The following is a 49,887-nucleotide window of genomic DNA, read 5'->3' as shown; positions in this document are numbered from 1 at the left end:
ACTCCCACCGCAGGAAGGGCATTGCTGGGGACTAAGTATAACGAGCGCGGTCTACTCGTCCAAACCCAAAGCGGGTCTTTCCTTTGTGTCCAGGCTGCCCTCCGGGTTTCTTTTTGCCTGGACTCTCGGATTAATCCTGCAAGTCCTGCTTCTTTTCGGACTTTTTGAGCAAGTCCGTTGATGGTGGATTAGATGAGTTTTTCGAGTCATTGTCTCGGCTGAGTTTGAGTCTTTCTATTTCTTCAACCAGACTTTCGATCAGTGAGTGCTGTTGCTAATCGCAGTTTTTTTTGCTCCACTACCAGCTGCACCAGTTCTTCCGTAGGACTTCTGGTTATACAGCAGCTGTGTCTGGGGTTAGTGAGAAGCTACACATTCTTCTGATGATTCTCCAGCTCCATCCCGGACTTTGTCAAGCCCCTACCTGAATCCTTACGGTATGATAAACGCTATATCTCTGATTGTGATCAGAAGATACAACAACCTTAGTATAACCAAAAAATTTTGTCTTATTGACATCCTCCCACCGCTAAATCTTTGATTATAGCGGGGGATTCCTAAGACTCACGACTTAGGTTTCTGCTTCCTTCTCCCTTTTTTTGGAGTTTTTCGCACCAGCCCTCCGAGACTTACTCTCTTGAGGTCTTACGGTCGCTCCACAGACTGACACGGCAAGCCCTGCCGCCAAGATATTAATTGATGCATTAATATCGCGATCGTGGTGAGTATTACAAGATGGGCAATCCCACTCCCGAATACTCAGGGGTAAAGATTCGACGCGATTGAGGCATACAGAACACAACTTGCTACTGGGAAACCATCTGTCAATAGAAATAGCTTTACGGCTGTACCACTCTGATTTATATTTGACCTGACGGATTATTTCCCCCCAGTTAGCATCACTGATCACCTGAGCTAGTTTTTGATTTTTGACCATGTTTTTCACCGCTAAGTCTTCAAACGCAATCAATTGGTTTTCTTTGACCAGTTTAGTGGTTAGCTTGTGAGTAAAATCTTTTCTAGCGTCCTTGATTTTTGCGTGTATTTTAGCTACCTTTAATCTGGCTTTGTAACGATTATTGGAACCTTTTTGTTTTCGTGACAAAGCCTTTTGATATTTGGCCAGTTTTTTCTTGAGTTTTTTGAAATGTTTGGGATTAGTGATTTTATCCCCGTCACTGGTCGTGATTAAACTAGTAATTCCTAAATCAAAACCAACTTGTTTATCCGTCACAGGCAAACTCAAGTCTCTATGATCATTAAACCTGATTGAGATATGCCATCGATTAGATGGATCTAAGTTAACTATAACGGTAGTTGGTTCGCAGTTTATAGGTAATTGACGACTCCAACGAATAGGCAAAGGTTCTTGGCATTTAGCAAGATAGATCTGACCATCTTTCCATTTAAATGCCGATTTGGTAAATTCTGCACTACCACCGTTGCGTTTTTTCTTGAAGTTGGGATATTTGGCACGACCTGCAAAAAAATTAGTAAAAGCAGTTTGAAGATGTCTTAACCCCTGTTGAAGTGGAACACAACTGACTTCATTTAGAAAAAACAAGTCATCCTGTTTTTTCCATCCTGTCAACATTGAGGAAGTTTCTTTATAACTGATTCGTTTTTGGTGTTCATACCATCCTTTTGTTCTAGCGCATAAGGCTTTGTTGTAAACAAGTCTTACACAGCCTAGAGTTCTCCTCAACAGATTGTCTTGTTCAGGATTTGGGTAAAAACGGTAACGGTAAGCTTTTTCAACCATGCTTACATTTTAAAACATTCCATGTGAATTGTCAACTGAACACAACTGCTCGTCCTCCCTTTCCTCTCACCGTTAAGCCTTCGGCTATAACGGGAGTCTCCAGGGAGGCAGAAAGATAACAAAGTGTAAAAGTAGTTTACCCGATCAACCATCAAGTATCAACCATCAAGCTTCCAACCTTTTAATCTGTCCTGCTTGCACTGAAAGAATCTGAGACGAATTCAGCCATTGGGAATCAAAGGCTCCCAAGTGAGTAGTAGTAATCAAAGTCTGAAACCGATCCTGAATAGCATCCAACAGTAAATTTTGCCGATTCAGGTCTAGTTCAGCTAATACATCATCTAGTAACAACAGAGGTGGCTCTCCCACCACCTCTTCAATGAGCTTCAATTCAGCTAACTTAAGCGCTAAGACCAACGTTCGTTGTTGACCTTGAGAACCATAGGACTTGGCTGGGGTCTGATTAATGGTAAACTGTACTTCATCCCGGTGAGGACCGACTAGGGTTCTCCCTTGATGAAATTCAGGAAGGGAGTACTGTTGGATTTTCTCTAAAAAAGCCTGCTTGACTAGATCAGGGTCATCTTTGGAAAGACTGACATTGGGGGCATAGGTAATATCCAATACCTCTGTCTTGCCACTAATACTAGCGTGCCATGCTTGGGCTATAGGAGCTAACCGTTTTAGCATTCTCTCTCGACGGCGGGTGACTCGTGAGCCAGCAGTAGCCAGTTGGGCATCCCACAACCCTAGCTCCGCATTGTACTGCTTGGATACCGATGCATCAACTTCCCCTTCTTGTTGAAGTTTACGGATTTTTTTCAGCAAAGCATTGCGCTGTCGCAATACCTGGTTATATTGCTGCAAAATGTAAGCATAAATTGGTTCGAGCTGAGTCAGAATTGAATCGAGCCAGGCGCGACGCCGTTCTGGTGCTCCTCGCACCAGTTCCAAATCCAGGCTAGAAAACTGTACCGCATTGAGAATACCTAAAAAGTCCAACTGCCGACGCAAGGATTCTTGATTGAGAGCAACAGTACGTCGTCCTTGAGTGCGCAAGGTTAATCCTAGTTCTACTGAACCATAGGTTCGTTCTAGAGTAGCCCGAATCTCCGCAATGGGAGTAGTTTCTAAGACCAATTCGCGATCGCGTGCTGACCGATGACTCTTTAGGGTAGAGAGCAACTCTACTGCCTCTAGTAGATTCGATTTCCCCTGAGCATTATTACCCAGTAAAATTGTCTTGGGAGCATCGAAGTTAACCAGGCAATCCCTGTAGTTACGAAACTGTCGCAGGTGTAGGCTCTTAAGGTACATCCAATGAAGGTTACAGGTTGGGGGTTAGCAGGTGGAAGGTTGTTCGCGTAGCGTGGCCAAAGGCCAAGGTTAGTAGGTTGAAGGTTAAGAGGTTGAAGGTTAAGAGGTTGAAGGTTAAGAGGTTGAAGGTTAAGAGGTTGAAGGTTAAGAGGTTAAAGGTTAAGAGGTTAAAGGTTAAGAGGTTAAAGGTTAAGAGGTTGTTTGCCCAAGGCATCTCTTGTAGGGTTGGTTAGCTGGTTGAAAGTGAGCAGGTTCTAGGTTAGCAGGTTCTAGGTGAATAGGTTAACAGCCTTAAGATGAGAAGTCTGATATCAACTAAAAAAATCTCTAACCGTTTAATATTTCACTTTCAACCTCCCAACCTTCAACCTTCAACCTCCCAACCTTCAACCTTCAACCTTCAACCTTCAACCTCCCAACCTTCAACCTTCAACCTTCAACCTCCCAACCTTCAACCTTCAACCTTCAACCTTCAACCTCCCAACCTCCCAACCGACTAACCTTGAACTTTTCCCTTGCCATACCAACGAATAAATAATTTCTCCAGCTCAACCCAAACAAATAGTGACGTACTAAAGCCAAGACAGACAGCGAATTCCATGATAGTCAGAGGTTCAGTGCCAAAGAAGTCTTGCAAAAAGGGTACATAAACCAGTAGCAGCTGTAAGAGAGTAGTCACAGTAACTGCCAACAGCAAATAAGGGTTAGAAAATGGGTTTAATTCCAGAGTAATGCGTTTGTTGGAGCGGACTGCGAGGGCGTGGCCCATTTGAGCAATACATAGGGTAGTAAATACCATTGTCTTCCAGTGAGGGAAGTATCCATAGGCAATTGCCATTAAGGTAATGTTGAAAATGGCAAAGACAATACCAATGCGCACCATATAAGACCCCAACCCTCTGGCAAAAATACTTTCCCTAGGACTAAAAGGCGATCGCTTCATCACATCGGGTTCTGCTGGTTCCACAGCTAGGGCAAGAGCGGGTAAACCATCAGTGACTAGGTTCATCCAGAGAATTTGTAAGGGAGTGAGGGGAACATCTGGTAGTCCCATGATCGGGGCTGCGGCAATAGTTAATACCTCACCGATGTTACTGCCCAGGATGTATCTAATAAAGCGACGAATATTGTCATATACTGTCCGACCTTCTTCTGTGGCAGCAACAATGGTGGCAAAGTTGTCATCTAACAGCACCATATCGCTGGCTTCTTTACTGACATCGGTTCCGGTAATTCCCATAGCAATACCAATGTCAGCTTGCTTGAGAGCGGGTGCATCATTCACCCCATCTCCGGTCATGGCAACAAATTTACCCCTACCCTGGAGTGCCTGAACAATTCTGAGTTTGTGTTCCGGAGCAACACGAGCATAAATGCTGACTTGGTCTACCTGTTCCTCTAGATCGAGTTGGGAGAGCTTTTGTAACTGCTGACCAGTCAGTACCTGATCAGTGTGATTGGCAATTCCCAAATCCTGGGCAATCGCTCTAGCGGTAAGTTTGTGGTCTCCGGTAATCATAATCGGACGAATTCCAGCATTCCGGCACCGCTGAACTGCTTCTCGTACCTCTGGCCGTGGAGCATCCAACATTCCCACTAACCCCAACCACACCAACCCTTGCTCTAAGGTTTCATGGTCTGCTTCTGGAGCTGATAAGCTATCTAGGGATTTATAGGCAAAACCTAGGACTCGCAAACCAGCCCCTGCCATTTGGTTATTCTGTTCCAAAATCTGTTGCCGCTGCTCTTCTGTCAAGGGTTGACACCCTAGAGTTCCTGCTGCTCTGTCATCATTATGTACTGATGAAGTACAATGCTCTAACACCAATTCTGGAGACCCTTTGGTCAACATCATGTAACCGGTCAGTTGTGGGTTCTCGGTTGTTCGCGTAGCGTGGCCGAAAGGCCAAGGTTGTTCGCCTTTGGTGTTCGAGTAGCCAAGGTTAGCAGGTAGGTTAGCAGGTTGAAAGTTATCTGGAGAACTATCCCACTGACAAATCACGCTCATACGCTTACGCTCAGAGGAGAAGGGAATTTCATCCACACGGGAATACTGTTGACTCAGAGGTTCCTTATCCACACCCCCTTTACCAGCCAGAGCAATTAATGCTCCTTCTGTGGGGTCTCCTAAAATCTTCCACTCCCCCTGTTCATACTGCAAGATGGCATCATTACACAGAGCACAAGCTAGAAGTAGGGGTTCGAGTTCGGGATACTGTTCTGTAGTAATGGGCTGATTGTCTAGGAGAAATTCCCCTACAGGTTCATAACCATTCCCAGTCACCTGAATACTAGTGTTGAGGGTATCCACCCGTTGCACAACCATTTTGTTTTGGGTCAGGGTACCAGTTTTATCAGAACAAATGGTAGTCACACTTCCTAAGGTTTCCACTGCTGGTAGTTTGCGAATTAGAGCATGACGGCGTACCATTCTCTGGGTTCCTAGGGCTAAGGTAACAGTCACCACCGCTGGCAAGCCTTCTGGAACTACAGCAACTGCCATACTTAAAGAAACTTCTACCAGTTGTTGGAACACACTCAAGTCCCAACCGCTTACGCCCAAGCCAATGATAATTACTAGTGCTACTAGCAACAGCGAACCGGTTACCAAGACTTGTCCCAGCTGAGACATGCGCTGTTGCAGAGGTGTCGGTTCACTTTCCACCCCTTGTAGCATCTGGGCAATTTTACCCAGTTCCGTATTCATCCCAGTACCAGTAACTAGGACTTTACCTCTGCCTTGGACAACTTCAGTTCCCTGAAAAACTAAATTAATGCGATCGCCTATGGGAGTATCTTCCGATAGCTCCACCTCTACGGTTTTATTGACAGCATTAGCTTCCCCAGTCAGTGCAGATTCTCTGACCTGCAAATTCGATGCCTCGATCAGCCTACCATCTGCTCCAACTTGTACCCCAGCTTCCAGCAACATGATGTCCCCTGGCACAAGCTGTTGACTATCTATCTCTAAGGTACGACCATCCCGCAGCACTCGTACCTTAGGGGATGCCATACTTTTCAGGGCTGCTAGGGCTTTTTCAGCACGGCTTTCCTGGAGATACCCGAGGATGCCATTAAGAATCACGATTGAGAGGATAGCAATCGTATCTTTGAAGGGGAATTCACTGGCCTTTTCTGAGGCTTGTTGCAGATTGATCAGATCTAAAATCCCGGAAACTATCGCTACTGCAATCAGCATCAGCAGCATGATGTCCTTGAATTGATCAAGGAACATTGCCCAGGAACTGCGCTTTGCTTTTTCCTCTAGCTCATTTAAGCCATAGTATTCCAACCGCTGTGATACCTGTTGAGAGGTCAAACCGGCTTGAGGGTCACAGCCGGATTCTGCTAAAGAATTTTCGACAGATTGGGTGTACCACGCTTTTAACGGGTCAGGCAATAAATTAGAATGGGTCAATGGATTCACCGGGAATGTTTGCTTTTAGATGATATTCATTCGATCATAAAAATTTCCTAGGGAGTTTGGAAACCAAGACTATAATCGAATCTAGCGCAGCAACATAGCACCCGATGTAGGAAGTGAACATCTGTTCTTCTATTCAAAGTCTGTATTCTAAAGATAGGCAGTTGGCGCTAATCCTAGTAATTTAGTCAGTATTTGATCAAGTTTTATTGACTGTTGACGCTCACGGTTGCCCATTCACCGTAATCGTCAGAGTTGAAATAGTTTAGTATTGATAGCGAACATTAAAGTAGAAGCCCTCATCCTGGGCATTGTTACTGCGATCATCCAAATCAACCAGAGGAATGCCATAGTCAAGTCGCAGATTAAGCCCTGTCACTGGCTGCACAATTAGCCCTAAGCCAATACCCGCTAAAAACCGTTGTGACGGTAACGTATTAGGATTGTCAGGGTTATTCCAGACATAACCCATGTCGAAAAACGGAATTAGTTGTAATGCGGGGTGATCGTCTACATCTCGATGTAAAGTGATACGGTCTTCAATAGAGAATCGTAATCCATTGTCCCCTGCTCTAATATTTTGACGGTAGCCCCTCAGGGATTGACCACCGCCAAGCAAAAATTGTTGGGGAGGCAATAGGCTATTGGGGGTAAGCTGAACCTCGGTTCCCATAATTAAGAAATTATCCTCTGAGAGAATCTGCAACCGCTGTACTTGGCCTAGCCAGCGAAAAAAGCGTCCATCAGGTATAGGATCGGGGTTGATAGTGGCATCAAACCAGCCAGTTCCCAGACTCAAAAGCGATCGCAAAAACCAAGTTCCCTCCAAATCCCGACGTAGATACTCTTGTTCAAACTTAATCACGCTCAGGGTAGTCGAGCCATCTTGATCTGGACCAAAGCCAAACCCAAGAGGCTCATCACCCAAAAAAGTCTGACCATCTCTATAACTGAACCCTAGAGACAGAGCAAATTCTTCCCGAGGTGTACGGTACAACGGCTGACGAAATCGAATTTCATACAGCTCAGATTCTCCCTCAATATCAAAAACATTGAATGGTGCTTGAGTCACCCGATTACGGTCGATCACTGTTCGCAGTTCTAAGGTACCATTTCGGGGATTGAGGGGAAAGCGATAGCCAAAATCAAAAATATTAGACCCGCCAGTGGTCGAACGACGATAAGTGAAGGAAATTTCATCCCCATTGCCAGTTAGGTTGAGATGGCGAACATTAAAGCTCATTCGTTCAGAACCAATACTAGGAGGTGAGTAGTTATCAACCCCTACACTTCCTTCAAACGGATTAGCTTCCACAACACGAACAATCAGAATGCTTTGTCCCACTTTTGTTCCTTTGCGCAGGCTGGCTTCTATGCTGTCCAACTTTGGGTCAAGCCGTAACAATCGTAATTGGTTTTCCAAATCAGTAGTATTGAATGGTGTTCCAGTCCCCAACTGGACACGGCTGCGGATATAGTTGGGATTGAGGCGGCGTGTTCCTTCAACTTCGATCTTTTCTATACCCCCTTCTATGACACGAATTGTAACAATGCCCTTGGTAATGTCAATTGTTTGATCGGCAAGAAGAATTGCTCTAGTGTTAATATAGCCCTGCTTGAGGTAAAAGGTGGTAATATCATCCGCGACTTCTCTTAGTTGTTCAATAGTCAGGGAGCGTCCTAGATAGGGTTGTATGATCTGCTGAAACTGCTCTGGTGAAAAGATGGTGCTGCCAATGACTTCGATTTTATCAACTTGAATGGTTTTAGAGTCAAAAGCAGTTAGTCTAGCAGGTGTATTGGGTTTAGTCTCTAGTAGAACTGCTCCTTCTGAATCTGATAGTATGGGCGCTAATAGTTCACCTATCTGATTTTGATAATTTCCATCAACCAATTTTACTGACTCCTGAGCAGTTTTATTCTCCTGCTGCTTAAGCAGAAGGTTACTTGCTCTTAGAGATCTATGATTGCTTGGCAAAGAAGTTAGGGTTACTGCTAGGGCATCATTACAACTGGTCCAGGCAATTATTAAATACAACGGTGTAAATTTATTTGATATTAATTTCTTTAATAAATACTTTATAAGCACAATTTTAATTAACATCTGATGCCAAAGCAATCCGATCTTCGAGCGCATCGGGTTTTTTATTCTCCTTGGGTGGGGATATCTGGCTCTTCCGTACCTGTTATGCTAAACTGTTAGCTTTGATGAACTCAAATTACTATCATGTATAGCTTTAAGGTTTTGATAATTATTTTTTACTATAAAATTTTAGCTAAACCCACAACCTCCTTATTGTATCAACAGTTTAGATTGGGTTTGTGATAATTTAGCATACTCAAAACGGAAGAGCCGGATATCTAGGGATTTTGGGTGACAACGAATGGTCCAAACGTAAACGCCACTAAAAAGCCTAACCCTGATTAGTTCAAAAATTACAAAAAACTATCACCATCGTCTCTCGCAGTTATAGCTTATATCAAATTCGTTTAATTACCCATAATCAAAATCTCTACCCTGTCTGACCGTGTGGTGGGTTTTCCGGTGTCAGTCTAGCCCGTGGGTATTCATACCGAGTTGCATTCAAAGATAGTAGATTGGTTGGATAGGGAGATAGGGAGATAGGGAGATAGGGAGATAGGGAGATAGGGAGATGGGGAGATAGGGAGATAGGGAGATAGGGAGATGGGGAGATGGGGAAATTGGCGGAAGAGAAAGTTGTACGTTTGACCGCAACTTGGTATCAAGCAGACTTGAGATGAGTTGTTATTCTCTTCAAACCACTTGCGATCATAACCAATTAATCACACTTGAGGTGCGACCCGTGGCGAATTTAATAATTAGATGCGGAAAGCACACCTAACTAGTTTGAGCTTCGCGGCTTAAGAGGGATGGGTAAAGGCAAGTTTTGTCAAATTCTTGGCGTGACTAGAACCAGGGAACTGACTCCTATTTTCCCCAAATCCTTTCAGTCCACAACCCACACCCGGTCTAGTTTTTATCCTGCTTGTCACTCCCTCAGGTGCGACCCGTGGCGAATTTAATTCTTAATGGGTCAAGCGCACCTATTGACTCTTGGCAAAAAAATCCCCCGGCTAGTGTCGGGGGAACTCCTTAGAAGTATGAAGTGTGAATTCTCAGGTTATTATAGGTCAATGCTGCTTCTTGAACTATATACAAATAGTTAGTATCTAGCTATACTAACTATTAGATTATTGGTATCAAAAGCTACAACTGATCCTGGTAACTATAAAACTTTGAGATTATAGCATATTTATGTTTGACTTTATCGAACCCATAAATACAAGGAGATTCAGAACCGATACTTTTTAGCTACCAAAGTCTACCAAGAGAAACTTTAGCCCGCCAATGCAAGCTGATTGCTCAGCCAGGGGGTATCTCCCAAAGCACGAAGAAATATTCCTCGTGCGCCATCATAAAAGTGCGTCAACCAGATCCAATGTCACTACAAAACCCTTGGTTTTCGGGAAATTTATTTAATTGTGAGACAAGGTCATGGCACTAATTTCATAGTTAAAGTATAGCAAATTACTTGAGGTTTTGGCAAGCTTTGTGATACTTTTGCCTACTGTCTACTAACCTCATCAACCCTGAGTCGTTGAACTGCTAATGGTATCGTACCATAGAAGCTGACGCTTCGCTTCGGTAAAAGCTGGTTTGGCTGACCCCACCCAACTTATAAAGTATAGGTGTAAATTATGGGTGGGGACTGCACTCACAAATTTTATTCAACTGAACACGATATCAGTATGGCATGATGGCTTCTCGCGGATTAACTTCATATGGATTGAGCGAGTTTCCTTGCCATCCACTGACACTGCCATGATTGGGTAGTCAATCACACCATCCTGGAAAGACATCTGGAAGCTGAAGGTACCGTCTGGGTTAATCTTAATCGGACGTCCATCAATAGTAAGGGAAGCACGAGGATCAGTGGTACCATGGATAATTAGCTCAGCATCTACGACTAAGGACAATTCCGGAGAACGAGCGGGGGGAGCAGAAGCATTGAAACCAGCTCCCGACATGTTTGGAGAAACCCACTTACCAATACCCGAAGGGAAAGCATTGGAACTTATTACTGACCTTGGTAGTTGCTGCATAGAACTATAAAGAGAACCAGCTACTCCCTCAGCTTCCACAGATTGAGTCATGCCAAAGATTTCCCCATAGATAGGTCGATCAGGAATTTCTGAGCTACTCCCATTAGCTGTCTGGCTAGGCGGCACAAGTTTTAGGACAGTCTTACCCTGTAGATTATCATCCCAGTTGACCGTGACGAATTGGTCTTCCATCCATTTAGAGGGATAGGCTGGGGGGGCATGGATAGGTGCTGAACGAGCCAGAACTAGCCATTGACCATCTTCACAGCGATAACCAATCTCAACTAAATAATCGCGATCGCTAACTGGCATGGGTAGATACCATTCTCGCGCTAGCTCATCACAGGGATATTCTTGGATACTATGGGGACTTTGATAATCCAGTTTGATTGCGGTAACATCATAGAGCCTTAGAGCGAGTTGTTGACCTCCATGAGAGCGCAGTTCTTGTTTATGTTCATAGGGAATATCCCAATAGGCATAAGACCAATGTGGATCACGAGGCATTAGGACAATCCGGCTTTCACCATAACCTTCTGGTAGCTCTGCTAATCCCTCATCAACAGAAACTAGAGTATCACTAGTCGGCTCTTCTTGAGCTAATTCAAACTTGGTTGATTCCACATTCGGTTGTGCCTCAATTATCGGCGATGGAGTGGTAGACCTTTTGTGACGTTCTATTGCTTGAATTTCCGCCAATAAGCGTGCTTTCCGCATTCTACTGTATCGAGATATACCATATTCACTCGCGACTCTACGTAATTGCCGTAGAGTCATTTCTTCTAGGGGAGTTCCTTCTTTTGCCATGATTTATGTTCTATACGTTGTTAGGTTGCCTGATAGATTACTGATGTCAATCTTGAGGTGCGACCCGTGATGGCGAGCAATCCCTTGACCGTAGGTCACTCTACGCGAACGCCATTACGGAAAGCGCACCTAATTAAAAAAAGTTTTGGTTGCTATGAAACTTACCATTAGGTCAGACCTGACTAAAGTTTTTATCCTTCTTGATTCCCAGATTTTAAAGGCGCGACCCGTGGCCGCGAGGGATTGCTCGCGGCCTAGGAGGCGCGCGCCTTGAGGGAAATTACCCGTCTACTGCTTATTCGAAACTTCAGTTATTTTTTATACCTAAAATCTGGTAAAGTCAGCCATCGATAATTTGGTTAAATACTAACAAACCAACATTTTTATGGGATCCTCTGATCAACTATATATAACAAGGAATTTTTTGGTCAGGTCAAGGGGTAAATCAGGCGATTTTCGGTAAATTCACGCATTTACCAGAAAATATGGACTCAAAATGTCATGAAATTATCACATCACTCCTCAGGTGCGACCCGAACGCGCCCCGCGTCGGCTTTGCCGAAAGGCGCGACCCTAGGCCGGGGAACCCGGCCTAGGAGGCGCGCACCAAAGCGCGAATTTAATTCTTAATAGGTCAAGCGCACCTAAGGACTCAGTCATCAATATTATCAACTTAGCTACCATAAATGATCTGTAGCCAAGAAGGATAAAACTCTGATCTACTTATCATTGAAATTCCTTATTAATCATTTATCTCTCAGGATTGATGATAAGCAACACTATATGACTACTTTCCTCAGCGGTGAGCGAAAAGTGGCAAGCCAAAGCTAATCGCATCATCAATCATCGACAGGAATAATCATTAGTTTTCCCTTTTCTTTTCGACAGGAATTAACTGGTCAGATATGTTTTTAGTTATCTTACCATCCAACCTTTAATTAACCACTGACCCCCTTGGCGTACTAACTCATACTTGACTCTTAAGTTGTCATTACTCGAAGCTGCCGGACTCAGAATACCATCTTGATATACCTTTGCTTCCTCCTTGACCGCAGCATCTATCACAGCTTGATTAGGATTCGATGTGTTAGTCTCAACTGAGTTAATTTTGACGCTGTGCTTGTAGAACCGGTAAGAGTTATTGTTTTTAGCCGCTTTAGCACTTTTGAGCCAGACAGACAGAGCTGGCTCAGCTAATATTTTATTAAGTTGCCCTACGTCATGTTTTTCTCCAAAGGCAAGTTTCTTAGTGTTTAGCCAGGTTTCGATGACTTGCTGAGCCGTTTCTTGATTTAGAGGACCACTTGGAGCGATCAGCTCACTGCCGCTCGGAGGAATCGGGACTGGAGGTTGGTCAAGCTGCACAAAAGCTTGTTCTCCCTCTAAGGGTGGTGTTGACAAACTTTTAAGAGCTTTATTGAGCAAAATCAGCAGGATGCCCAGTCCTAGCAAACCTAAAAGACTCAGGAAAATCAGACGTCTTAGTTTAGTCCCTGGTTTGAATCGCTCTGGTGAAGGTTCCATAGGATCAGGGGATGAATGATTCAGACTGCTCCGCTGACTTGAGGAGTCTTTGACCAAAGAACCGCCTCTAGACCAACCACCTGAGGCAGTTGAATTTTGACTATCGAGGGTTTTGCCTGACTTGCCCCCACCCATAAAACTACCTAAGGATTGACGCCTACGACGCCGCCCATGACTCCGCAAGCCTGTGGTTTTTGACTCTAAGTCCTGATGAGTTTGTGCTTCTGAGCCATTTGATGAGTGGGACATCCCTTGAGCTGTAGGCAAAGTTGATACCCCATTAGTGGTGAAGCGATCGCTATTGACCCTGCTTTGACTAACACCGTTTGCCAACGCCCCACTTGGCCACCTTGACCCCACCGTTACTGGTTCTGCCGTTGTCTGTGAGCCTTGGCCATTGCTGAATCTCTCTTGCCCCAGGATGCTTTTAGAAGAGCCTACCGTTGCATAGCTGGTTGTTTGGGAAGGTACAACCGTCCACTGATTGCTAGTTTCCTCAGATGAATCTGGTAAATTTTCTAGATAGGCTTGTACTTGATCATCAGCAAAGTATTCCTTCAAAGAGACCTTTTGATTCGCCAAATCCCGGAAGTGGGGAAATACAGATTCTTGTAGCCAACGCTCTCCGTAGAGGCATAATCCTGGCAATAAGTCTGGGGAATTTTGAGAATGTTCCCGAATGAAAGCTAGAGGTTCGTATTCCTGGCTCAGTTCCAAGGCACGACTGGCTTCTTCCGTTTGGCCGAGAAGCAGAGCACACACCCCTTGTTCTAGGTGAACATCCTGCCGCTTACCCAAACGCATCAGCATTTTCTTGGCACGAGCAATCAAAGCTGGTTCTCTGTGAGCAAATCCCCTTGCTAGTAAGGCGTAAACAGCTAGGTATGTAGCAACTGCTGAAGGGCGTCGTGCTTCAGCTTCAAATAAGGTTTGCTGTTGGTTGGAGGTAAGATAGCCTCGCAACTGTTGGATAAAGCGGAGAAAGTCATCAATCCCTAAACCAGATTGGTCATTACCAGTGCCATCGATACCTCGACGCTCCTGTAACATTTCTTGGAGCAACCGCAAGCCTTTGCGCCGCTCAATGGCTTTTTCTTCTGGCAGGGCTAATAATTCTAAAATCCGATAAGGGCGAAGTTTATAGAGGTCTGCCTGGATTTCCCCTCGAACACTCGGAAATAAGCCTTCTTGTAGAAGTAATTGTTGTCCAGTTTCTAGGGACATAGCTGCGTTTTCATACTCCGCTTGCTGCCATTGCTCTCGACCTAGCTCTAAGCAGGCAATAGCTAAGGTCAAAACCACGTCGGGTTGAACAAGTTGGGGATCCCCCAATTTCCCCTGACTTAATCCAACGCTGTCACCTTTTTCCAGTAACGGTTGCGCCAGTTTTAGAACCAGTTCGTATTCCCCAAGTTCTTGAAGAATCAGTAAGCTTCCGAGTAATTGGTCGTTATCAATTTCAATCGTAGGAGTGTGAGCTTCGACGGTTTCACCTGTTACTGTTTGATTAGTACCAGGAGCACCCGCCACTGATGGGTGTTGCTCTTGGAGTTGATAAGCTTTGGCAATCAAGCCAGCATCGTACTCCTCTCTTGTTTCCGGGTCACTCAAAACCCCGTAGGCTTTTTCAAGGAGTGTTTTACGAGAGGCTATTGCTGCTTCCGAATATTCTCGGCGCGGTAGTTGTAAGGTACGATCACGATAGGCTTGGCTGAGCTGTTGGGCTGTAGCCTGAATCGGCAATCCTAATATGCGGTAGTAATCGAGCGGAATGCGCACGGTTCACTTCCCCAGCTTTTCGAGCAACTGAATGAGTTGATGATAGCCCATATCGTACTCCCTAAACTGGCTATAGCTATTTATCTGTCACTTTAAAAGACACAGTATCGCAGCTAACCGGTTTTGTCGAGTCCCTAAACACTATTAATTCTAGCAACTAGGGTGGATCATCTTCTTTAATTAACTTTAATTAAAGTAAACAGTATTTGGTTGTCAAGGAGTAGTGTGATTTTAATTCAAGTCAACTTGACCTAACTATTACCTCTAGGCTTGACCTAGAAGATAAATTCTGGAAGATAAACCCTGTAGGCTTGAGTGAAACTTTATAATAGCTTTGCTTAAATTGGCTAAACAAGTAGTTTGGCTAAATGCCAGTATAGTGTTGGGACAAGTATAGGACAAATTAATGGCTCAGGAAAGAACTTTACCTAAAGTAGAGGATTACATACCAATTACTAGCGCAGAAGGATTACTACTTTACGAGGATATGGTGCTCGGGCGCTTTTTTGAGGACAAATGTGCTGAAATGTACTATCGGGGCAAAATGTTTGGTTTTGTCCACCTCTACAACGGTCAAGAGGCAGTGTCAACAGGAGTCATCAAGGCGTTGCGTAATGGTGAAGACTTTGTTAGTAGCACCTATCGTGACCACGTCCATGCCTTAAGTGCAGGAGTGCCAGCACGGGAAGTGATGGCAGAGTTATTTGGCAAAGCAACAGGCTGCAGCAAGGGACGCGGTGGTTCAATGCATATGTTCTCACAAGAACATAATCTCCTAGGAGGTTATGCCTTTGTAGCTGAGGGAATTCCTGTTGCCACCGGTAGTGCTTTCCAAAGTAAATACCGTCGCGAAGCCTTGGGGGATGAGAGTGCTGATCAAGTCACCGTTTGCTTTTTTGGTGATGGAGCTTGCAATAATGGTCAGTTCTTTGAATGTTTGAATATGGCAGCCCTTTGGAAACTGCCCGTTATCTATGTGGTGGAAAACAACAAGTGGGCAATTGGGATGGCTCATGAACGGGCAACATCCCAGCCAGAAATTTATAAAAAAGCCAGTGTATTTGGCATGGCTGGAGTAGAAGTCGATGGGATGGATGTAATGGCTGTCAGAACTGTTGCCCAAGAAGCGATCGCTCGGGCTCGTGCAGGAGAAGGCCCAACCCTAATTGAAGCCCTGACCTACCGCTTCCGAGGTCACTCTCTGGCTGACCCCGATGAACTCCGCTCCAAAGAAGAGAAGGAATTCTGGTTAACTCGCGATCCCATTAAAAAGATGGCAAGTTACCTGACAGAAAATAATCTAGCTACTGCCGAAGAACTCAAAGCCATTGAGAGCAAAATCCAGGACGTCATTAATGATGCAGTTGAGTTTGCCCAAGCCAGTCCTGAACCTGACCCTAGCGAACTACATCGCTATGTTTTTGCTGAGGATTAGTTAACTGAAGTAGCAAGTGTGAACTATGAAATACTTCACACTTTCTTAGTCACGGTCTCAATCCTAGGAGTGCCATCGGCTTGTACCCAGGCAATGTAGGTGATACCGTGACCCAGGGCGTATTCTCTAATTTGTGCTGGTGAGCGTCCCCCTAAATCCATCTCTACCCTGACCAAATGCTCAGAATCTCTAAGTTTCTGGGCATAGGTAAAAGCCACTGCCTCAGCCTCGGGAAATTCTGGCACCACTAACCAATCACTAGCTGGTGTCTGGGTGGGTAATTGATTACTGGAAAGTAAGACATAATGAAGGTCTTCTAGGTTGAGGCAAAAACCAATTCCAGGGTAGGCTTCTCCTTGAGGATGATATAGACTCAGCAATTGATCGTAGCGCCCTCCCTGACCTAAAACTCGGCTAGAGCCCTCGCTACTACTGACTACTTCAAAGACAATACCAGTGTAATAGTCAAAGGTTTGTACTAAGGTCAAGTCGAGAACGATCGGTAAGGGGCTAGGGGAACTACTATTTAAAAGTTCCACCAGGGATTTGAGATTGGTCACAATCTCGTGTTCCGACGAGTCTAAATCAAAACTAGCAACCTTTTGCAAAACATCAGCAGGGTCTCCCCTTAGGTCAAAAAGAAACAATGCTCGTTCCCGTAATTCTGGGGATAGGGGTAATGTTTCTAGGGTAACCCGGTCAAGATAGGCAATGGCTTTACGAACCTTTTCTTGCATAGGTTTAGGGAAGGGAGACAAAAGCGATCGCGTTAGCCGAGCTTCCCCCAAAATCAGGTGCCATTGTTGTAACCCTAAATGATTAAGACAATCGGCTAGCAACAGCAAAATTTCCCCATCTGCCAACAGCCCACCAACTCCCAATAATTCTACCCCCGACTGGTAAAACTCTAGTTGACGTCCGTGGTGACCTATACTTGGTCGTCGAAATACATTGGCATTGTAATAGAGTCGCTGGGGTAAGGATAGGCAGGCTTCACTATTACTGCCAGCAATACGACTAACCATTGCTCTAGCTATGGATGCCGTTAATTCTGGACGCAGCCCCAGCGTTCCTTCCTCAGCATCGTGCAACTGAATAACCGTGGAACGTTCGACAGCTCCTCCTGCCATCAGAGTATCCAACCATTCTAGGGTTGATGTGATAATCCGGTGGTAACTCCAGCGGTGAAATACTTGCTGTAAGTGGTTAGCAATCCAGCGTTTTTGGGTAACTTCTAGGGGGAGTAAATCCCTTGCCCCTGGGGGTGGTTGATGAATCATTACTTTTTCTTTCCACCAAATAAACCACCAAATAACCCACCACCATTAGATTTATTCGACGGTTTCCCTTTAGCTGCTTCAGGCGACACCTTTGACTGGTTACCGCCACTTTTCAGGGTGAATTCATTGATAAGCTGTTTCGCCTTCAATGCTCTTTCGTTCTGAGGATTCAATTGCAACGCCTTATTAATGTGTACTTTAGCCATTGTCCCCTTATTTTGCTTCAAATAAGCAATTCCCAATAAACTATGGCAGTCGCTATTGTTTTGGTCCAATTTGAGAGCTTCTCGCAACTCCAGAACTGCCGCAGCAAAATTGTTCTTGACCAAATATCCTTCAGCACGTCGGATATAGCTATCCACTCGTGATACTCCCTTAGGCCCAACCGACCCTCCCTGTGATGTTGCACCGGTAGTAGTCTGACTATTTGGCTGGGTCACACCAGTTGCTTGAGTTTTCACAGGGGTTGATACAGGAGTTTTTACCGTTTCGCCCTTACCACTTTTACACATCAAATAAACTAGGTTAAGTTCACTGATTTCGGCAATTTTTGCCAAGGCTTGGTCAAGGGCTTGGTATTGCTCTGATGCTAGGTGGTCAACTGAGGTTCTGTAAAGATTATCTAAATTTGCCCCTGCTTGTAATAATTGCTTAGCCGTTGCGCTAGCCAGGGAAATTTTATCTCCTTGAGCCCCTAACTGCTTACTCAAGTGGCTTAGACTAGCAGCATAGTCACGATGACCTCGGGATAGCTGTTCATAAGCAGGATTAACCAGCCGTGTTAACAGCAGATTTGCTTGATTTTTTTCCACTTCGGTACTGGCTTTGCAACTGTCGGGATGCAAACGTCTAGCAATTTGAAGGTACCTTTTACGGACTGCCTTAACATCCGCATCAACTGGAATTCCTAAAACTGCGTGGTAGTCAGTGAAATCAAGCTTGAAGAGTCCGTATTCAATTTTCAAAGACATAGGCAACTGTCCCATCTCAACTGCTGCAAGGCTCGTTTCTAGTATCTCTTAGATTAGAGAATCTAGGTTTGTTTGGGTAATAAAAAGCAGCTGCTTCTTCAACGAAGCAGCTGTAACTAGCTAATGGTGCGACCATAACGCGCACCGCGTCGGCTTTGCCGAAAGGCGCGCCCAAAGCGGTGCGAATTTAATTCTTAATGGTAAGAGCGCACCTATAGTGCAACATTTAACCTGTACAAACCTACTCACAAGCAGATAGGACGATGGTATAGCATTAGTTAAAACTAATGGTTGTTGCCGACAAAGCAATGCCAAAAGCATTGCGCTAATTTTCTTAATGGAGGCTCTGGTGCCTACTCTCAAACCGCACTGTAACTTCACTCAGTCCATTATTTTACGTCGCTTAACTTACGACCAGCTGCCAAGGCTTTTAGTTCTTCGTTTGGCGGTAGTGTTCCCTTGTTAAACAAGTTACTAACTTAGTTGATTATAAAACAGTAGATAATGTTTGACAAGGTTTAGAGAGCTATAAGGCTAATAGTTGCACCTCCAATTAGAGTACTTTAATTAATTCCGTAAGCTTTAGTAATCAAAATCTCCACCCATACCAGCACCAGCAGGAGCATTGTCCTTAGGCTCAGGCTTGTCTACCACAATACACTCAGTGGTCAACACCATACCTGCGATGGAAGCGGCATTTTGGAGAGCAGAACGAGTTACCTTAGCCGGGTCAACAATACCAGCTTCAAACATATCTACAAACTCACCATTGGAAGCATTGTAGCCAACGTTGAATTCTTTTTCTTTAACTCGCTCAGCGATCACCGCACCATTCTGACCAGCGTTCTGGGCAATTCGCTTCAGAGGTGAAGACAAGGCACGAGAAACAATCATAGCACCGGTAAGTTCTTCAGCCTTCAGGTTCTCGTTTGCCCAAGTTTCTAGGTCAGGAGTCAGGTGAGCTAGAGTTGTCCCACCACCAGGGACAATACCTTCTTCCACAGCTGCCTTGGTAGCGTTGATGGCATCTTCCAAACGCAGCTTGCGGTCTTTCATTTCCGTTTCTGTCGCAGCACCCACTTTAATCACTGCGACACCACCAGCCAGCTTAGCTAATCGCTCTTGCAGTTTTTCTTTGTCGTAGGAAGAATCGCTTTCGTCCATCTGACGGCGGATTTGGTCACAACGACCCTTCACTGCATTTTCGTTACCTTCAGCAACGATAGTAGTGTTGTCCTTAGTTATGGTCACACGACGGGATTTACCCAGCATTTCCAGCTTGGCGTTGTCAAGCTTTAGACCTGCATCTTCGGTGATTACTTGTGCACCAGTTAGGGTAGCAATGTCCTCCAGCATAGCTTTACGGCGATCGCCAAAGCCAGGAGCCTTGACAGCTGCTACATTCAAAACACCCCGTAGGCGGTTGACCACCAAGGTTGCCAGGGCTTCTTTCTCAATGTCCTCAGCAATAATCAGTAACGGCTTGCCAGAACGAGCCACTTGCTCGAGTACTGGCACCAGGTCTTGTACCAGGGTAATTTTCTTGTCAGTGAGCAGGAGGTGAGGTTCTTCTAGAACTGCTTCCATCCGCTCAGTGTCAGTAGCAAAGTAGGGAGAGATATAGCCTTTGTCAAAGCGCATCCCTTCGGTAATTTCTAGTTCAGTGGTCATAGACTTCCCTTCTTCAAGGGAAATCACGCCCTCTTTGCCCACTTTGTCCATTGCGTCAGCAATCATCTGACCAACAGTCTCATCGTTACCCGCAGAGATAGAACCAACTTGGGCAACGGCTTTAGAGTCTTCTACTGAACGGGCATGTTGAGCAATCTTGTCTACCAGAAACGCAGTAGCTTTATCAATACCCCGCTTCAACGCGATTGGGTTAGCACCCGCAGCAACGTTGCGCAAGCCTTCTTTGACCACAGCATGAGCTAGTACTGTAGCTGTTGTAGTCCCATCACCAGCAGCATCATTGGTTTTTGAAGCTGCTTGCCGAATCAGAGAAACACCAGTGTTTTCAATGTGGTCTTCCAGTTCAATCTCTTTAGCAATGGTGACACCATCATTAACAATTTGAGGAGCACCAAACTTCTTCTCTAACACTACGTTGCGACCTTTTGGTCCAAGGGTGACAGCTACAGCTTCAGTCAGAGTGTCCATTCCCTTTTCTAGGGCGCGACGAGCATTTTCGTTGTAAATAATGCGCTTAGCCATAGGTTTTGAGTTCAGTTCCTAACGGTGATTAAGGTTGAAGATAAAAGCCTTGAAGGTAAAAGCTTTGAGGGTTTAAGGGTTCAATTTGTTTGCCTTCAAGGTGTTAGCTGACGACTGCCAAGATGTCTTTCTCTGACAACAAAACGTACTCTTCGTTGCCTAACTTAATATCGGTACCAGCGTACTTTGAGTAAAGTACCTTGTCCCCTACTTTGACTTCGAGAGCAGCGTGAGAACCATCATCGTTGCGCTTGCCAGGTCCGGTGGCTACAATTTCCCCAACTTGAGGCTTTTCCTTAGCGTTATCCGGTAGTAGAATACCGCCAGCAGTTTTTTCTTCAGCGGCGCTTACCTTAACAAAAACTCGATCCCCTAAGGGCTTAACGGTGGAAACACTCAGAGTTACAGCTGCCATATCAGTTTTTCCTCTCTACTTCATCTGATTCATCTGAGCCGATTTAGCACTCTCAGCTCCTGAGTGCTAATTTACTCAAAATCAGCAAGAGATGGCAATAAATACCTCTGTACGGGTTCCCGAACTCATAGTAGGTTAACAGATGGCAAATGCACGGATGATATAGCTTTGGGTTATTATCTGTGTATCCGTATCGGTATGGTGTAGCTTGTACCTGTTTCATCTAAGGTTTGACCTTAGTCCCAGGAATTGATTAAAAAACCAGAACTACAACCCATGGACTGCTGACCACTGATCACTAAAACCAGCAAATAGATATAACAGATATATTCTTACTCTCGTCCTTTCGACTCATCCTCACACAACAAAAGCCCTAAAACTCATGCCAGCAGACAAAACTGAGCCTGAAGCTACCCCATCTAATTCTGATAATTCTGATAATTCTGATAATTCTGACACTTCGACTCTCGGAGAATCGGAACAACTTACCCTAGCCGCTAACGTAAAGAGCTTAGGACTTAATCAAATTCAGCGCCACATTTTCTTGTGTGCTGATCAAACTAAACCGAAATGCTGCTCAAAAAAAATTAGCCTTGAATCCTGGGAATATCTTAAAAAACGCCTAAAAGAGCTAAAACTAGACCAGCCCAAGGAGGTTGAGCCAAGTTGCATTTTTCGCACCAAGGCTAATTGTCTGCGAGTCTGTACCTCTGGTCCTGTGATGGTAGTTTACCCAGATGGTGTTTGGTATCACCATGCTACCCCTGAGGTAATTGAACGCATTATTCAAGAGCATATTATTGGCAACCAAGTTTTAGAAGACTATGCTTTTTTAGTTCATCCTTTGCCAGAAACTCTTCAAGCATCTGCTTCAGACTACCAGGCAATGGCAGCAAATGGTACCCAACCCCAACCAGGTTAAGATCCTTTTCCTTACCAACCCTAATTATGGTGAGGTAGGATTATTGGTTGGAGAGTTAAAGCAGCTTGGTAACTTCCAGGCATAAGAAAAGGCAAGAGGTACTACCACTATTAATAAAATTAAGCAAGCAAAGTATAACAAACGTTACAGTTATGAAGGACAATGCTGTAAGAGAGCAAAAAAAACTGCTGCTGATTGATGATGACCCCAACCTCATATTGTTAGTCAAGGACTACCTCGAGTTTCAGGGATACGAAGTGATTACTGCTGAACATGGGAAAGAAGCTCTGGACATTTTAGAGCAGGATATTCCTGATATGATTATCTGTGACGTAATGATGCCAGAGATGGACGGCTATACCCTGGTAGAAAAGGTCAGAGATGATTCTCGCACCAGCTGGATTCCCATACTCTTTCTCTCAGCCAAGGGTCAAAGCCAAGATCGCGTAAAGGGTCTTAATAAAGGTGCGGATGTTTATATGGTGAAGCCCTTTGAGCCAGAAGAACTGGTAGCACAGGTGGAATCCTCCCTCAAGCAAGCGTCTCGTCTAATCCTTCACTCAGGTTCTGGTCCAGACAGCACACCCAAAATTAAAGTTCCTTACGATGTTGAGTTGACTCCTACTGAGCTAAAGGTTGTCCAGCACGTGGCAAGAGGTATGGCAAATCGGGAAATAGCTGAGAAACTGAATGTTTCTCAGCGCACCATAGAAAGCCATGTATCGAACATGCTAGGGAAAACTGGTCTCCATAACCGTACTGAATTAGCTCGTTGGGCAATTGAAAATAGTATGGCATAACGCTCCGTACGCTGATTGGTAAATCCTAGAAAGCCAACCTTGACCATTCACTAATCACACAAGGACTAAGCTCGTGAGCCCAGAAACTATTGTTAACAATCCCTCGCCACCGGCAGAGTCAGCTCCGGCTGGGGGGGCACCTTATGACCTAACTGCATTCGATGCTAGGGTCATGAAAACCTATGGACGCTTTCCTATTGCCTTAGAGCGGGGTGCCGGTTGCCATGTCTGGGATACTTCTGGGCGAGACTATCTTGACTTTGTGGCAGGGATTGCTACCTGTACCTTAGGTCATGCTCACCCAGTTGTGGTAGAAACGGTAATTAAGCAAATCCAAAAGCTAAACCATGTTTCCAATCTCTACTACATTCCAGAGCAAGGGGCATTAGCGAAGTGGCTCATTGACCATTCTTGTGCAGAACGAGTATTTTTCTGTAACTCGGGAGCGGAGGCTAATGAAGCTGCTATCAAACTGGCACGGAAATATGGCCACACCGTGCTCGATATTGAACAGCCAGTGATTTTGACCGCTCAGGCCAGTTTCCATGGGCGAACCTTGGCAACAATCACAGCTACTGGCCAGCCTAAGTACCAGAAAAACTTTGACCCCTTGGTACCTGGGTTCGAGTACGTACCCTACAACGATATTCAGGCATTGGAAAATGCGATCGCAGATATTGATGAGGGAAATAGGCGAGTAGCAGCAGTGATGCTCGAACCATTGCAGGGAGAAGGGGGTGTTCGCCCAGGAGACCTAGACTACTTCCAGCAAGTTAGAAAGATCTGTGATCAAACTGGCATCCTGCTGATTCTAGATGAAGTCCAGGTGGGTATGGGTCGCACTGGTAAATACTGGGGCTATCAGAATCTGGGAATAGAGCCAGATATATTCACCAGTGCTAAGGGATTGGCTGGTGGCATTCCCATTGGAGCGATGATGTCTAAGAAATTCTGTGATATCTTCCAACCTGGAGAGCATGCTAGCACCTTTGGTGGTAATCCCTTTGTCTGTGCAGTCGCCCTATCTGTAGGAAAAACCTTGGAACAGGAGAATATTTTGCAAAATGTTCAGGTGCGGGGTGACCAGCTGCGCACCAGACTGAGAGCGATCGCTCAAAAATATCCCCAAGTTATTGAAGAAGTGCGAGGCTGGGGTCTAATTAATGGGCTTGTACTAAAATCAGATATTGATCTAACTTCAGTGGATGTGGTTAAAGCTGTGATGGAACGGGGTTTGTTGTTGGTACCAGCAGGACCAAAGGTAGTTCGCTTTGTTCCACCCCTAATTGTCTCCGCCGGTGAAGTTGACCAAGCAGCTCTTATTGTAGAGCAAGCCTTACAAGCTTTAACTTAACCGTTAACCCTCAACCGTCAACTATCAACAATCTCGATAATCTTGACTTTAACTTGACCCTCATCTAACTGAATTTGTAGTTCTTCTCCAGGAGTCAAATTTTCTGTAGACGAAGCAATGGTTCCGTCTGGGGTACGCACTAGTGCATAGCCTCGTTTTAGGACTTTTTGAGGGTCAAGGGTATTGAGCTTTTCCTTGAGCAGTTGACAGTGCTGGACCCCTTGGCTCAAACGCTTTGAGGTCACTTGCAACAATCGCTGATGCTGAAATGCGTTCCCATTTTGTTCCTGGTGTAGTTGTTGGTCTAGACCTAGGTGTCGTAATCGTGTGCGTAGATGGTGCAGTTTATGGCGAGATGCCTCTGTGATTTGAGTCACGGCTTGATAAAGGCTAGTCCGCCGCTGTTGATGTTCAGCATAAAGGGTAATCAGTTCTGGTACAGCTTTTTCCGCTGCTGCTGTAGGGGTGTGAGCACTGTGATCAGCTACTAAGTCAGCTAAGGATTCATCCCGTTGATGACCAATACCAGTGATCACCGGTATTGAGCATTGAGCAATTGCTCGCACCACCCGTTCATCATTGAAACAAGCTAAATCCTCTGATGCTCCACCCCCTCTAGCTAATATCAGCAGTTTGGCTCTGCCATCCCCCTCGACTCGATCAATAGCGTTAACTATTGAGGTTGGAGCAAGTTCCCCCTGAACCTGAGCTGGTGAAAGCAAGACTCGTAAGCCAGGATACCGTTGCTGTAGTGTACGTTTAATATCTCCCCAAGCAGCGGCTTGGGGGGAGGTAACCACAGCAATAGTTTCAGGATGAATCGGCAGGGGGCGCTTTCGTTGTGGGTCAAATAATCCTTCTGCTTCAAATCGTTGACGTAATTGGCGTGAGCGCAAGGCTTGCAACCCCTCACCCGCCGGTAAGGCTTGCCAAACATTTAGCTGATACTGTCCCCGCTGAGGATAAACTCGGAGGCTGCCCAAAATAATCAACTGTTCTCCTAGTGCTGGTACCTGCACCAGCTTGCTTAACTGGCTCCTCCAGGCTACACATTGTATAGTAGCTTTGGCATCTGGGTCTTGGAGGGTAAAAAACATCCCTTTTGGATGGTTGTTGCTACTAGAAACTTCTCCAATCACCCAAACTCTATGGAGTTGGTTATCTTCCTCTAACAACTCTTGGATATAGTCGGTTAACCCAGCAACCGACAAAATTGCTTCTGAGAATAGGGAATTGATTAGAGATGAGGCCATTGTTAAGCTAATCGTCTATTAAATTAATAATTTTTCACATAATGCTGTTGAATGTTGTTTAGTGACTCAACAAGGGTTTTGTTGATTCTATGTAACCAATTTTATTTAAATTCTGAACAAAAGTATTTCCTAGTGGGTAGCCCATGCCAAGACTCGTGCCCTTAGCAACTGACAAAATCTGACTAGTTCCTTTACAAGGAAGTACTTTTGTACTATAATTTACCCAAGTCACTGATCCTCCTCAACATTCCTACCCAGCTTAACCAAGCAGTGTTGCAGAGAGCTGAAGGACTTTCAACCGTTAGAATGGATCAGTAATTATACTCTGGCCTTATCCTTGCATTTGAGATCCAGGAGGCTTGAGCAACACCAATCTTAACAAGGGATGGGATTTACCTGACCGTTGGCCTAATATAGAGTATTAGTCAAATCGGTAAAGAGCCCTAATTTCAATAAAATTAAAATTCACACCACAGCTCTTATAGAGCGATAACTTAGAATCCAAACTACCTAACCAGTCCCGATACAGTAAACTTTTTGAGGCATCCATGGCTACCCCAATCACAAACAGTCCCGAAAAAGAAAAAGCTCTGAACCTGGTACTAAAACAAATTGAGCGTAATTTTGGTAAAGGTGCCATCATGCGCTTGGGTGATGCCACCCGGATGAAAGTGGAAACAATTCGGAGTGGGGCAATTACCCTAGATTTAGCCTTGGGGGGTGGTCTGCCAAAAGGTCGCATTATTGAAATTTATGGTCCAGAAAGCTCTGGGAAGACAACCCTAGCTTTGCATGCCGTTTCAGAAGTGCAAAAATCTGGGGGAGTTGCAGCGTTTGTTGATGCAGAACACGCCCTTGATCCTACCTACTCTGCAGCTTTGGGGGTTGACATCGCCAACCTTTTAGTATCTCAACCTGACACAGGGGAATCAGCCCTAGAAATTGTGGATCAGCTGGTTCGTTCTGCTGCAGTCGATATCGTTGTTATTGACTCCGTAGCCGCTTTGGTACCCCGTGCAGAAATTGAAGGGGAAATGGGTGATAACCAAGTGGGTTTACAGGCGCGGTTGATGAGTAAAGCGCTGCGCAAGATTGCTGGTAACATTGGTAAATCTGGGTGTACTGTTATTTTCCTCAATCAGCTACGACAAAAAATCGGCATCACCTATGGTAGCCCAGAGGTGACTACTGGTGGTAATGCACTTAAGTTCTATGCTTCAGTTCGCCTGGATATTCGTCGAATTCAAACCCTGAAAAAATCTAACGAGGGCGAATATGGGATTCGTGCCAAAGTCAAAGTTGCCAAAAATAAAGTTGCCCCTCCTTTCCGCATCGCAGAGTTTGACATTATTTTTGGCCAAGGGATTTCCCGCTTAGGGTGTTTGGTGGATTTAGCAGAACAAACCAAAGTCATTCTGCGCAAGGGAGCCTGGTACAGCCACAATGGGGACAATATTGCTCAAGGTCGGGATAATACAGTTAAGTATTTGGTTGAACATCCCGAGTTTGCTGAGAATATTGAGCAGCAAGTACGTCAGCAACTCGACATGGGAGCAGTAGTTTCAGCTAACTCAGTGGCTCCTATGGATAGCAAGGAAGCGGATAGCTTAGAAGCAGGAGATGAGGAAGCTTAATCTATCAGCTATCAGCGTGTCGCGTATCAGCTATCAGCTTCGGGCCTGTGGCCAAGCTACACCGAACAGCTTTTGAATAAAATAAGCTGACCGCTGACCGCTGATCGCTAAATGCTTAAAATTCACTTTTCTTGAGTGTGCTGTCTAATTAAAAAGCGGTCTATAATTTCTAACTGCTGAGCCGGAGTGACCTAATCGGATCCAGAAGAGAGCCTATGCTCACCATGGCTTTCATGATACTCTTTTCCTAGTAGTATACCTGAGATTCCTCTTTGGCTCAAAGGAGTATCATGGTTTTCCTGCTATATTTTTCGTTCTGCCTTATTTTCCAAGCGAAATAGCCAAACCATCAAGATAACTACACCAATTTGCAGAGCCAAGTTAGGCATGGCAGTAGCTACAGATTTCCCAGCAGCTAACTGGGCTAGAAAAACCATTGCACCGATAAAACCAGAGGCACCGAAGGCAATATAGATAAACTTTCTTAAGCCTCGGTAGGGATGTTGAGCTTCTGCTTTTAGCCTGGCATACTTCTCTGGATTTATTTTTGGCCGAGAGACTTTGGGATTGGGGTCAGGATTTTTTGAGTTCGAGTTTGTCATTAATGTTTTACCCTAACTTAGCTGACTGATTTGCTATTGCTATAGTAATATTTGCTATATTAATAAACTGGTGCCGATGTAGCTCAGTGGTAGAGCATTCGATTCGTAATCGGACGGTCGGCGGTTCAAATCCGCTCATCGGCTTTGGGTAAGCATAGAGCTATCAGTTATCAGCTATCAGTTATCAGCTATCAGCTATCAGCTTCGGGCCTGTGGCCAAGCTACACTGAACAGCTTTTGAATAAAATCAGCTGACCGCTGACCGCTGACCGCTGACCACTGACTGTTGACCACTGACCACTGACCACTGACCGCTGACCGCTGACCGCTGACTGCTTACCCACTGATATTAGTTTTAAGGATATTAAAGCTCAAATGGGAGCCACCTTTAGGTATGATCTTAAAAAAGTATGAAGTTAATCGTGTAGCGAGGTAAGATGGTTTTTGATCTAGATTCCAAATTCTAGAACTTTCACCATTAGACCAATGTCTCACCTACTTCTTCATCTTCCGTATTTCATATCTTCTTGGGAGAACTCAACATGGTAACCCTCAAAATCGTTGTTTATATAGTCGTTAGCTTCTTTATTGCCTTATTTGTCTTTGGATTCTTGTCAAACGATCCATCTCGTAACCCTAAGCGGAAGGATTTCGAGTAAATAGCGATCGGCCAACTAGAGATAGCCACAGCTCTTTAACACGGGACTATACAGACAAAACCACGCTCTTAGAGGAGGGTGGTTTTGTATTTGTGGTTAATTATTGTAATATGGGCTGTCTTTGTCGATAACCGATTTGGAACTACAATCTTGGGGATTGAGTCAAGGATTGTTGGTCTGAATAGTAAAACACCAGACAATTAGTGAAAAATGCCCCAGCCAGTTCAGCCGCCGGTCGTACCCGCAATTATTCAAACCGTTAAACCTTCCCAGACCACTAGCCACCTAGATGAATTATCTCAAACCATAACCGTTTCGGCACAGTACCAAAAACAGCAAAACCAGGTACTGCTCAAACCCTACCCCACAGGAGAGCTCAAGATTGAGGCTTTCCCAATATTAGCCACAGACAAAAGCGCTGCTAGCTTAGGTCCACCCATTTCCCCAGCAGTTGGCCAGACCTTGCCAAGGATAACAAACAGCCAAGACAATTGGCAACTAGGGCAAGGACAACAGTGGCAACAAGCTCTTCTAAAACTAGGAATCAAGCAACCACTCAATCCTGATTTAACGTCCTTACTCAAGAGTCCAACTCCAGAAGCACCATCAACTCTGGAACCGGAATTTTCTACTAGGGTTTCTCCTAGGTTTTCCTCGTCGGTTACTTCTGAGACACCCGTTGCTGATTCTGGGTATGATTCCGCCCCCCTAGCCCCCCAGCGAGCAATCCCTCGCTGGGGGGAACAAAACCTTCAAAGTCCCCTGCCCCCCTCACCACCCAATTTTGGGGGGAATTATCGGACTTCAATTGAGCAACGCCAACCTGATCGCCAAGCTGATAGCCAACCTGAGATTAAACCTGAGCCTGGGAATCAGGAAAGATTCTTTGCTGTCAAATCCTACCCCAAACCATGTTCTACTCTTGAAACCTTACCGAATCCAGATGAATCCTTGAGTATCAATTCCAATTGCCCTTTGCCAATTGCTAGAAGCAAGCGCATTATAGCTCAAGAGCGGGGGGGAGAGACTAGAGAGTTTGAGTTAATCATCCCTGAACAATCTAACCCAGCTTCCCTAGACGAGACTACACCACCATCAGACCAGAACTTGTCTCAACCCCAATCTGGTTCCGAGTTAGATTCCGAAGTTACTGCTCCTACAATTACCTTCGATACCAATGAGCAGCTAGACATACTTGAGCTGACTTCAGACCGTCAGGAGTATGACCAAACCAGACAAGTGATTACAGCGGTGGGTAATGTTACCTTGCGCTTCCAAGATGCCTTACTAGAAGCTGACCGTCTGCAAGTCAACTTGCCTACTCGGATTGTGGTTGCGGATGGGAATGTGGCTCTGACCCGTGGTAACCAGGTGCTAGAGGGAGAGCGCTTTGAGTATTATTTTGTTCAAGATACTGGTGTGGTTTTCAAGGCTAGGGGAGAATTTGTCAGAGCAAGTTCAGATTCTGGGCCACCCCCCCCAACTCAACCGGTCAGTCGCAGAATTATTAATAGCCAGCCCTTAACTGGAATTAGTAATCCTGGAGCCTTTGCCATTGAGTTTGGTGCTCGGGTTATTCCCAATGCTGAAACTGGGACAAGCACAACAACCATAGAATCCCCAGAAATAGAAGGGACTATAAATCGATTCCGCTATGAAGCCGACCGGGTGGAGTTTGACGGGTTAGAAGGAGTTGCTACTAATGTCAGAATTACCAACGACCCCTTTTCCCCACCAGAGTTGGAGTGGCGCACCAGAAATGCTCGATTTAGACGGATTTCCCCAGAAGTAGATGAAGTAGTTGCCAAGAATCCTCGACTGGTTTTTGATCAAGGGTTTTCCTTGCCTACATTTCGTGAACGGTTTGTGATTGACCGCCGTGAGCGGCAACCGAGTTTATTGGATTTTGGGTATGATGATGACGACCGGGGTGGTGTGTTTATTCAGCGTGGCTTCAAGATAGTTGAAACTCCCTCGGTCAGGTTTAGTCTAACACCACAGTTCTTTCTTCAAAAAGCTATTCTTGGAGACAATGATGAAGATGAGAACAATGATGCAGAAGGTGGTGGCGTAATCGATCCGGCTAACTTTGGTTTGCTTGTTGACCTCGATGCTACCTTAGGTTCACGCACTACACTAGTAGGTTCCGCAGCACTCACTAGTCTGGATCCTGAGGATTTAGAAAACGAAACTAGGGGGAGTTTGCGCCTCCGACAAACTATTGGTAACACCTACCCTCATCGCTTGACCTTAGAAGCTAGCTACCGCGATCGCCTTTTTAACGGGTCTTTGGGTTTCCAAACCGTTCAGAGTAGTATTGGGGGTATATTTGAATCACCGACAATTCCCTTAGGGAAAACTGGCTTGACTATTCGATATCAAGCTGGCGTTCAGCGCATTAATGCTAACACAGATCGAGTAGACTTGCTACCTCTGCCACCTCGGGATAACAATCGGATTAATTTGACCCGTTATCAAGGGAGTGCAACCTTAACTTGGACACAACCCCTTTGGCAAGGTAAAATCTTGCCAGCAACTGCTGAAGAAGGTATGCGCTATACACCAGCACCACTGCTTCCCAATATTCAACTGAATTCATCCATTACGGGTGTTGCTAGTGCCTATAGTAACGGTGATTCTCAAGAGTTTCTCCGTGGGAACATTGGCTTAACTGGGCAATTCGGTCATTTTTCTAAACCGTTTCTGGACTATACGGGTTTTAATATCAGCTATAGTCAGGTAGCTTTAGGAAATACATCACCATTTTTATTCGACCGAGTTGCAGATACTCGTATTCTTAATGCTGGTATTACCCAACAACTCTATGGTCCCTTTCGAGTGGGTTTTCAGACTTCCCTAAATTTAGATACTAATCAGGAAATTAGTACTGATTTCTTTTTAGAGTATTCTCGTCGAAGCTACAATATTTTATTGCGCTATAATCCAGTTCAACAACGGGGTTTAGTTGGTTTACGAATTAATGATTTTAATTGGACAGGTGCAACGGAGCCTTTTGATACGTTTAGCAACAGCTGGGAGGATGATTAGGGAGTCGGGAGTCGGGAGTCGGGAGTCGGGAGTCGGGAGTCGGGAGTCGGGAGTCGGGAGTCGGGAGTCGGGAGTCGGGAGTCGGGAGTCGGGAGTCGGGAGTAGGAGTAGGAAGTAGGGTGAAGCAAATCGAATGGCTCTGATAGTTATCAGAAACGTTAAAATTATTTGTGTGGAAATATAAACCCTACCAAATTAAGCTCCTGGATAGGTTGGGCATCTCCAATGAAGACTCATAAGCATCGGTCAGTCTGTGGGAAATTAAAGAAGCGGTTAAATGCAGTTAAACGCTTCTTTAATTCCCCTAAAATTCGTCATAGCAGCACCACACAACCCATACATCTTACGCTTGGAGAGCCTTATGCTCCCTACAAACCTCCCTCAACTACTCAGGCACCTAACCACAGCTACGGCGTAAGTAATCTTACCTGGCCCCCTGGTTATCGGCTACAGAACGGTAAGTACACCATCGAAACAAAACTAGGAGAAGGTGGGCTGGGTATTACCTATTTAGCCCGAACTAAAACAGGCGATCGCATAGTAATCAAAACTATCCTTAATCATGTACTCCGGCAAGATAATTTATTAGAATTTTGGAAAATTTTCGCCAATGAAGCCGTAAAATTAGCCCAATGTAGCTGTGGTAATCCTCATCTAGTCCGCTTATCTGAAGAAATTATCCGAGAAGGTGAACTACCCTGCCTAATCATGGAATACATCGAGGGGGAAACCTTGTCGGCTCTGGTGGAACGGCAGGGTGTCCTCTCAGAAGAGCAAGCCTTGCTGTACATCCAGCAAATTGGTAGCGCCCTCAGGGATATTCATCAGCAAGGGTTGCTCCATCGGGATGTTAAACCTAATAATATCATGGTGCGGAACAATGGTTCTGGTGCGGTGTTGATTGATTTGGGTATTGCCACTAAGTTTGTCCCTGGGGTTAAGCAAACTCATCTTTCTGCTTTTACTCCAGGCTATGCTCCTCTGGAACAATATGAGTTCCGTGGGCAACAGGGACCCTACACCGATGTTTATGCTTTGGCCGCTACCTTGTATGTGCTCTTAACTGGAAATGAACCAGTAACAGCTGACGAGCGGGTTGAGGGAGCTGTATTACCACCACCAAACCATCTTAATCCCCAGATTAGCGATCGCATAAATCGAGCCATTCTCAAGGCCATGAATTTGGTTGCAAGGGATCGCCCTCAGTCTATACCAGAATTTTTAAACTTACTGGGTATTAAGTTACCAACAAATAATAACAACTATAATAGCACAAATAGCACCAATAATCAACTACAGACAACTGCTCAAGTTGGATACTTTTATCTAGAACGTCTCCAAGATGCTGAGTGTTATCAAAAGATTTTACAACCAGGAGCGCTAATTCGGATTAAAGCACCGAAGCTGATGGGGAAAACGTTACTCAGTAATCGGATTCTTAGTTATGCTAAGTCTCGGGGTTATCGCACAGTTTATTTGAATCTGAATGAGTTACCTTGCCATGATTTGGATGTATTTTTACAGTCGTTTTCCGTGCGATTTGGTGACAATTTGGGCTTATCAGACCAGTTGGATAATTATTGGAGTAAACGGTTATATAGTAAGGTAAATTGTCAACGATATTTTGAGCAGTATCTGTTACCGTCTTTATCCAGTCCTGTAGTTTTGTGCTTGGATGAAGTAGACCGAGTGTTTCCTTATCCAGAAGTAGCTGGCGAATTTCTAGGTTTGTTGCGCACGTGGCATGAGGATGCTAAAAATAATCAACTTTGGAAAAACCTGCGGTTGATTGTGGTTTATTCTACAGAGGTTTATATTGAATTAGATATCAATCAGTCTCCTTTTAATGTGGGAGAAGCAGTAGAGTTATCGAATTTTTACTTAGATAAAGTTCAGAGTTTAGCTGGGCGTTATGGTTTAAAGTTATCCATTGAATCAGGGCAAAAATTAATGGGTATGGTAGGCGGACATCCTTATTTGTTGACGCTGGCTTTCTCTACTCTTAGCAAAAATACCAACATGACCATGGAGCATCTTTTAGAAACCGCCCCGACAGAATCAGGGATTTATCGTCATCATTTGCGAGAACTTTTAAATAATCTAATTCTCCATCCCAATTTACTAAACCCTTTCAAAAAGTTACTGACAACTACTAAAGCTGTGCGTCTGGATTATAAGGAAACGTATCTGTTAGAAAGTCTGGGATTAGTCAGAGCAATCGGGAACGATTGTATTCCTCGATATAATTTGTATCGTCAGTATTTTAGTAACAGGATTTTATAGATAGGGAGCAGGGACTTCGGAGCAGGGACTTCGGAGCAGGGAGCAGTGAAATAGGAAGAGTAAATAAATCCTGTAAAACTCTATAACTATATCATCAAATCCAATACTGTATCCCTTTAGCATAAAACCAAATACTACTCCAATATCTTCACTACTGTTCTCTATTCCCTGTTCCCTGTTCCCTGTTCCCTGTTCCCTGTTCCCTATTCCCTACTCCCTACTCCCTACTCCCTACTCCCTTTCCTACCATGACCAACCAATCAACAATCTACCAAGTTGGCGGAAGTTTACCTCAAGATACCACAACTTATGCCCTGCGAAAAGCTGATACCGAAATTTTTCAGGCTTTAATGGCTGGGGAATTTTGTTATGTGCTCAACTCGCGACAGATGGGTAAATCGAGTTTGCGGGTACAAACTATGAAGCGTCTCCAGGAAGCAGGAGTAGCCTGTGGTTGTATCGATTTTACCATGATTGGGAAAGAGAATATACCCGTAGAGATGTGGTATTCAAGCTTGATAGTGATGCTGGTGTCTCAGTTTAAGCTATCAGGTAACTTTGATGAAGAAGCTTGGTTTAGAGATACAGAACACATCGCTCCATTGTTAGGGTTTGGCAAGTTTATTGAATCGGTATTGTTGGCAACTATTTCGGAAACTATTGTTATATTTCTAGATGAAATTGACAGTATTATTAAAGTAGCGTTTAAAGATGATTTCTTTGCCTTTATTCGCAGTTGTTATAACAAACGAGCCGAAAATCCTGTCTACAATCGCCTGAGTTTTTGTTTGCTGGGAGTAGCAACTCCAGCGGATTTGATTCAGGATAAACAGCGCACTCCGTTTAATATTGGTCGGGATATTGAACTGACTGGCTTTACCTTTGAAGAAGCGAAAACACCACTGCTCCCTGGTTTGGTAGGGAAGGTGGATAATCCTCAACAGGTGTTAGGTGAGATATTGACCTGGACGGGGGGACAACCGTTTTTGACCCAGAAGTTGTGTAAGTTAATGGTGGACGATGCTCTGGCTTCCCCCTTATTAAGGGGGACGGGAGGGGGATCCATCGATAACACTTCGGAATTGGGATCCCCCCTAACCCCCCTTAACAAGGGGGGAACTGGAGTTGAGGGCACTTCTGGAGGGGAATCGAACCATGCTCAAGCTTCCCCCTTATTAAGGGGGACGGGAGGGGGATCCATCGATAACACTTCGGGATTGGGATCCCCCCTAACCCCCCTTGACAAGGGGGGAACTGGAGTTGAGGGCACTTCTGGAGGGGAATCGAACCATGCTCAAGCTTCCCCCTTATTAAGGGGGACGGGAGGGGGATCCATCGATAACACTTCGGGATTGGGATCCCCCCTAACCCCCCTTGACAAGGGGGGAACTGGAGTTGAGGGCACTTCTGGAGGGGAATCGAACCATGCTCAAGCTTCCCCCTTATTAAGGGGGACGGGAGGGGGATCCATCGATAACACTTCGGGATTGGGATCCCCCCTAACCCCCCTTAACCAGGGGGGAACTGGAGTTGAGGGCACTTCTGGAGGGGAATCGAACCATGCTCAAGCTTCCCCCTTATTAAGGGGGACGGGAGGGGGATCCATCCACAGCACTTCGGGATTGGGATCCCCCCTAACCCCCCTTAACCAGGGGGGAACTGGAGTTGGGGGAACTTCTGGAGGGGAATCTAACCCTGCTCTGGCTTCCCCCTTATTAAGGGGGACGGGAGGGGGATCCATCGATAACACTCCGGAATTGGGATCCCCCCTAACCCCCCTTAACCAGGGGGGAACTGGAGTTGGGGGAAATTCTGGAGGGGGATCCATCCACAGCACTTCGGGATTGGGATCCCCCCTAACCCCCCTTAACCAGGGGGGAACTGGAGTTGCACAGGTCGCCCGTACCCAGATTATTGACAATTGGGTATCTCAGGATAAGCCAGAGCACTTGAAGACCATACGCGATCGCATTCTCAGAAATGAGCAACGGGCGAGTAGGCTGTTGGGATTGTATCAGCAGGTATTAGATCAGGGTAGTCTTGCCGCTGATGGCAGTGATGAACAGACGGAATTAAGACTATCGGGGTTGGTAGTGGAGCGGGATGGGTATTTAAAAGTTAACAACCGGATTTATGGCAGTGTTTTTGATCGCGATTGGGTTAAGCAAGAATTAGCGAGACTGCGTCCCTATTCTGAAGCCTTTACCGCTTGGGTTGAGTCTGGGTGTAAGGATGAATCGCGTTTGTTGCGGGGGGTAGCGTTACAGGATGCTCAAGATTGGGGTAAGGGTAAAAGTTTGAGCGATTTGGATTATCAGTTTTTGGCGGCTGGTCAGGAATTAGACCGCAGGGTATTGGCAGAAGAAAGTCGAATATTAGCTAAGGCGAATGATACGTTAACTGAGGCTCAAGACAAAGCGAAGCGAATCATCAGCATACGTACTACTATACTAGGTTTGTCCTTAATTGTTGCTTTGCTCACTTGGATCGAAGCTAGAGAGAATTTTAAACAATCACAGGAAGCTAAAACAGGTGCGCGACTAGAACAACAAGCGCTTAGTATTTTACGACGGTTACCAGGGGATAATGGTTACTATGGCGATCGAGAGCTTTTATACTCAGCTATGGAGACTGGGCAACAGCTATTTAATATAGTCAAAGATGGTCGCTCTTTGGATAACTATCCTGCTATTATTCCTATCTATGCTTTACACCAGAGTCTGACTAAATTCAAAGAAAACAGAAAATTTCGATTACATGAAGGCTTGGTAAATAGTGTAAGGTTTAGCCCCGATGGTAACATGCTTGCTACGCCATTGGGCGAAACTGTCAGACTCTTCGATTTACAGGGCAAGCAACTAGCACTGTTGAAAGGACATCAACAGCCGGTAACTATAATAAGGTTTAGCCCCGATGGTAACATGCTGGCTACTGCATCAGATGGTACGATCCTGATTGAGGGCAAAACAGAGGACAAAACTGTCAGAGTCTGGGATTTACAGGGCAATCAATTAGCTGTGTTGAGAGGACATCAAGGCTGGGTAAGAAGTGTAAGTTTTAGCCGAGATGGTAAGATGCTAGCTACGGCATCACATGATAATCCTCTGACTGAGGACAAAATAGAGGACACAACTGTCAGAGTCTGGGATTTACAGGGTAATCAATTAGCTGTGTTGAGAGGACATCAAGACTGGGTAAATAGTATAAGTTTTAGCCCCGACGGTAAAACCCTGGCTACAGCATCACACGACAAAACAGCCAGAGTCTGGGATTTACAGGGCAATTCCTTAGCTGTGTTGAGAGGACATCAAAGCTCGGTATCAAGTGTAAGTTTTAGCCGAGATGGTAAAACCCTGGCTACGGCATCATGGAATACGGTCAGAGTCTGGGATTTACAGAGCAATCCCTTAGCACTGTTGAGAGGACATCAAGATTCGGTAACTAGTGTCAGTTTTAGCCGAGATGGTAAGATGCTGGCTACGGCATCAAATGACAAAACCGTCAGACTCTGGGATTTACAGGGCAATCAATTAGCACTGTTTCAAGGACATCAAGACTCGGTAAATAGTGTCAGTTTTAGCCGAGATGGTAAAACCCTGGCTACAGCATCATGGAATACGGTCAGAGTCTGGGATTTACAGAGCAATCCCTTAGCACTGTTTCAAGGACATCAAGACTCGGTAACTAGTGTCAGTTTTAGCCGAGATGGTAAGATGCTGGCTACGGCATCAAATGACACTGTCAGACTCTGGGATTTACAGGGCAATTCCTTAGCTGTGTTGAGAGGACATCAATCCTTCGTATATGATGCAAAATTTAACCCCGATGGTAAGATGCTGGCTACGGCATCATCAGACACTGTCAGACTCTGGGATTTACAAGGCAATCCATTAGCTGTGTTGAAAGGACATCAATCCTCGATATTAAGTGTAAGTTTTAGCCCCGATGGTCAGATGCTGGCTACGGCATCATGGGACAAAACGGTCAGACTCTGGGATTTACAGGGCAATCCATTAGCTCTGTTGAGAGGACATCAAGACCGGGTAAATAGTGTAAGTTTTAGCCCTAATGGTCAGATGCTGGCTACGGCATCAAGAGACAATACTGTCAGACTCTGGGATTTACAGGGCAATCCATTAGCTCTGTTTCATCCATTAGCTCTGTTGAAAGGACATCAAGGCCGGGTAAATAGTCTAAGCTTTAGCCGAGATGGTAAGATGCTAGCTACGGCATCATCGGACGGTATGGTCAGACTCTGGGCCGTTGAAAATTTAGGTGAGATGCTGGCTAGGGGCTGTAAGTTGCTTGAAGATTACTTTGTGGAGCATCCTGAAGATTTAGAAAGCTTAAGCTCATGTCAAGATTCAGTTGACAAAGTAGCAGTAGCTCCCGGTCTTGTTAAACAAGGTGAGAAGTTAGCGAAAGAGGGGGATGTGGATGGTGCTATTGCTAAGTTCCAAAAAGCCCAAGAATGGAATCCGGAGCTAGAATTAGAGCCAGAGGCAAAGGCAAAAGCGATCGCTCTTTTTACAAAAGGTGAACAGTTAGCAGAAGAGGGGGATGTTGAGGGTGCTATTGCTAAGTTTCAAGAAGCCAAAGAATTAAATCCTAATCTAGAATTACAGCCAGAGACAAAAGCCAAACAGCTAGCAGCACCCACTAAAGTTAAACAAGGTAAGCAGTTAGCAATACAAGGTGAATTAACCAAAGCCCTATCTCTCTATAAAAAAGCACAACAACTAGATCCAAACCTAGAAATTTCTGCTTATGATTGGAACGAAATCTGTTGGTTTGGTAGCCTCCATGGATATGCTGCTGATGTCATGGATGCCTGTGAAAAAGCAGTAGCAAAAGAACCTGAAGATGGAGGTATTCTGGATAGTCGTGGTTTAGCTAAAGCTCTGACTGGGGATACCGCAGGAGCCATATCATATTTTCAGGCATTTGTAGATTGGATCGATGATGATGAGTTGAAAGCACAACGACAAAAATGGATAGATGAGCTCCGGGCTGGTAAGAATCCTTTTACAGAAGAGGTGTTGAAGGGTTTACTTGAGGAGTAAGGGTAGGGAAGGCAAAAGGCAATAGGCAATAGGCAATAGGCATCTTGCTGTGGAACTGGCATCTTGCCAGTGTCATGCTTATTGTCGGGCGGGCATCTTGCTGTAGAACTGGCATCTTGCCAGTGTCATGCTTATTGTCGGGCGGGCAGGATGCCCACTCTACTGATATTGATTAGGCAAGAGGCAATAGTTTCCCTGCTCCCGATTCCCGACTCCCGATTCCCGACTCCCGACCAGTTTGTTACAAAATTTTTCAAAATATGTTATAATAAAAGATTATTTGTGCTATAATATCAATGTGGGCGCTGAGACGCCCAGAGTCAAGAGCTAGCCCGCTGAGAGTCCAAAATCGACGGGCTAGCTCTGGCTCCCCAATCACAAGGAGATACTTTCATGATGACGTATTCTGAACGCCTTCATCCATGGGTGGTCATGCGGCTATTACCCGAAATGCAGCGAGTAGTTGTTGCTCGCTTTCGCAATCGATCGGATGCCGAAGGACATTTATGGGCCCTGAAGCGATTAATGCCTGATGCGAAATTTGTGATTGTATTCGATGTCGGTAATAATCCGATGGATGAGGAATCCTAGGGCTTTACATCGTAAGTATTCAGTGATCACTGATAGCTGATCACTGATAGCTGATCACTGATAGCTGAATGCTGATAGCTGAATGCTGATCATTGATATAGCAATCCGTGTAGGAATGCCGAGAATTTTGATGCCATATTCCCGATTCCCGATTCCCGTTCCCCTCCTGGGAGAGGTTAGGGGTGGGTTCCGACTCCCGACTCCCTATTCCCTATTCCCTGTTCCCTTTTTTCAAAATGGCCACAACCGTTGCAGCAACCGCCAAATTTTAACCACTAGCTCTTCTATCCAAAGCATGGTGATGTCTAACCACTCCAACACTCGTTCTAAAGGATGCTTAATATATCCTTCTGGAGTTGCTTTAGTTTCAATCCATTCTTGATTTGGCTCTACATCACTATCGTTTCTAGAGTTAGCGATCGCATTATTTTCTTCTCCCTTATATCCTTTAACCTGGGTGCTACCAGACTTAACAACTGCTAGCGGTTGATCTTGATATTCTTTGGGAGTAGTTTTTCCTAAATTATCCTGAATTTGGGACAGGTCTGGTGATTTTTCAGTCCTGGAATTTTTATTCTGGCTGATAGATGGTTTTAGTTGAACTTTTGAAGATTTAGTTCTCGAAATAATTAGCTTACCTGGAGCCTTTAGTAAGTTCAGGTATCGCTTAAATAGAATCCAAATAGACTTTTCTGACTTCACAGGAATTTTGCTGTTGAATCCTTCTGGTAACTGATGTCTAGATTTACTATTAGCAACCGGTGATTGTGCCTGATTTCCGGAGTTGGAGGTTGAGGAAGATAAATTTTCGGGCTGGTCAGATCCATCTGGGTTGCCCCATAAATCATTATCGGATAACCAAGGATCAAGTTCATCTGATTTAGACCGAGATGGTGTTGAGGTGGATGGTTTTAATGACGGGGAAAGTGGAGGGGAATTATCTCCTGATAGCTGATGGGCTTCTGGGTAGAAATCTGGTAAAACCTTTCCAGAACCAGAAGCAATTTCGGATTGTTCTGAGGAACCAATCAAACTAAAATTAGACGGTTTTCTGCCAAAAAAGTAGTCAATCGCCGCATAGATTAAGCTTAAGAGTTTAAATCGGTTAGTTTCAGACCCTGCCGTTACCTCCTCTGAGCTATCACCCTTAATAAATGGTTTTTGTAGGGCTTGAATCAGCTGATTAGTACTCTGGCGCAGGGTTAGGGGGATTTGCTTACTCAGTTTAACCACAACTTCCGATCGTTGTACTAATTGGTGTGATTCCAGTTCCAGGAATTTGTTATCCAGGGAAGTTAATAGGTTCTCAATTGGGTTAGAAGGTAATAGATTGAGTGGTTTGGAAGGTTTAGGTTGTCGGTGCTCAGAGGTGGCTGATTGACGGTTGGAAACAGCTGGGATGATCCTCGATTCCCCGAACAGATTAATTGCGATCGCTACAGGACTAGTTTGCACCCAGGCCATTAATCGCCAGAATAGCCTGATGGGTGGAAAAATAGGGGGGTGATCTAAGGTAGCAAGGGAAGGGGATGCTTTTTTGCCGTCTAACGAGTGGGCTAAACGCCATTTACGCAGTAAGTCAGCCAGCTCCCAACTGATTCTGGATGCTAGTTTGTGCTGCTGCTGGGGTGTCAATATATCCAGAATTTGATTTTCCACTGTCACCAGCACTAGACCCCGGTTGTCCAATAAACAAGCCACTCCCTTAATTAGCATATGCTCATTAGTCGCGGGTTTAGCTGGGGTTACAGCTTGCCCGTTATATAGGCTTACAGGTTCCTGGTTATTTAGGGATGTTCCCCTTTGCCGTTCCAGTAGGATAGGTTGCCCGTTATTTAGGGTTACAGCTTGCCCGTTAGACGGTTTTAGGTTGTCTAGATCAGCTTCAAGGGTAAACTTGCCAAGGTTCAACTCTTGTAGCACTCGCTGAATTGCTGTATCTGCTTCTGGCGGTTTTTCCTGGGGCTGGGCGTGGCTAAATGTGCTTAATTGGGGCAATCCAGCTTTTACCGAAGAAGAAATCTGACGCCCAGCGGATAAACTAGCTTGCACCAGCAGGTAAACCGGATAAAGTAAAATTTGCCCTCCCCATACCCCTGCAACTTTTAAATGCCGTATTGTACGTTGAATTTGGTCAGCAAACCGTTGAGATTGTCGATTGATAAAGTTAAACAATCTACTGCGATAGGGACCTTTGGCAGGGGAAGACATGATGATTATTGCTTGGGTGAGGGATTAGCTAGCTGATAGACATTTAAGCTCGATTGTAAGCATTCAGTGGTCAGTGGTCAGTGCTCAGCGGTCAGTGCTCAGTGCTCAGCCGTTGGCCTGTGGCTGAAAGCTGATAGCACCTCAAGTAGCGTGCGCGTAGCCCATAAGCTGAAAGCTGATAACTGATAGCTGATAGCTAATAGCTGATAACTTTCAATAAACCACCAATAACAAATTAATCATAGTCGGTGCCATTGATTTTAGCGACAATTTGACTAATCTTATTCAAATTACTTAAACCAAATGGATCAGATTAGGCTTATTGATGGGATTAATCATGCGATCGCAAAACTCCGTGCTTTAACTCAAACCAATGTTCAGCAGGGTTGGCGATACTGTAAAGAAGATATTCCTTATCCTGTGGCCACTCAACCAGAGTGCTGGAACAATTGGTCAATAGCCCAACGTAATGACAAGGATTACATTACTTGGTCTGCTGGAAGACAAGTGATCTGGTTGAGTCAACGATTCCTAGTGCCCCAGGATTTGCAGCGCTATCCTTTAGCTGGCTTAGGATTACGTTTAGTGTTGACGTGGTGGGCAGAATCGGCTCAGATTTTTGTCAACGGTCAGCTGGTACAAGAGGGGGATTTATTTGATTCCTCCACACGGATGCTGCTAAATCCAGCAGTAGTGCCAGGGGAAGAGTTTGCCGTAGCCCTCAGGTTGGTTAGTCCTGGTCATGATATCGGCGGATTAATGCGATCGCAAATCCTCTACGAAGCCACCAATGATATCGATCCAGGCTTTGTAGCTGATGAATTGACTGTCTTACAAAAGTATAGCGCTAGTTTTGAACCAGAACAATTAGGGACTCTAGCTAAGGCTGTGGCTGAGATTGATTGGGAAATGGTGTCACAGCCGACAGAATTTATGCGATCGCTTACCCGATTGCGCCAACAACTCAGTACAATTGAAAATTCAAACTTCAGAATTCAAAATAGTCAAAACTCTATCCAAATGCTAGGTCATGCTCACCTTGATTTGGCTTGGTTATGGCCAGTCAGCGAGACCTGGGACTTAGCTGTGCGTACCTTTGAATCAGTATTAAAGCTACAGCAAGAATTTCCAGATTTCACCTTTTGCCATACCACCCCTGCCCTTTATGCTTGGATAGAACAGCATCGCCCTGATTTATTTAAACGGATAAAACAACAAGTTGCAGCTGGTCGTTGGGAAATTGTGGGGGGGATGTGGGTAGAACCGGAATTAAACCTAATTGATGGTGAATCAATAGTCCGACAAATCCTCTATGGTCAACGTTACGTCCAGAAAACCTTCGGTCAGTTAACCACAGTGGCATGGGTAACGGATAGTTTTGGCTTCTGTTGGCAACTACCTCAATTACTCAAACAGGGTGGAATTGACTACTTCGTGACCCAGAAGCTGCACTGGAACGATACCACCAAATTTCCCTATGGTGCTTTCTGGTGGCAGTCTCCCGATGGCAGCCAAATCTTCAGCCTGATGTCTCCCCCTAACGTTGCTGGTGTTATGGATACAAATCCCATTACTATGGCAAGCTACGCCATTGATTGGGAAATTCAAACCTCACTCAAGGAGGCATTTTGGTTACCTGGTGTCGGAGATCATGGCGGTGGTCCCACCAGGGATATGTTACAAGTAGCAAGACGTTGGCAAAAATCCCCATTCTTCCCAAAGCTGGAATTTACCACCGCCAGTGAGTATTTGTTGTTCGCGAAGCGTGGCCTTTTGGCCAAGGTTAGCGGGTTGAAGGTTAGTAGGTTGAAGGTTAGCAGGTTGTTCGCGTTCGCGCAGCGTCGGCTTTGCCGAAAGCGTGGCCTTTTGGCCAAGGTTGCAGGTTGTGTTGAGAACCTTAGTGTCGGAAGTGTCGAAAGTGTGGGGAAAGAAGAAATCAGAACAGAGGAGAGGGAAGGGAAGAAAGGCCAAAGCCAAACTACTAAAGAGATTCCGGTCTGGAATGATGAACTGTATCTAGAATTCCATCGGGGTTGCTATACCACTCACGCTGACCAAAAGCGCTATCTACGTCGTTGTGAGGGTTTATTGTACCAAGCAGAACTGTTTGCCGCCCTAAAAACCATTGCGACAGGACAAGCTTATCCTAAGACTGAACTAGAGGAAGCCTGGAAAAAGGTCTTATTTAATCAGTTCCACGACATATTACCAGGAACATCGATTCCGGAAGTCTTTGTAGACGCTAATCAGGCTTGGCAGGAAGTCGAGGAGGTGACGGGAAAGATATTGGAGGAATCATTAAATGCGATCGCATCCAAGATCACCCTGCCACCACCACCGAAACCCAATGCTCAAGCCATTATTGTCTTTAATCCTCTCAATTGGGAGCGTTCAGAACTCATTGCTGTTTCTTTAGCTATTTCTTTAGCTATTTCTTTACCGGTCGGGTCAGTGGAATGGGAAGTGTATGACTGTTTTGGGGAAAAGATAATCTCTCAAGTTACGCACGATCAAGCCCAGCAAATCCCAAACCATGACAATAACAATGACAATCTCTCCTATGCTCAAATAGAATTGCTGTTTCTAGCCAGTAATATTCCTTCGGTAGGATATCGTGTTTTTTGGTTATGTAGCAATGATGTGGGCGTTGCTGATTCTGGGTATGATTTTGCCCCCCTAGCCCCCCAATTTTGGGGGGTACAAAACTCTCAAAGTCCCCCAAAGTTGGGGGATTTAGGGGGCTTTACCAAAACCAAACAATCACGAATTCATACTTCAATTCAGCAACGCCATGATGTGGACTTGAACTTAGAGCTACGTCCCGATTCCCGATTCCCGATTCCCGATTCCCGATTCCCGATTCCCGATTCCCGATTCCCGATTCCCGACTCCCGATTCCCGATTCCCGATTCCCGATTCCCAATTCCCGATTCCCAACTCCCGATTGAAGATTTCGTGTTAGAGAATCAATACCTACGAGTGGTGGTAGACCCAGAAACTGGAGATTTAAGTAGTGTCTTCGATCAGGTTAATCAGCGGGAAGTGCTTAGTGGTCCTGGAAATCAGCTACAAGCTTTCGAGGATAGTGGTCAATATTGGGATGCATGGAATATAGACCCAAATTATGCTGACCATCCTTTGCCGAGCACTGAGCTGATCGGGATCGAGTGGATTGAAACCGGAGTATTGCGTCAACGTTTGCGAGTGGTGCGTCGGCTGATGCGATCGCAATTTTCTCAGGACTATATCCTTTCAGCTGAATCTCCAGTACTCAAGATTGCCACTACCGTAGACTGGCAGGAACGCCATGTATTAGTCAAAGCTGCGTTTCCATTAGCCATTGATGCCGATTATGTGTCCTATGAGATGCCTTGTGGGGTAATTCAACGTTCTACTCGACCCCAAACCCCTGCTGAGCAAGCTAAATGGGAAGTACCTGCTCTGCGTTGGGCAGACTTGAGTGATCAAACCTATGGTGTCAGTTTGCTTAATGATTGCAAATACGGCTATGATGCCCAGGCTTCCCAATTACGTCTAACATTGCTTCGCTCTCCCACTTGGCCCGATCCTGAAACTGATCAAGGCATCCACCAATTCACCTATGCTCTCTATCCTCATCAAGGCAGTTGGCGTTCTGCAGATACAATTCACCTAGCATACCAGCTTAACTTACCATTTCTAAGTTTACTTTGGTCTCCCGCTAATAGTTCTATTTTCAGTAATAATGTCAGTAATAATAGTAGACCTTCTTTACCATCAACCGGACAACTATTAAATTTGTCAGCTAAGACTCTAATTTTGATTGCACTTAAACAATCCGAACATATCCCTGATCAATGGATTATCAGATGTTATGAATCTCATGGGGAATCAGCAAATTTATCCTTAGTCAGTGATTTAGGATTGAAAATAGTTCACCCAGTTGACTTATTGGAAAGACCTGTTAGTTTATCAGAAGCATCAGCTGATGGAAAAGTAGTTAAGATAGAGCCTTGGAAAATAACTAGTTTGGCAGTTAAATCCATAATTTAGAAGGGAGTCGGGAGTCGGGAGTCGGGAGTCGGGAGTCGGGAGTCGGGAGTCGGGAGCTATAAAAATTTTTCCTATCTCGCTATCTCGCTATTTCCCCATCTCCCCATCTCCCCATCTCCCCATCTCCCCATCTCCCCATCTCCCCACACTTCCCACACTTCCCACACTTCCCACACTTCCCACACTTCCCACACTCTTCTGTTACTATTTCCTAATCTGAACTGGCATAATCAAATAGGTCATCTTCAATCCCCCTAGAGGCATAAAAATCACAGGACTATTAGCTTCATTCATCTGAATTTGAATATCAGAGGTATAAAGCGCCTTTAAGCCATCAATTAAGTACTTAACATTAAAAGCAATTTCCAAACTATCACCCGATATTTGAACTTCCATTGACTCCCGACCACTACCCAAATCTTTTGCCTCTACCGAGAGGTGAAGCCGCTGGTTAACACTATCGATATTAAACTTGACAATATTATTTTTCTGATCAGCCAACACTGCAATCCGTTCTACTGCACTCAGTAATTGACGGCGATCGAGAATGATCTGACGCTGAAAGTGTTTGGGAAGCAGCTGATGATAGGAAGGGTACTGTCCTTCCAGAGTTCGGCTTGTTAAACGCTGTTCTCCCCCTTGACAAACAATCTGACCAGGTTCAAACTGAATCGCAATAATATCCTGAGCTTCAGCCTTAGATACTATCCGCTCCAACTCCCGTAACGCTCTAGCTGGTAACGTAAATTCTACGGGTAAATCATGATCATCCAATTCTTGGGTAGCTTCAGTCGTTGCACTTTCCTCTATTCTCCGATTAGTTTCCACAACTGCTAGTCGGTGACCATCGGTAGCAGCAAATTCCAATTTGTCCGACTGTACAGTAAGGTGAACCCCCGTCAGCACTTGCTTAGTTTCATCAGAACTAGTGGCAAATAAAGAACCCTGCAATCCAGCCTTTAAGACTTCTACAGGAATATGAACCGCAACGGATGTGTTAACTTCCGGCAGCTCGGGGAATTCCTCAGAACTCATACCTCGAACCTGATAACGTCCGGTAGCCGAGGTTAAGGTGACAATCAGGCTATCACTGTCTGTACCTTTCCCATCATCCTCTAGAGTAATTTCCCCTGAAGGTAGACGGGAAACAATATCATTGAGCAGTTTGGCTGGCAGGGTAATTTCCCCTCCTGTCTCAACGTCAGCATTAAAGCTAGTCTGGATACCCACGCTAAGGTCGAAAGCAGTTAGTAGCACCCGCTGATTTTTTTGGTCTGCTTCTAACAAAACATTTCCCAGCACAGGATGAGTAGGGCGAGAAGGCACTACCCGACTCACTAGTGAAAGGTTTGTATTGAGGTCACTTTGACTGCAAACCAGTTTCATGATTGGTTTCGTAATGGGGCTTGCTTTAGTAAGAAACTATAGTACTCGATTACTAATCTTTGTACAAAACCACCTCAAAAACCTAAGCATTCAGCGGTCAGTAGTCAGCAGTCAGTAGTCAGCAGTCAGTAGTCAGCGGTCAGTGGTCAGCGGTCAGTAGTCAGCGGTCAGTGGTCAGCCTTTAGCCATCAGTAGTCAGCTTTTAGCTGATAGCACCTCAAGTAGCGTGGCACAGGCTTCTAGCCTGTGAAGCATTAGCTTATAACTGATAACTGATAGCTGATAGCTGATAGCTGATAGCTGATAGCTTATAACTGATAACTGATAGCTGATAACTGATAGCTGATAGCTGATAGCTGATAGCTGAATACTAATTGAGTTAGCAAACCATTTGTGGAAAAAGTTGTGGAAAAATTCGGTGATTTTTCCACAGAGCATTTATACTCAGAAGCCATATATTATAGCAGTAAACTCGATCATAGCATCAAGCTCAAGCCGTTAATTAACAAACTTTAATTAACAAACTTTAATTAAAATAGCGGTTTCTAGCCTAATGAGGTACAGAGTATTTTGTCCCTGTTCCCGATTCCCGATTCCCGATTCCCGATTCCCTACTCCCTGCTCCCAAAAAGCTAGGAAAAAAGTACCTCAAACGTCGCTGATAATTGCTATAAACAGGCTTTATGTTTGGTTTTGACTCCTAGCTGTCAGATTTATGCGATCGCTTAACTGAGAAAGTTTCTGAGCTAACTCATCATCTTTTTCCCGCAGCTGAGTAATTTTATCGCAGCTGTACATGACTGTCGTGTGGTCTTTGCCCCCAAATTCTTCCCCAATGCGGGGTAGGCTCAATTCTGTATGCTGCCTCATCAGATACATCCCAATTTGCCTAGCCCAACTAATTTCTCGCCTCCGAGAGCTACTTTTTAAGTCTTCCACTGAAAGATTAAACGTATTAGATATAGTACTTAAAATAACCTCAGGAGAAGCCTGAATCTTCTTGGTTGGTGGGTTCAAAATCGGTGCAATATTTTCCACATTCATCGCTAACCCCGAAATCGATACATAAGTCACAGCCCTAGTCAAAGCTCCCTCTAGTTCTCTAATGTTAGAGGTGTAGCTAGCAGCAATGTACTCAACCACGTCATGGGGTAGACGTATATTTTCGTCCTCTGCCTTTTTTTGCAAGATAGCCATCCTGGTTTCCAAATCTGGTGGCTGAATATCAGCGATTAACCCCATAGAAAAGCGGGAACAAAGGCGTTCTTGCAAGCTATTAATCTGATTAGGAGGACGGTCTGATGCCAAGACAATTTGTTTACCAGCTTCGTGCAAAGTATTGAAGGTGTGGAAAAACTCTTCCTGAGTATATTCCTTACCTTCAATAAACTGAATATCGTCTACCAAAAGTACCTCCGCTGTCCGATAATGTTCCCGGAAACTTTGGATACTATCCTCGCGAATAGCAGAAATTAAATCATTAGTGAACTGCTCAGTAGAAACATAAAAAATTTTAGAGTCTGGGTTATTCTCCAAGCGGTAATGACCAATTGCCTGCATCAAATGAGTTTTGCCTAAACCAACACCACCACAAAGAAACAGAGGGTTAAACTCTCGTCCTGGATACTCCCCTACCGCCAGAGATGCAGCATGAGCCATGCGATTATTAGGACCAACCACAAAGCGAGAGAAAACATGCTTAGGATTTAACTTAGCGCGTCTTGGCTGGTTTTTAAAGGTATTTTCGGAATGATTAGTGGCTACCGGAAATGACCAGGAAAAGTCAGGATCACCAGTAATTGAGTTATTGTCTCCTGTAGCCGTTGTGAAGTGAATTTCCACTCGTTGACCTAAAATATCTTCCACGACATCAGCAATTGTTTTAACGTAATACTTCTGCAACCAATTTCTGGAAAAGGGATTGGCAGTGCGAATCAGCAAACAGTTATTGTCAAGCTGTTGAGCACTAGTTGTCTTGAGCCAAGTTTCAAAGGTGGGCTGACTCAGTTGTAGTTTGAGACGTTCTAATACCTGAATCCATAGTTGTTCTGGGGAAATTTTCACTGTTTTTTCTCTACCGTAGTCAATTTTTTTTAAGCTAGATGTGATGAGCCACAGCCCAGACCAAGGGCATATAAATTCCTACGGTGCGCGTTCACGCTTAGCTTTTAAAAAGCGCGGGGTCGCACCGCTTTCCTATATCCCACCACCCAAAAATTTTTACCAATTTTTAATATATAAAGGTACTGTTTGAGCATTTGATCGAATAAGCTTGACGGATATAGACGTTTGGCTTTTACTATGGTGAGTGAAACACTACAAATTGCTCAGTTAGGCAACCCGATTTTACGGCAGCATACTCAGCGAGTACATAATTTGCTCGATGAACGCCTTCAACAACTGATTGATCAGCTCATAGCAACTGCTACAGCAGCCAATGGCGTTGGCATTGCAGCACCCCAAGTATCTCAATCCTATCGTTTGTTTATAGTAGCGTCTCGTCCGAATTTAAGGTATCCCCACGCACCGTTGATGGAAGCAACGGCTATGATTAATCCTGGCATTATTAGTCATGACACTGACATGGTTAAGGACTGGGAGGGGTGTCTGAGTATTCCCGGCATTCGAGGGTTAGTACCCAGGTATAGTCGAATTGAGGTGGAGTATACTAATCGGTATGGTCAGTATCAGCGGCAACAATTAACAGACTTTGTAGCCAGGATATTTCAGCATGAATATGACCATCTTGAGGGAATTGTATTTTTAGACAGAGTGGAGAGTACCCAAGAGATGATGACTGAGGAAGAATATCAGAAGCAGATTATCAATAACTTATAGCAATTGTCAAATCCTTTAGTCACTAATTTTCAAATCGCTACAATCCATTCATACTGGACAGTGCGAAGTTCTGTGGTCGGTTGAGTGGTTGAATTACCCCTAAGACAAGAACACCCCGATCGCGCCTAGGGACGAGAATGTTCCAAACTGGCTGAATC

At 44.9% G+C, this 49,887-nt stretch carries 34 protein-coding genes, 1 tRNA gene and 1 pseudogene; 16 read left to right on the top strand and 20 right to left on the bottom strand.

What is annotated here, in order from left to right; all coding sequences use genetic code 11:
- From F6K53_RS03800 to F6K53_RS03785, 4 genes and pseudogenes are all read right to left on the bottom strand, one after another.
- Positions 1 to 287, bottom strand: a pseudogene (locus tag F6K53_RS03800) (DUF6444 domain-containing protein); the annotation flags it as partial.
- A 284-nt stretch (positions 288 to 571) separates the two neighbouring features.
- The gene (locus F6K53_RS03795) at positions 572 to 1,762 is read right to left on the bottom strand and encodes an RNA-guided endonuclease TnpB family protein (protein ID WP_293069175.1); all 1,191 of its coding nucleotides are present in this window, start codon (positions 1,760 to 1,762) and stop codon (positions 572 to 574) included.
- 165 nt (positions 1,763 to 1,927) lie between these two features.
- On the bottom strand, positions 1,928 to 3,079 hold the full coding sequence (gene recF / locus F6K53_RS03790) for a DNA replication/repair protein RecF (protein ID WP_293079935.1): 1,152 nt from the start codon (positions 3,077 to 3,079) through the stop codon (positions 1,928 to 1,930).
- Between the two features lie 10 nt (positions 3,080 to 3,089).
- Positions 3,090 to 3,293 (bottom strand): hypothetical protein, encoded by a 204-nt coding sequence (locus tag F6K53_RS03785; RefSeq protein WP_293069171.1) that lies wholly within the window; start codon positions 3,291 to 3,293, stop codon positions 3,090 to 3,092.
- An 82-nt stretch (positions 3,294 to 3,375) separates the two neighbouring features.
- Here F6K53_RS03785 and F6K53_RS03780 point away from each other — a divergent pair, with 82 nt between their 5' ends.
- Entirely contained in the window at positions 3,376 to 3,579 is a 204-nt protein-coding gene (locus F6K53_RS03780; protein ID WP_293069169.1) for a hypothetical protein, read from the top strand.
- On the opposite strand, the gene F6K53_RS03775 is transcribed toward F6K53_RS03780, so the two are convergent.
- The 5 genes from F6K53_RS03775 to F6K53_RS03755 all read right to left on the bottom strand — a co-directional run bounded on the left by F6K53_RS03775 (position 3,576) and on the right by F6K53_RS03755 (position 14,738).
- Positions 3,576 to 6,506 (bottom strand): cation-translocating P-type ATPase, encoded by a 2,931-nt coding sequence (locus tag F6K53_RS03775; RefSeq protein WP_293069167.1) that lies wholly within the window; start codon positions 6,504 to 6,506, stop codon positions 3,576 to 3,578. The two genes, F6K53_RS03780 and F6K53_RS03775, sit on opposite strands and share 4 nt — an antisense overlap.
- 262 nt (positions 6,507 to 6,768) lie before the next feature.
- Positions 6,769 to 8,541 carry a ShlB/FhaC/HecB family hemolysin secretion/activation protein gene (locus F6K53_RS03770; protein WP_293079933.1) on the bottom strand — a complete coding sequence of 591 codons (1,773 nt, stop codon included), beginning with the start codon at positions 8,539 to 8,541 and terminating at the stop codon, positions 6,769 to 6,771.
- 546 nt (positions 8,542 to 9,087) lie between these two features.
- Positions 9,088 to 9,240 (bottom strand): hypothetical protein, encoded by a 153-nt coding sequence (locus tag F6K53_RS03765; protein ID WP_293069163.1) that lies wholly within the window; start codon positions 9,238 to 9,240, stop codon positions 9,088 to 9,090.
- Positions 9,241 to 10,253: 1,013 nt separating this feature from the next.
- On the bottom strand, positions 10,254 to 11,435 hold the full coding sequence (locus F6K53_RS03760; protein ID WP_293035640.1) for a DUF4912 domain-containing protein: 1,182 nt from the start codon (positions 11,433 to 11,435) through the stop codon (positions 10,254 to 10,256).
- Positions 11,436 to 12,350: 915 nt separating this feature from the next.
- Positions 12,351 to 14,738 carry an IMS domain-containing protein gene (locus F6K53_RS03755; RefSeq protein ID WP_293069160.1) on the bottom strand — a complete coding sequence of 796 codons (2,388 nt, stop codon included), beginning with the start codon at positions 14,736 to 14,738 and terminating at the stop codon, positions 12,351 to 12,353.
- Between the two features lie 406 nt (positions 14,739 to 15,144).
- Between F6K53_RS03755 and pdhA the strand changes: the two genes are divergently transcribed.
- Positions 15,145 to 16,173 carry a pyruvate dehydrogenase (acetyl-transferring) E1 component subunit alpha gene (gene pdhA, locus F6K53_RS03750; RefSeq protein WP_293069158.1) on the top strand — a complete coding sequence of 343 codons (1,029 nt, stop codon included), beginning with the start codon at positions 15,145 to 15,147 and terminating at the stop codon, positions 16,171 to 16,173.
- A 35-nt stretch (positions 16,174 to 16,208) separates the two neighbouring features.
- On the opposite strand, the gene F6K53_RS03745 is transcribed toward pdhA, so the two are convergent.
- From F6K53_RS03745 to groES, 4 genes are all read right to left on the bottom strand, one after another.
- Complete coding sequence (locus tag F6K53_RS03745) at positions 16,209 to 17,453, bottom strand: ATP phosphoribosyltransferase regulatory subunit (RefSeq protein ID WP_293069156.1); 1,245 nt, start codon at positions 17,451 to 17,453, stop codon at positions 16,209 to 16,211.
- Complete coding sequence (locus tag F6K53_RS03740) at positions 17,453 to 18,424, bottom strand: DnaJ domain-containing protein (RefSeq protein ID WP_293079930.1); 972 nt, start codon at positions 18,422 to 18,424, stop codon at positions 17,453 to 17,455. The genes F6K53_RS03745 and F6K53_RS03740 overlap by 1 nt, the downstream gene beginning before the upstream one ends.
- A 582-nt stretch (positions 18,425 to 19,006) precedes the next feature.
- Positions 19,007 to 20,638, bottom strand: a complete 1,632-nt coding sequence (gene groL, locus F6K53_RS03735; protein WP_293021309.1) for a chaperonin GroEL — start codon at positions 20,636 to 20,638, stop codon at positions 19,007 to 19,009.
- A 103-nt stretch (positions 20,639 to 20,741) separates the two neighbouring features.
- The gene (gene groES, locus F6K53_RS03730; protein WP_008180318.1) at positions 20,742 to 21,053 is read right to left on the bottom strand and encodes a co-chaperone GroES; all 312 of its coding nucleotides are present in this window, start codon (positions 21,051 to 21,053) and stop codon (positions 20,742 to 20,744) included.
- A 382-nt stretch (positions 21,054 to 21,435) separates the two neighbouring features.
- On the opposite strand from groES, the gene F6K53_RS03725 reads away from it, so the two are divergent.
- The 3 genes from F6K53_RS03725 to F6K53_RS03715 all read left to right on the top strand — a co-directional run bounded on the left by F6K53_RS03725 (position 21,436) and on the right by F6K53_RS03715 (position 24,129).
- Positions 21,436 to 21,975: a ferredoxin gene (locus F6K53_RS03725; protein WP_293021312.1), complete on the top strand. Its 540-nt coding sequence runs from the start codon at positions 21,436 to 21,438 to the stop codon at positions 21,973 to 21,975.
- A 152-nt stretch (positions 21,976 to 22,127) separates the two neighbouring features.
- On the top strand, positions 22,128 to 22,775 hold the full coding sequence (locus tag F6K53_RS03720; RefSeq protein WP_293021314.1) for a response regulator transcription factor: 648 nt from the start codon (positions 22,128 to 22,130) through the stop codon (positions 22,773 to 22,775).
- A 73-nt stretch (positions 22,776 to 22,848) separates the two neighbouring features.
- Positions 22,849 to 24,129 (top strand): aspartate aminotransferase family protein, encoded by a 1,281-nt coding sequence (locus F6K53_RS03715; RefSeq protein ID WP_293021316.1) that lies wholly within the window; start codon positions 22,849 to 22,851, stop codon positions 24,127 to 24,129.
- A gap of 17 nt (positions 24,130 to 24,146) precedes the next feature.
- On the opposite strand, the gene xseA is transcribed toward F6K53_RS03715, so the two are convergent.
- Complete coding sequence (xseA, locus tag F6K53_RS03710) at positions 24,147 to 25,382, bottom strand: exodeoxyribonuclease VII large subunit (RefSeq protein WP_293069151.1); 1,236 nt, start codon at positions 25,380 to 25,382, stop codon at positions 24,147 to 24,149.
- Positions 25,383 to 25,930: 548 nt separating this feature from the next.
- Here xseA and recA point away from each other — a divergent pair.
- Entirely contained in the window at positions 25,931 to 27,016 is a 1,086-nt protein-coding gene (recA, locus tag F6K53_RS03705) for a recombinase RecA (protein ID WP_293021320.1), read from the top strand.
- A 302-nt stretch (positions 27,017 to 27,318) separates the two neighbouring features.
- Here recA and F6K53_RS03700 read toward each other — a convergent pair whose 3' ends face one another.
- A complete protein-coding gene (locus F6K53_RS03700; RefSeq protein ID WP_293021322.1) occupies positions 27,319 to 27,618 on the bottom strand; it encodes a DUF3493 domain-containing protein in 300 nt (99 codons plus the stop codon).
- A 72-nt stretch (positions 27,619 to 27,690) separates the two neighbouring features.
- Between F6K53_RS03700 and F6K53_RS03695 the strand changes: the two genes are divergently transcribed.
- Positions 27,691 to 27,762: transfer RNA gene (locus F6K53_RS03695), tRNA-Thr, on the top strand.
- Between the two features lie 77 nt (positions 27,763 to 27,839).
- On the opposite strand, the gene F6K53_RS03690 is transcribed toward F6K53_RS03695, so the two are convergent.
- Positions 27,840 to 27,962 (bottom strand): hypothetical protein, encoded by a 123-nt coding sequence (locus F6K53_RS03690; protein ID WP_293079928.1) that lies wholly within the window; start codon positions 27,960 to 27,962, stop codon positions 27,840 to 27,842.
- Between the two features lie 198 nt (positions 27,963 to 28,160).
- Here F6K53_RS03690 and F6K53_RS03685 point away from each other — a divergent pair, with 198 nt between their 5' ends.
- Together F6K53_RS03685 and F6K53_RS03680 are read left to right on the top strand one after the other, a co-directional pair.
- Positions 28,161 to 28,277 carry a photosystem II reaction center protein I gene (locus F6K53_RS03685; RefSeq protein ID WP_293035667.1) on the top strand — a complete coding sequence of 39 codons (117 nt, stop codon included), beginning with the start codon at positions 28,161 to 28,163 and terminating at the stop codon, positions 28,275 to 28,277.
- 210 nt (positions 28,278 to 28,487) lie between these two features.
- Positions 28,488 to 31,325: a DUF3769 domain-containing protein gene (locus F6K53_RS03680; protein ID WP_293079925.1), complete on the top strand. Its 2,838-nt coding sequence runs from the start codon at positions 28,488 to 28,490 to the stop codon at positions 31,323 to 31,325.
- Here the strand turns inward: F6K53_RS03680 and F6K53_RS03675 are convergent.
- Positions 31,322 to 31,453 (bottom strand): hypothetical protein, encoded by a 132-nt coding sequence (locus F6K53_RS03675; RefSeq protein WP_293079923.1) that lies wholly within the window; start codon positions 31,451 to 31,453, stop codon positions 31,322 to 31,324. The genes F6K53_RS03680 and F6K53_RS03675 overlap by 4 nt on opposite strands.
- A 97-nt stretch (positions 31,454 to 31,550) precedes the next feature.
- Here F6K53_RS03675 and F6K53_RS03670 point away from each other — a divergent pair, with 97 nt between their 5' ends.
- The 4 genes from F6K53_RS03670 to F6K53_RS03655 all read left to right on the top strand — a co-directional run bounded on the left by F6K53_RS03670 (position 31,551) and on the right by F6K53_RS03655 (position 39,262).
- Positions 31,551 to 33,608: an AAA-like domain-containing protein gene (locus F6K53_RS03670; RefSeq protein WP_293079920.1), complete on the top strand. Its 2,058-nt coding sequence runs from the start codon at positions 31,551 to 31,553 to the stop codon at positions 33,606 to 33,608.
- 248 nt (positions 33,609 to 33,856) lie between these two features.
- Positions 33,857 to 38,671, top strand: a complete 4,815-nt coding sequence (locus F6K53_RS03665; RefSeq protein WP_293079918.1) for an AAA-like domain-containing protein — start codon at positions 33,857 to 33,859, stop codon at positions 38,669 to 38,671.
- Positions 38,672 to 38,734: 63 nt separating this feature from the next.
- Positions 38,735 to 38,962 (top strand): hypothetical protein, encoded by a 228-nt coding sequence (locus F6K53_RS03660; protein WP_293079915.1) that lies wholly within the window; start codon positions 38,735 to 38,737, stop codon positions 38,960 to 38,962.
- Between the two features lie 105 nt (positions 38,963 to 39,067).
- Positions 39,068 to 39,262 (top strand): hypothetical protein, encoded by a 195-nt coding sequence (locus F6K53_RS03655; RefSeq protein ID WP_293072676.1) that lies wholly within the window; start codon positions 39,068 to 39,070, stop codon positions 39,260 to 39,262.
- A 231-nt stretch (positions 39,263 to 39,493) separates the two neighbouring features.
- On the opposite strand, the gene F6K53_RS03650 is transcribed toward F6K53_RS03655, so the two are convergent.
- Positions 39,494 to 41,473, bottom strand: a complete 1,980-nt coding sequence (locus F6K53_RS03650) for a hypothetical protein (protein WP_293072674.1) — start codon at positions 41,471 to 41,473, stop codon at positions 39,494 to 39,496.
- 303 nt (positions 41,474 to 41,776) lie between these two features.
- On the opposite strand from F6K53_RS03650, the gene F6K53_RS03645 reads away from it, so the two are divergent.
- The gene (locus F6K53_RS03645; protein WP_293079913.1) at positions 41,777 to 45,505 is read left to right on the top strand and encodes an alpha-mannosidase; all 3,729 of its coding nucleotides are present in this window, start codon (positions 41,777 to 41,779) and stop codon (positions 45,503 to 45,505) included.
- Positions 45,506 to 45,709: 204 nt separating this feature from the next.
- Here F6K53_RS03645 and dnaN read toward each other — a convergent pair whose 3' ends face one another.
- The gene (dnaN, locus tag F6K53_RS03640; protein ID WP_293021345.1) at positions 45,710 to 46,891 is read right to left on the bottom strand and encodes a DNA polymerase III subunit beta; all 1,182 of its coding nucleotides are present in this window, start codon (positions 46,889 to 46,891) and stop codon (positions 45,710 to 45,712) included.
- Positions 46,892 to 47,444: 553 nt separating this feature from the next.
- Between dnaN and F6K53_RS03635 the strand changes: the two genes are divergently transcribed.
- Positions 47,445 to 47,588, top strand: coding sequence for a hypothetical protein (locus F6K53_RS03635; RefSeq protein WP_293021347.1), 144 nt, complete (start codon positions 47,445 to 47,447; stop codon positions 47,586 to 47,588).
- Here the strand turns inward: F6K53_RS03635 and dnaA are convergent.
- On the bottom strand, positions 47,573 to 48,955 hold the full coding sequence (gene dnaA / locus F6K53_RS03630) for a chromosomal replication initiator protein DnaA (RefSeq protein WP_293045834.1): 1,383 nt from the start codon (positions 48,953 to 48,955) through the stop codon (positions 47,573 to 47,575). The genes F6K53_RS03635 and dnaA overlap by 16 nt on opposite strands.
- Positions 48,956 to 49,195: 240 nt before the next feature.
- Here dnaA and def point away from each other — a divergent pair, with 240 nt between their 5' ends.
- On the top strand, positions 49,196 to 49,729 hold the full coding sequence (def, locus tag F6K53_RS03625; RefSeq protein WP_293072408.1) for a peptide deformylase: 534 nt from the start codon (positions 49,196 to 49,198) through the stop codon (positions 49,727 to 49,729).
- Positions 49,730 to 49,887: the final 158 nt, after the last annotated feature.

This window comes from Moorena sp. SIO4A1 (genome assembly GCF_010672065.1).
Lineage (GTDB): Bacteria > Cyanobacteriota > Cyanobacteriia > Cyanobacteriales > Coleofasciculaceae > Moorena.
This window is presented reverse-complemented; position numbering and strand designations above follow the sequence as displayed.

Bases quoted from the DNA above. Each gene is read 5' to 3' on its own strand.
- F6K53_RS03680 (WP_293079925.1), top strand. From the start codon at position 28,488: ATGCCCCAGCCAGTTCAGCCGCCGGTCGTACCCGCAATTATTCAAACC.
- pdhA (WP_293069158.1), top strand. From the start codon at position 15,145: ATGGCTCAGGAAAGAACTTTACCTAAAGTAGAGGATTACATACCAATT.
- F6K53_RS03650 (WP_293072674.1), bottom strand. From the start codon at position 41,473: ATGTCTTCCCCTGCCAAAGGTCCCTATCGCAGTAGATTGTTTAACTTT.
- F6K53_RS03725 (WP_293021312.1), top strand. From the start codon at position 21,436: ATGCCAGCAGACAAAACTGAGCCTGAAGCTACCCCATCTAATTCTGAT.
- F6K53_RS03670 (WP_293079920.1), top strand. From the start codon at position 31,551: ATGAAGACTCATAAGCATCGGTCAGTCTGTGGGAAATTAAAGAAGCGG.
- groES (WP_008180318.1), bottom strand. From the start codon at position 21,053: ATGGCAGCTGTAACTCTGAGTGTTTCCACCGTTAAGCCCTTAGGGGAT.
- recA (WP_293021320.1), top strand. From the start codon at position 25,931: ATGGCTACCCCAATCACAAACAGTCCCGAAAAAGAAAAAGCTCTGAAC.
- F6K53_RS03655 (WP_293072676.1), top strand. From the start codon at position 39,068: ATGACGTATTCTGAACGCCTTCATCCATGGGTGGTCATGCGGCTATTA.
- F6K53_RS03645 (WP_293079913.1), top strand. From the start codon at position 41,777: ATGGATCAGATTAGGCTTATTGATGGGATTAATCATGCGATCGCAAAA.
- F6K53_RS03685 (WP_293035667.1), top strand. From the start codon at position 28,161: ATGGTAACCCTCAAAATCGTTGTTTATATAGTCGTTAGCTTCTTTATT.
- F6K53_RS03795 (WP_293069175.1), bottom strand. From the start codon at position 1,762: ATGGTTGAAAAAGCTTACCGTTACCGTTTTTACCCAAATCCTGAACAA.
- groL (WP_293021309.1), bottom strand. From the start codon at position 20,638: ATGGCTAAGCGCATTATTTACAACGAAAATGCTCGTCGCGCCCTAGAA.
- F6K53_RS03720 (WP_293021314.1), top strand. From the start codon at position 22,128: ATGAAGGACAATGCTGTAAGAGAGCAAAAAAAACTGCTGCTGATTGAT.
- F6K53_RS03780 (WP_293069169.1), top strand. From the start codon at position 3,376: ATGAGAAGTCTGATATCAACTAAAAAAATCTCTAACCGTTTAATATTT.
- F6K53_RS03745 (WP_293069156.1), bottom strand. From the start codon at position 17,453: ATGATTCATCAACCACCCCCAGGGGCAAGGGATTTACTCCCCCTAGAA.
- xseA (WP_293069151.1), bottom strand. From the start codon at position 25,382: ATGGCCTCATCTCTAATCAATTCCCTATTCTCAGAAGCAATTTTGTCG.
- F6K53_RS03740 (WP_293079930.1), bottom strand. From the start codon at position 18,424: ATGTCTTTGAAAATTGAATACGGACTCTTCAAGCTTGATTTCACTGAC.
- F6K53_RS03760 (WP_293035640.1), bottom strand. From the start codon at position 11,435: ATGGCAAAAGAAGGAACTCCCCTAGAAGAAATGACTCTACGGCAATTA.
- F6K53_RS03785 (WP_293069171.1), bottom strand. From the start codon at position 3,293: ATGCCTTGGGCAAACAACCTCTTAACCTTTAACCTCTTAACCTTTAAC.
- F6K53_RS03700 (WP_293021322.1), bottom strand. From the start codon at position 27,618: ATGACAAACTCGAACTCAAAAAATCCTGACCCCAATCCCAAAGTCTCT.
- F6K53_RS03665 (WP_293079918.1), top strand. From the start codon at position 33,857: ATGACCAACCAATCAACAATCTACCAAGTTGGCGGAAGTTTACCTCAA.
- F6K53_RS03635 (WP_293021347.1), top strand. From the start codon at position 47,445: ATGAGGTACAGAGTATTTTGTCCCTGTTCCCGATTCCCGATTCCCGAT.
- dnaN (WP_293021345.1), bottom strand. From the start codon at position 46,891: ATGAAACTGGTTTGCAGTCAAAGTGACCTCAATACAAACCTTTCACTA.
- recF (WP_293079935.1), bottom strand. From the start codon at position 3,079: ATGTACCTTAAGAGCCTACACCTGCGACAGTTTCGTAACTACAGGGAT.